Genomic DNA, 57,303 nt, shown 5'->3' on the forward strand with positions numbered 1-57,303 from the left:
CTCCTCCTCGCATGTGCCGACGCACATGCCGCGTCGCGCGCCTTGATTGGCCCGTCCTGGCATGCCTTCGCGACCCCGGAAATAGGGTGAACAGGCCCTAGTCGCGCATGTGGGCGAATTCCACCAGCTTGGCGTATTTCGCCATGTCGGTGGCGATCAGCTGTCCGAGGTCCGCGGGGCTGGTCGGGTGGGGCGACACCATGCCGGCCTGGTCCAGCCGCTGGCGCACCGCGGGGTCCTGCAGCACCGCCTGCAGGTTCTGCTTCAGCAGCTGGGTCACTTCGGGCGGCAGGTTGCGAGGACCGGCAAGCCCGAACCATCCGACCATCTCGTAGCCCTTGAGCAAGGGATGCTCGCCCATCGCGGGCACCTGGGGCAGCAGCGGACTGCGCTGTGCGCTGGTGATCGCGATCGGGAACAGGCGCCCGCTCTGGATGAAGGGCAGGGCCGCCGTCGGCGAGAGCATCGCGAAATCGAGCGTGCCGCCGGCCAGGTCGCCGGTCAGCGCCGCCGTGCCGCGATAGGGGATGTGGACCATCGACAGGCCGGCCCGCTGCTTCACGAGTTCACCCGCGAAATGGAGGGTCGATCCGACGCCCGAGCTGCCGTAGCTGAACTTGCCCGGGCTGCGCTTGACCGTGTCGACGAATTCGGCGAGCGATTTCACACCGCTCCTGGGGCCGGCCACCAGCAGGACCGGCGCGGTGGCGATCAGGCCGATCGGCGTGAGGTCCTTCTGCGGGTCGTACTTCTGGGCGGGATTGACCAGTCCGGTGGCGGCCATCTCGTTGCTCGAACCCGCCAGCAGCGTGTAGCCGTCGGCCGGACTGCCGACCACCCGCTGCGCCGCGATGGCGCCGGCCGCACCGCCCTGGTTGTCGATCATGAGGGTGGCCGAAAGCCTGGGCCCGAGCGCGTCGGCGACGATGCGCGCCGCCTGGTCCACCGAGCCGCCCGGCGGGTAGCCGACGACGATCTTGATCGGCCGGCTCGGATAGGCGCCCTGCGCCGCAGCCCCCAGCGGGGCCAGCGCCCATGCGGCGGCCGCGACGAGGCCGAGGACGCCGCGGCGCGACGGCAGGAAGAAGGGGTGGCGCGTGGAGGAGGTCATGGTGGGGGGTCGATCGAGAGGAATCGGATTCGCCGAGACGCCGCTCAGGCGAGCGTTGCGAGGAAGCGCTGCGCCAGCTTGACCCAGTAGGTCGAAGCGATCGGCAGGCAGGCGTCGTTGAAGTCGTAGCCGGGGTTGTGGACCATGCAGCCACCGCTGCCGTGCGTCTCGCCGACGCCGTTGCCCACGATCAGGTAGCTGCCCGGGCATTGCTCGAGCATGAAGGAGAAGTCCTCGCTGCCGGTGAGCGGCTGGAGGCCCGGGATCAGGCCTTCCTCGCCCAGCCAGTCGACCGCGACCTGGCGCGCGAACTCGGTGCTGGCCACGTCGTTGACCAGCGCCGGATAGCGCCAGTGGTAGTCGACCTCGGCCTGGACGCCCAGTGTCGCGGCCTGGGCCTGCACCAGTTGCGTGATGCGTTCGCGCAGCATGGCCCGGATCTCGGGGCGATAGGCCCGCACCGTGAGGCGCATCAGCACGCTGCCGGGAATGACGTTGGGCGCATCGCCGCCATGGATGGCACCGACCGAGATGACGGCCATCTCGCGCGGATCGACATTGCGCGACACGATGGTCTGCAGCGCCAGCACGATGTGCGCCGCCGCCACCACCGGGTCGGCCGCCAGGTGCGGCGCGGAGCCGTGGCCGCCGCGGCCCTTGACCGTGATCGTGACGGAGTCGGACGAGGCCATGAACGGTCCGCCCATGAAGCCGAAGCTGCCGACCGGGTAGCCGGGCATGTTGTGCAGCGCGAAGATCGCGTCGCAGGGGAAGCGTTCGAAGAGGCCGTCCTCGATCATCTTGCGGCCGCCGCCCAGGCCTTCCTCGGCGGGCTGGAAGATCAGGTGCAGGGTGCCGTCGAAGCCGCGCTCCTTCGCCAGGTGCTGCGCCGCGGCCAGCAGGATCGCGGTATGGCCGTCATGGCCGCAGGCGTGCATCTTTCCCTGGGCCTTGCTGGCATAGGGCAGGCCGGTCTCCTCGTGGATCGGCAGGGCGTCCATGTCGGCCCGAAGGCCCAGCACGCGGCTTCCCTTGCCGACGCGCAAGCTGCCGACGACGCCCGTGCCGCCCAGGCCGCGGTCGACCGCATAGCCCCATTCGGCCAGGCGGGCGGCCACCAGGTCGCTGGTGGCGAACTCCTCGAAGGCCAGCTCCGGGTGCGCGTGCAGATGGTGGCGCAGCGCCACCATGTCCTTCTCGATGGCACGGATGCCTGGCAGCACGGGGTCGGAGGTCCGGGGAGGTTCGATGACCGGGTTCATGGGCGAGAGATCTTTCTGGAGTGCGGGGTGGGCGAAGTCTAGGAAGGCTTGCCGCCCGCTGGCAGACAGGCAACGCCTGGCATCGAAGGGCAATGCCTGTCTTGTCAGCCGGCCCTCGATGCGGCTGGCGCGTGACGGCCGAGCCCCCGACGACCGAAGCCGATAATCGCCGCGATGAAACTGCACCAGATGCGCTATCTCGTCGCGGTGGCCGCCCAGGGCAGCATCCGGGCGGCGGCGAGGACACTGGGCGTGACCCAGGCGGCGGTCACCCAGGGCATGCGCGAGCTGGAGTCCGAGTGCCAGCTGGCCATGTTCACCCGCCACAGCGGCGGCATCGGCCTCACCGATGCCGGCCGCGACCTGCTGCACCACGCCCAGCGCATCCTCGAGCAGATGCATCGGGCCGAGCAGGACCTGGCGCGCCACCGCGATGCCGGCGCGCCGCAGCGGCTCTCGATCGGCGTCACGCCCTGGGTCGCGCAGACCCTGCTGGCGCGGGTGCTGGCCTCGTACCGCATCGAGATGCCGCACGTGCGGCTCGAGCTCTTCGATGGCTTTTCTGCGCTCGCCTACCCCAAGCTGCGAGAAGGCAGCCTGGACCTGATGATCGGCCGCATCGCCGCGGCCGATGAATTGCACGGCCTGCAGGCCAGCCCGCTGTTCACCTACGAAGCCACGGTGATGGCGCGCGCGGGGCATCCTCGCGCCGGTGCCAGCTCGATCCACCAGCTGCTGGACGACGACTGGGTGCTCAATTTCGCGCCCGACGGCGAGAAGCAGCTGATGGAGCAGCTCTTCGTCCAGCACGGCGCCGCGGTGCCGCGACAGCGCATCCACCTGGCACAGTCGGCGGCCCTCATGCTGACCCTGGTGCAGCAGACCGACATGCTCACTTTCTGTCCGTGGCCGCTTGTGGAGACCGCTTCGCTGCGCGGCACGATGGTGGCGCTGCAGCTGCGCGAGCAGTTCGCGCCGCGCACGGTGGGCATCATTCGCCGCAGCAACGAAACGCTGTCGCAGCCGGCCGAGCGCTTTCTGGTGCATTTCATCGAGCAGATGCGCGCCGGCGCGGTGTCGACCGATCCCGAACTGCGGCGCGTCTTCTACTCGGTCGAGATGCTGGCCTGAAGCGCCGGCCTATCGCGTCCGGCCGTCCCGGTACCGCCCGCTGGTGCTGCGTCCCAGCACCGTGGCCTGCCCCAGCCGCGCCAGCGAGGCGCCCACGTGCGCATGCGTGATCGCGATGCCCAGCGCGTCCGCCGCGTCGCTGCCGGGCAGGCCGGGCAGCTTCAGCAGCCGCTTCACCATCTCCTGCACCTGCGCCTTGGCAGCCCGGCCGTGGCCCGCCACCGCCTGCTTCATCTGCAGCGCCGTGTACTCCGAGACCGTGAGGTCGCGGGTCACCAGCGCTGTCAGGCAGGCGCCGCGGGCCTGGCCCAGCAGCAGCGTGGATTGCGGATTGACGTTGACGAAGATGATTTCCACCGCCGCCGCATCGGGCTGGTAGCGCGCCGCCAGCTCGCCGATGCCGTCGAACAGCACCTTGAGCCGCGCCGGCAGTTCGCCGGTGCCGAGATGGCGGGTGCTGATGGTGCCGCTCGCGACGTAGTGCAGCGCATGGCCGTCGACGTCGATCACGCCGAAGCCGGTGGTCTGGAGTCCGGGGTCGATGCCGAGGATGCGCATGCCGTCAGGCGCCGAAGTACCAGCGCACCGCATGGAAGAACACGGGCGCCGCGAAGCACAGCGCATCCACCCGGTCCAGCAGTCCGTGGGCGCCGGTCACGCCGACGCCGCGCCGGCCCCAGTTGGGGATGCCGCGGTCGCGCTTGAGCGCCTTCATCACGAGATGGCCCATCGAGCCGGCCACGCAGGCGATCAGCGACACCGCGAGCGCCTGGCCGAACTTGAAGGGCGTGATGAAGGAGAACAGCGCCCCGACCACGCTCGCGATCGCCATGCCGAGGGCCCAGCTGGTCCAGTTGAAGCTGCGGCTCACGTGCGGCGCGAAGGGCTCCTGCATGAAGAGGCGGTGCCGGATCGCGCCCAGCCAGCCCGGCGGCTGGGGCGGTGGCGGCGCGCCTTCCGGCGGCATCGCCTTGCGCCGCGAGACCAGGTGCTGCACCAGCATGCAGGTCTGGACCACGAACACCAGGAAGAACACCAGGAAGGCGCTCTTGCCCTCGTAGCCCGGGAACGACAGCAGCAGCAGCGCCGGTACGTGGCTCATGCCGTAGACGCAGACCATGATGCCCCACTGCAGCTTGGCGTTGCGCTCGAGGAAGTGGCTCGGGTCGTCGGCCAGCGCGCTCACCACCGGAATCGCGAGGAAGACGTAGACCGGGATGAACACCGTGAAGAGGTCGAAGTGCGCGGTCGCCACCAGCCAGAACTGGATCGGCAGCACCACGAAGAAGGCCAGGATCAGGCTTCGGTGGTCGCCGCGCCGGGTCGGCGACAGGGTGATGAACTCGCGCAGCGCCAGGAAGGCGATCAGCGCGAACAGCAGCGTCGCCACGGTCTCGCCCAGGGCCCAGCCGATCCAGAACACCACCGCCATGAACCAGGTGGTGCGCAGCAGCGTGCGGAAATGCTGCAGCTCGCGCTGCCAGATCTCGTCGTGGACCGGATTGCGACGCTCCCTGAAGCTCAGCATGAAGGCCACGGTGCTGACGACGACGAGCAGTCCGAAGACGATCACGAACAGCGCCGCGACCTGATGGGTCGGGGAAAGATTGCGCAGGTACTGGTTCATGCGTGGGCCGGCCCTAGACGTCCCGCAGCGCGACCACCGCTGCGCGCGCCCGGTCGAGGAAGGGGCGGCGCTCCTCGCCCTCTTCGAGGCGGATCGGCGCGCCGAAGGTGACCGAGCACAGGATCGGCACCGGCACCACCTCGCCCTTGGGCATCACGCGCTGCACGTTGTCGATCCAGGCCGGCACCAGCACCGCCTCCGGGAACATCTGGGCCAGCGTGAAGAGCCCCGACTTGAATTTTTGCGGTTCGCCCGTGTGGCCGCGCGTGCCTTCGGGGAAGATGATGATCGAGTCGCCGCTCTGCAGCGCCTCGATCAGCGGCTGCAGCGGTGCGAGCGCCTCCGCGCTGCCCGGAGGGGCGGGGGGTGGCTCGGGTTCGGGTGCCGGCTCGGGCAGCGGCTCCGACAACGGCATCTCGAGCTGGGCGGCAGGCGCCGGCGCATCGTCGAACGACGGCTCGATCCGCTCGGCGGGCGCTGCCGCGGGCGGCGCCGGTGGCACCGTCGCCGCGCCGCCGCCGCGCTCCACATAGATCGCGTTGAACACCTCGGTCGTGATCCAGCGCTTGAACGGCGTGTTGGCCCAGTAGTCGCGCGCGGCGATCGGCCGCGTGATGCTGCGCAGTTCCTCGGGCAGGGCGGCCCAGATCATCACGAGGTCGAGATGACTCTGGTGGTTGGCGAAGTAGATGCGCTGCTCGGCCTTGGGTGGACAGCCCCACCAGCGCGCCTGGGCGCCGGTGAGCAGCCGGATCAAGGCCAGCAATCCCCACCCCGTGAACTTTGCAAGCATGTTGCCGATGATACGGGCCGGGTGCCGCGGCTCAGGGCAGTTCTGCGGAGGGCATGCGCGCCGCGATCGTGCCCGCTCGGCTCGCCAGATACGACGAGCCTTGCCGGCGCTCGAAGAACTTCGGGCTCGGCAGCATCACGGCCAGCCGGGCCGCCTCGTTGTTGGAGAGCTTCGACGCCGGCTTTCTGAAGTAGTGCTGCGCCGCAGCCTCGGCACCGAAGATGCCTTCGCCCCATTCGACGTTGTTGAGGTAGATCTCCAGGATCCGCTCTTTCGACAGCAGCACTTCGAGCGCGGTGGCCAGCACCAGCTCCTGGCCCTTGCGCAGCATCGTGCGCTCGCCCGAGAGCAGCAGGTTCTTGGCCAGCTGCTGCGTGATGGTCGAGCCGCCGCGCAACGGGGCCGGGCGCGGCTCCTTGCCGCGCGCGCGCATCTGCGCGGCGCGCCTGGCGGCGATCTCCTCGGCCTTGGCGTTGCGCTGGCGGGCGCGCTCGATCGCCTCCCACTCCACGCCCTGGTGGTAGACGAACTCGCTGTCCTCGCTGGCGATCACGGCGCGCTTGAGCGCGTCCGAGATCTGGCTGTAGGGCACCCACTGCTGGCGCCACTCGCGTTCGCCGTTGCTGCGTCCCCGGGTCGCGAGTTGCCAGGCTTCGGAGCGTTGGAATGCCGTCGACTGCGGATCGATCACCGCCATCGCGGCGATCCGCAGGATGAAGAAGAGCTGCAGCGCGAAGGCCGCGATCAGCACGCAGCCGAACCAGCGCAGAACGGCCCTCACCGGGCCTCGACGAGGGCGCGCAACTCGGTCAGCACCGGTGCGGTCGGCGGCCGCACGCCGCGCCAGATCTCGAAGGCCTCGGCCGCTTGCTCGACCAGCATGCCGAGGCCGTCGCGCGGCACGGCGCCGTGGGCGCGCGCCCAGTCCATGAAGCCCGCCGCGGCCGGCCCATACATCATGTCGATCGCCAGTGCGCCCGGCTTCAGCACGCTGGCCGCCACCGGGACCTCGCCGCCGGCCAGGCTCGAGGCCGTGGCATTCACCAGCACGTCGAAGCGGCCCGGCACGCTGTCGAGCGCCTGTGCTTCGAGCGTGACGTGGTGCTGCATCGCCAACGCCGCGTGGCGCTGCACCAGCGCGATCGCCTTGGCCAGCGTCCGATTGGCCACCACGACCCGGCGCGGACCGGCTTCCAGCAGCGGGCCGAGCACGCCGGCCGCGCCGCCGCCCGCGCCCAGCAGCAGCAGTTCGCTGCCCGCGAGCGCAACGCCCGCGTGGATCCGGATGTCGTTGACCAGGCCGATGCCATCGCTGTTGTCGCCGTGCACGCCGTCGTCGCGAAAACTCAGCACGTTGACCGCCTTCGCCAGCGCGGCGCGTGGCGTCAGGTGCTGCGACAGCGCGGCGGCCTCGAACTTGAACGGCACCGTGACGTTGCAGCCGCGCGCCGTGCCCGCGGCATCGGCGCGGAACGCCGCCACCGCGCCGGCGAAATCGTCGAGCGGCGCCAGCCGGCGGCCGTAGTCCAGGGTCTGGCCGGTGAGTTCGGCGAAGCGCGCATGAATCCACGGCGAGCGGCTGTGCTCGACCGGATGCCCCATCACGCAGTACAGGTCGGTCATGTCGGGTGGCTCATTGTCTGGACGAGAGCTGGGTTTCCAGCGTCTCGTCGCGGGTGAACTTGAAGCGCGAGGGCAGCACGATCTGGTCGGTCTGCCGGCGCATCGCGTCGGTGAACTTGCCGAAGCCGCCGATGCTGCGCACGATCGCCTGCGCGCGCCGGTCCAGCGTGCGGTCGCCCGAGCTCTCGACGATGTCGGTCGAGAGGATCTTGCCGTCGTGATTGACGGTCACCATCATGGTCAGTTCGCCGTACAGCTTCCGGCCGGCGGCCTCGGGGAAGTTCTCGGTGCCGCGCACCTCGATCTTGCGGCGCAGCGCGTCCACGTAGGCCGCATAGGCGGCCTCGCGCGTGGCCGGGCTGATGTAGCGCTTCTTGGGCCGTGCGTTCTCTTCGTTCACGCGGCGTTCGATCTCGGCCAGCAGTTCGACCAGCTGGCGGCGCTTTTCCTCGCGCGCGGCCGTCTCGCTGGGGTTGCCCTGGGCGCGCGGGTCGGGCACCGGCATGCTGGCCAGCTGCTGCTTGATCTGGGCCAGCAGCAGCATCTGCTGCTGCTGCATCGCTTCGACCTGGCGCTGGGCGTCCTCCATCGAGTCGCCGATCGCGGTGAAGGTGGAGGGCGGCAGCGGGCTGGTGGCGCGCCCGCGGTCGAGGTCGCCGCCGCCGGCCAGCGAGGCCTGGGCGATGGCCTTGGCCTTGTCAGGGCGCTCCTGGGTCCTGGCATTGACCAGGATCACTTCGAGCGGCGTCTCCTTGAAGACGCGGTTGAAGGACTCCGGGTCGACGAAGCGGACCGCCAGCAAGACCGCGTGCGCGACGATCGACACGCCGAGCGCGATCTGCAGCGTGCTGAGGTCGCGCAGGTTCATGCGGGCGCGTTCTCCGGTGCGGCCTCGCTGTCGGCCAGGTCGACAGCGATGGCGATCGGGCCGGCGACTTCCTCGTCCTCGCCGCTCTCGTCCTCGGCCTGCGTATCGGCGGGCGCGGCGTCGAGGCGCTCGATGACGGTGCCGTGGACGTCGAGCGCGATCTCGTCGACCTCGCCGAGCCGCACGCGCACCCGCGCGCCGCGCTGCAGTCCCTGCGTGCCGGTCACCATGAACACCAGCGGCAGCGTGTCGGCCCGCGCCAGCGCGCCGTTCGGCACGTCCTTGATCAGCGTGGCCTCGAGTTCGGTGATGCCCTGCTGCTGCAGGTACTTGAGCGTCCAGAAGCGCTCCATGCCGCCCTGGTGCGCGTTGTAGGTGCTGTAGGCGGCGTCGAAGCCCGACAGGATCGAGAACAGGTCGGCGTCCTTGGGCTTGAACGGCGCCGCCAGCGCGGCGGTCTTGCCGTGGCGCGCCGCCGCGATGATCTGCCACTGATTCACGAGGTCGGTGTAGCGGCGCAGCGGCGAGGTGCTCCAGGCGTAGCTCTTCACGCCGAGGCCGGCGTGCGGCAGCGCCCGGGTGCCCATGCGCACCTTGATGCCGGGCGCCAGGCTGGCCTGGCTGCGGTACAGGCCGGGCACGCCGAGCTCGCCGAGCCAGCCGCCCCAGCTGCTGTTGGCCAGGATCATGGCCTCGGAGACGATCAGGTCCAGCGGCGCGCCGCGCTGGCGGGTGCCGATCTGCACCTGCTCGTTGCCGGTCGGTTCGCCGTCGTTGCCGACCAGGCGGAAGGTGTAGTCGGGCCGGCTGAAATTCTCGGGCTTGCCGCGCACCACCTCGCGCTGCGCCTTCAGCTGCTTCGCCAGCCGGAACAGGAAGGACAGCGGCGCGCGCAGCGGCGCCAGCGTCGCGGACGCCTCCGCGGCGCCGACCGATGCGTCTTCCAGCCAGGGCTGGGTGATCACCGTGTCGAGCTGGTCATGGCGCAGGTTGGCAACGATCGGCACTTGTTCGAGCCGGGTCTCGGTGCTCTTCAGCGCCAGCGTCTGCTCGTCGAAGGTCGCGTAGAGCGAAACCGCCGGGCAGTCGCGCCCTTCCTGCAGCGTGTAGGCCTCGACCACGTGGTCGGGCAGCATCGTGATCTTGTGGCCCGGCATGTAGACCGTCGACATGCGCGCGCGCGCCACCTGGTCGATCGGGCCGCCGGGCACCAGGGCCAGACCCGGCGCCGCGATGTGGATGCCGACCACGACCGTGCCGCTGCCGAGCCCCTGCACCGACAGCGCATCGTCGATCTCGGTGGTGTGGGAGTCGTCGATCGAGAAGGCCTGCACGTCGGCCAGCGGCAGTTCGTCGGCGATGACCGGCGGCTGCAGCGACGGGAAGCCGGTGCCCTTGGGGAAGTTCTCGAACAGGAAGCGGCGCCAGTGGAACTGGTAGGCCGAGTCGATGGCGCCAGCCTGCTTCAGCAGCTCGAGCGGCGGACGCTGGGTGGCGCGGGCGGCGTCGACCACGGCCTTGTATTCCGGCGCGTTCTTGTCGGGGCGGAACAGGATCTTGAACAGCTGCTCGCGCACCGGGGCCGGGCAGACGCCGGCGGCCAGTTGGCCGGCCCATTCCGCGATCTGGGCCTGCACGAGCTTCTTCTTCTCGATCGCGGCCAGCGCCTGCTGGACGATCTCGGCCGGCGCCTTCTTGAAACGGCCCTTGCCGGCGCGGCGGAAATAGTGCGGTGCCTCGAACAGGGCCAGCAGCGCCGCGGCCTGCTGCACCAGCGTGGGATGGGCCTGGAAGTACTCGGTGGCCAGTTCGTCGAACGCGAACTCGCCCTCGGGCGCGAATTCCCAGGCCAGGTCGAGATCGACCGTGGCCGCGAGCGTGCGGCCTTCGGCGATCAGGTCGGCCGGCGAAGGTTTCTCGAAGCGCAGCACGATGTTGGCGCCCTTGACCTTGACCCGCTTGCCGGTCTCGAGCTCCACCTGTGCCGAGGCTTCGGCCTCCGACAGGACGCGGCCGCCCAGGTATTTGCCGGCTTCTTCGAACAATACAAACATGGGGCGGATTCTCCCATGCGCGGCTCCCGCAGGCCGTCAGGCCGGATCGATGAAAGCAAGGACCTCGTCCAGGTGCTGCGTCTCGAAATCCGACAGGGCGTGGTCGCCGCCTTCCAGGATCTTGAGCCGGCTGCCCGGATAGCGGTCCGACATGTCGCGCCAGTCGAGCACCTCGTCGCCCTTGGCGATGACCGCGAACACCTGCTCGGGCCGGTCCAGCGGCCCGACCTCGAGCGCGCGCAGTTCGGCGATGTATTCGGGCCGGAAGTGGAAGTGCGCCGCCGGATCGTGCCAGAGGGTCTGATCGCCGATGTGGCGCACCAGGTCGCGCGCCGGGTCTACCGCCGGGTTGAGCAGCACCGCCCGGCAATAGGTGGTGGCTGTTACATAAGTGGCATAGAAACCGCCGAGCGAGGAACCGACGACCGCCATCGAGCTGCGCGGCCAGCCGGCGATGCCGCGCATCACGAGCGCGATCGCTTCGCGCGGCGAAGGCGGCAGCTGCGGGCACCACCAGTGCAGGTTCGGGTGCTGGCTGGCCACGCGACTGGCCATCTGGCTGGCCTTGGTGGACCGGGGCGAGGAGCGGAAGCCGTGCAGATAGAGCAGGTGGGTGGTGGGCGGCATGCCGCGATTATCGGGAACTGCGGCCGAAAATGGCCCCTGGAGCCCATCGGCCAGGCTTCGGGCACCGATAATTGCGGCCCATGTCGGCCGTCTTCAATCAACCTTCGCTCGCGCGGCGCCTGTTGCCCGTGTTCCAGGGCTTCGACGGCTTCCTCGCCTTTGCTGTGCTGCTGCTGGCCTGTGCCGGCATGCTGACCATGTATTCGTCCGGCTACGACCACGGCACCCGCTTCGTCGACCACGGGCGCAACATGCTGCTGGCCGGCTTCATCATGTTCGTGGTGGCGCAGGTGCCGCCGCAGCGCCTGATGACGCTGGCGGTGCCGGTCTACACCCTCGGCGTGGCGCTGCTGGTCGCGGTGGCGCTGTTCGGCATCACCAAGAAGGGCGCCCAGCGCTGGATCAACGTCGGTGTCGTGATCCAGCCCAGCGAGATCCTCAAGATCGCGATGCCGCTGATGCTGTCCTGGTGGTTCCAGCGTCGCGAGGGGCAACTGCGGCCGCTCGACTTCGTCGTCGCGACGGTGCTGCTGGCGGTGCCGGTCGGCCTGATCATGAAGCAGCCCGACCTCGGCACCTCGCTGCTGGTGCTGGCCACGGGCCTGTCGGTGATCTTCTTCGCCGGACTGTCGTGGAAGCTGATCGTGCCGCCGGTCCTGATCGGCATTGTCGCGGTGGCGCTGATCGTCGGTTTCGAGTCGACGCTGTGCGCCAACGATTTCGACTGGAAGATCCTGCACGATTATCAGAAGCAGCGCGTCTGCACGCTGCTGGACCCGACCAAGGACCCGCTCGGCAAGGGCTTCCACATCATCCAGGGAATGATCGCGATCGGCTCGGGCGGCATCGGCGGCAAGGGCTTCATGCAGGGCACGCAGACGCACCTGGAGTTCATTCCCGAGCGCACCACCGACTTCATCTTCGCGGCCTATTCCGAGGAATTCGGGCTGGCCGGCAACCTGGCGCTGATCGCGGCCTTCATTTTCCTGATCTTTCGCGGACTGGCGATCGCGCTCGACGCGCCGACGCTGTTCTCGCGCCTGCTGGCCGGAGCGGTCACGATGATCTTCTTTACCTACGCCTTCGTGAACATGGGCATGGTGAGCGGCATCCTGCCGGTGGTGGGGGTGCCGCTGCCTTTCATCAGCTATGGCGGCACGGCCATGGTCACGCTGGGGCTCGGGCTGGGCATCCTGATGTCCATCTCCCGCGCCAAGCGAATGATCCAGAGCTGACCCCCAAGACGCGCTGCGCGCAGCCGTCGAACAAGCAGCGCCAGTACTCACCGGCCGGCGCAGCCAGGCCCGTTGGTGAAACACCGCGGATCTGGCTCTGCCAGGCCGCTGGTGTTGCCCCCTGCAGGGGGTGGGCGCCCGGACACGCAGTGCCGGGCAACCTGGGGGGGAGCCTAGAATGTTTCGATGATCTCCCGCGAACCCACCATCGAGCGCCTCGCCACGGCGCAACAGCTCCTGCTCACGCCCTTCGGCCTCGACGAATCGCACCTCTCGCGTGCGCTCGCGGAGATCAAGGCGTACCGGGTGGACGACGCCGACCTCTACTTCCAGTACACCCGCAGCGAGGGCTGGAGCCTCGAAGAGGGCATCGTCAAGACCGGCAGCTTCAGCATCGACCAGGGCGTCGGCGTGCGCGCGGTCAGCGGCGAGAAAACCGCCTTCGCCTATTCGGACGACATTTCGGAAGCTTCGCTGCTCGATGCCGCGCGCACGGTGCGCAGCATCTCGGCTGCCGGCAAGACCGCGCGAGTCAAGGCGCCGACGCGCAAGATCGCGGCCAGCCGCTCGCTCTACAACGGCGTCGACCCGATCTCGACGCTCGACAGCACCGCCAAGGTCAAGCTGCTCGAGAAGGTCGAACAACTTGCGCGCTCGCGCGACCCGCGCGTGGCCCAGGTCATGGCCGGCCTGGCGAGCGAATACGACGTGGTGCTGGTGGCGCGCGCCGACGGCACCCTGGCCGCCGACGTGCGGCCGCTGGTGCGGCTGTCGGTGACGGTGATCGCCGAGCAGAACGGCCGCCGCGAAGTCGGTTCCGGCGGCGGCGGCGGCCGCTTCGGCCTGGCGTACTTCGATGACGAGCACATCGCCGAATATGTGGACCAGGCCGTCAAGTCGGCGCTGACCAATCTCGATTCCCGGCCCGCGCCGGCCGGCGAGATGACCGTGGTGCTCGGCCCGGGCTGGCCGGGCATCCTGCTGCACGAAGCCATCGGCCACGGGCTCGAGGGCGATTTCAACCGCAAGGGGTCGAGCGCCTTCTCGGGGCGCATCGGCCAGCGCGTCGCGGCCAAGGGCGTGACCGTGCTCGACGACGGCACCATCGCCGACCGCCGCGGCTCGCTCAACGTCGACGACGAGGGCAACGCGACCCAGCGCAACGTGCTGATCGAGGACGGCATCCTCAAGGGCTACCTCCAGGACTCGCTCAACGCCCGGCTGATGAAGGCCAAGCCCACCGGCAACGGCCGCCGCGAGAGCTACGCCCATGCGCCGATGCCGCGCATGACCAACACCTACATGCTGGGCGGCGACCGCGTCCCCGAGGAAATCGTCGCCAGTATCAAGAAGGGCCTCTACGCCACCAACTTCGGCGGCGGCCAGGTCGACATCACGAGCGGCAAGTTCGTGTTCTCGGCCAGCGAAGCCTACTGGGTCGAGAACGGCAAGATCCAGTACCCGGTCAAGGGCGCGACCATCGTCGGCAACGGCCCCGATGCGCTCACGCGCGTCACCATGATCGGCAACGACATGGCGCTCGATTCGGGCGTCGGCACCTGCGGCAAGGAGGGCCAGAGCGTGCCGGTCGGCGTCGGCCAGCCGACCCTGCGGATCGACGGTTTGACCGTCGGCGGCACGGCCTAAGCATTTCCTATGCTAAAGTTGCCGCCCATGTCCGCCTCCCGCGCTTATTACTTTGCCTTCTTTTGGTTCCCGGTTCCCGGCGGACGAGAGGCGCGCGCGTAAAGCAAGCAGACAAGCAGAACCTCCCAGAACCGCCGGTGCCACAAGCCCGGCGGTTTTTTTATTGCCCCTCGAAATCCAGACCTCTCCAAGGAAGCACACATGAGCACGAAAGCCGCCCCGCCCAGCGAAACCTGGTATGCGAACGTCGAAAAAACCAGCAGGACCGACGACGAACGCATCAAGGACATCACTGTGTTGCCTCCCCCCGAACATCTGATCCGCTTCTTCCCGATCGCCGGAACGCCGGTCGAATCGCTGATCACCGGCACCCGCCACGCGATCCACAACATCATGGCCGGCAAGGACGACCGGCTGCTGGTGATCATGGGCCCGTGCTCGATCCACGACCCGGCCGCCGCGCTCGATTACGCGCGCCGCCTGAAGGCCGAGCGCGAGAAGTACGCCGGCACGCTGGAGATCGTGATGCGGGTCTATTTCGAGAAGCCGCGGACCACGGTCGGCTGGAAGGGGCTCATCAACGATCCGTACCTCGACGAAAGCTTCCGCATCGACGAGGGCCTGCGCATCGCGCGCCAACTGCTGATCGACATCAACCGCATGGGCCTGCCGGCCGGCAGCGAGTTCCTCGACGTGATCTCGCCGCAGTACATCGGCGACCTGATCTCCTGGGGCGCGATCGGCGCCCGCACCACCGAGAGCCAGGTGCACCGCGAACTGGCCTCGGGCCTGTCGGCACCGATCGGCTTCAAGAACGGCACCGACGGCAACATCCGCATCGCCACCGACGCGATCCAGGCGGCGGCGCGCGGTCACCACTTCCTCTCGGTGCACAAGAACGGCCAGGTCGCGATCGTGCAGACCAAGGGCAACAAGGACTGCCACGTGATCCTGCGCGGCGGCAAGGCGCCCAACTACGACGCAGCCAGCGTCGCGGCGGCCTGCAAGGACCTCGAGGCCGCCAAGCTGCCGCCCAGGCTGATGGTCGACTGCAGCCACGCCAACAGCAGCAAGCAGCACCAGAAGCAGATCGACGTCGCGCGTGACATCGGCGACCAGATCGCCGGCGGCAGCCACAGCGTGTTCGGCCTGATGGTCGAGAGCCACCTCAAGGCCGGGGCGCAGAAGTTCACCCCGGGCAAGGAGGCCATCTCGGCGCTGGAATATGGCCAGAGCATCACCGACGCCTGCCTGGGCTGGGAGGATTCGACCCAGGTGCTGGAGCTGCTGTCGCAGGCGGTCAAGAAGCGCCGGGGATGAAGCTTGGCCGCCCTGGAGCGGCCCGGCGCCGGTCTGGATCAGGGGATCAGATCAGCGCCGCCAGATCGGGCCAGTGGTGGCGCAGCAGCGCCGCTTCGTCGCTCTCGGGCCGCATGAAGGCGAAATCGTCGAAGTCGAAGCCCGGCCCGACGGTACAGCTCACCAGCGTGTAGTCGTCGTCGCCCGCCGCTGCCACGATCGGCCGTGCCGCCTGCCACTGGCCGGCCGGCACGGTGTGCTGGGGCCGCGTGCCGTGGACGTCGACCGGTCCGAGCCGCAGATGAGCGGGGGGCGTGCGCAGCGCCGCATCGCTGGTCCACAGCGCCAGGGGTGCGCCTTCGAGGTGGATCCAGACCTCGTCGGACTGCACCCGGTGCCAGCGCGAGTGCTGCTGTGCTTCGAGCAGGTAGTAGATGGTGGTGAGCGCATGGCGCGCCGCCCGTCCGTCGGCCGGCATCACCTGCGAGGCCGAGCGGAACATCTCGCGGAACCAGCCGCCCTCGGGATGGGGCTGCAGCTGGAGGGTCTCGATGAGCTGGCGGGCGCGCATGGCCTCATTCTCGCGCGCGGAGCGCCGAAATGAGCTTTTCGTGCACGCCACCGAAGCCGCCATTGCTCATGCAGACGATGTGATCGCCGGCGCGGGCCGCCGCCGCCACCTGCGCGACCAGCGGTTCGATGGCATCCGCCACCCGCGCCCGGTCGCCCATCGGCGCCAGCGCCGCCGCGGCGTCCCAGTCGAGGCCGCCGCTGTGGCAGAACGACAGGTCGGCCGCCTCCAGGCTCCATGGCAGCTGGGCCGCCATGGTTCCGAGCTTCATGGTGTTGCTGCGCGGCTCGAAGACCGCAAGGATGCGATCCGGCTTGCGGCCGGCAGCGTCGAGCTTCTGACGCAGGCCGTCGAGCGTGGTGCGGATCGCGGTCGGGTGATGCGCGAAATCGTCGTAGACGGTGATCGTTCCGGGAGCGCGCTCCACGCTGCCGCGCAGCTCCATGCGCCGGCGTACGTTGCGGAAGCTCCCCAGCGCATCGGCCGCGGCCGCGGGCGCAACGCCCACATGCTCGGCCGCGACGATCGCGGCCAGGCCGTTCATCTGGTTGTGCAGGCCCGAGAGCGCCCATTCGACCCGGCCGACGCGCTCGCCCCGGCGCAGCACGTCGAAGGCATCGTGCGGGCCCGAAGCCTGCCATTCGCCGCCGGCGCCGAAGCGCGCGAGCTCGCTCCAGCAGCCCTGGGCCAGCACGCGCTGCAGGCTCTCCTCGGTGGCGTTGACCACCACCCGGCCCTGGCCCGGCACTGTGCGCACCAGGTGATGGAACTGCCTTTCGATCGCGGCCAGGTCGTCGAAGATGTCGGCGTGATCGAATTCCAGGTTGTTCAGGATCGCGGTGCGCGGGCGGTAATGCACGAACTTGCTGCGCTTGTCGAAAAAGGCGGTGTCGTACTCGTCCGCTTCGATCACGAATGGGGACCCCACGCTCCCCACTGCTGCATCGGTCGAACCGAGCCGGGCCGAGACGCCGAAATCGAGCGGCACGCCGCCCACCAGGAAGCCGGGCGCCCGGCCGGCGCGCTCGAGGATCCAGGCCAGCATCGAAGTGGTGGTGGTCTTGCCGTGGGTGCCGGCGACGGCCAGCACGTGCCGGCCTTGCAGCACGTGCTCGGCCAGCCATTGCGGCCCGCTGGTGTAGGCCGCACCGGCGTCGAGGATGGCTTCCATGAGCGGGAACTTCGGCCCGCCGTCGGCCTGCCGGGCCCGGGACACCACGTTGCCGACCACGAAGATGTCCGGCTTCAGGGCCAGCTGGTCGGCGCCGAAGCCCTCGATCAGGTCGATGCCGAGCGCCCGGAGCTGGTCGCTCATCGGCGGATAGACGCCGGCGTCGCAGCCGGTCACCCGGTGGCCGGCTTCGCGCGCAAGTGCCGCCACACCCCCCATGAAGGTGCCGCAGATGCCGAGAATGTGAATGTGCATCGGTCGATTCTAGGGATGCGCAGGGGGCATCCGCCTGCGCGCGGCACAGTGCGGGCAAAATGTCCCGATGGACACGTCGAAGCAGGAAATCGCCGCCGTTGCGGCCCGCCTCGTGGTCGAGGAGGGGCTGGAGTACGGACCCGCCAAGCGCCGCGCGTTGCGCGATCTCGGTTTGCCCGTGCGCACCGCGTTGCCGAACAACGACGAGGTCGAGGCCGAGGTCCGCGACTACATCAAGCTGTTCTGCGCCGACACCCAGCCGCAGGAGCTCCATGCGCTGCGCCTGCTGGCGCTCGAATGGATGGAGCGCATGGCGCCGTTCCGGCCGCATGTGGGCGGCGCCGTCTGGCATGGCACGGCCACCCGGTTGTCCGACATCTACATCCAGCTGTTCTGCGACGATTCCAAATCGGCGGAGATCGCGTTGATCGATCACCACGTGGACTACGAGCCGCGCATGGTCACCGGCTTCCATGGCGAGCAGGTCGAGGCGCTGAGCGTGCACGCGGCCAGTCGGGCGCTGGGCGAGGAGATCGGGGTCCACCTGCTGGTCTACGACCTGGACGACCTGCGCGGGGCGCTCAAGCCCGACACCCAGGGGCGCGTGCCGCGCGGCAACCTCGCGGCGCTGCGGCGATTGATGGAAAAAGAAAGGGAAGGTGGATGAGTTCGAACCCGACACGCCGTGGCTGGCTCTACGGCGGTGTGGCTGCGGTTGCGGCCGCCGCCGGGATCGGCGGCGCCTGGTGGCGGCAGCGTCAAGATGAAAAAGGCGACGGGAAGCGGCTCGACGAGGCGTTCTGGTCGCAGCGTTTCGAGCGGCCCGAAGGGGGGGAACTGCTCTTCCAGAGCCTTCGCGGCAAGCCCCTGGTGCTGAATTTCTGGGCCACCTGGTGCCCGCCCTGCGTTGAGGAAATGCCCATGATCGACGCTTTCTTCCGCGAAATGCGTGGCAACGGCTGGCAAGTGGTCGGCTTGGCCATCGATCAACCCAGCGCGGTGCGCAAGTTCCTGGTCAAGACGCCGGTCAGCTATCCGATCGGGCTCGCGGGTCTGCAAGGCACGGAGCTGGTCAAGCAACTGGGCAACACCGCGGGTGGCCTGCCCTACACGCTGGTGGTGGATTCGGGCGGCGCAGTCGTCGCGCGTAAAATGGGTCAGCTCGACGCCGGCGACCTGCAATCGTGGCGACGGGCCTAGTTCACAGCTAGAATCCAGCCCCTACAAATCCGGTGGTTGGCGTTGAAACGCCGAAATAACCGGATCTTCAGGCGAGTTAAATTCAAATGACCGGCAAACCCGGCGCTGGAGTCCCATGGATCTACGCAAGCTCAAGACACTGATCGACCTGGTGTCCGAATCCAATATTTCCGAGCTGGAAATCACCGAAACCGAGGGCAAGGTCCGCATCGTCAAGGGCGGCGTCGCGGCGCCGGTCCAGTATGTCCAAACGCTGGCTGCTCCCGCCGCCGGCCAGGCCGCCCCGGCGCCGGCCGCCGCTGCCGCCGCGCCCGCTGCCGCTCCGGCCGAAGCCGCGGTCACCGGCCATGCGATCAAGTCGCCCATGGTCGGCACCTTCTATCGCTCGTCCAGCCCCGGTGCCCCGGCTTTCGTCGAGATCGGCAGCCAGGTCAAGGAAGGCGACACCGTCTGCATCATCGAGGCGATGAAGATCCTGAACGAAATCGAGGCCGACAAGTCCGGCACCATCACGCAGATCCTCGGCGAGAACGGCCAGGCGGTCGAGTATGGCCAGCCCCTGTTCATCATCGAGTGACCATGTTCAAGAAGATACTGGTCGCGAACCGCGGTGAGATCGCGCTGCGCATTCAGCGCGCCTGCAGCGAACTCGGCATCAAGGCCGTGATGGTCTATTCCGAGGCCGACCGCGACGCCAAGTACGTCAAGCTGGCCGAGGAAGCGGTGTGCATCGGGCCGGCCCCTTCGTCGCAGAGCTACCTGAACATGCCCGCCATCATCTCGGCGGCGGAAGTGACCGACTCGGAAGCCATCCACCCGGGCTACGGCTTCCTGAGCGAGAACGCCAATTTCGCGGAACGCGTGGAGCAGAGCGGCTTCCAGTTCATCGGCCCGTCGCCCGAGTCGATCCGCATCATGGGCGACAAGGTGTCGGCCAAGCAGACCATGATCAAGGCCGGCGTGCCCTGCGTGCCGGGTTCCGAGGGCGAACTGTCCGACGACGCCAACACCAACAAGCGGATCGCGCGGGCGATCGGCTACCCGGTGATCATCAAGGCGGCGGGCGGCGGTGGCGGGCGCGGCATGCGCGTGGTCCACACCGAGGCGGCGCTGGTCAACGCGATCCAGATGACCAAGGCGGAAGCCGGCGCGGCCTTCAACAATCCGGCCGTCTACATGGAGAAGTTCCTCCAGAACCCGCGCCACATCGAGATCCAGATCCTCGCCGACAAGCACAAGAACGCGGTCTACCTGGGCGAGCGCGACTGTTCCATGCAGCGCCGCCATCAGAAGGTGATCGAGGAATCGCCGGCGCCCGGCATCCCGCGCAAGCTGATCGAGAAGATCGGCGAGCGCTGCGCGGCCGCCTGCAAGAAGATCGGCTACCGCGGTGCCGGCACCTTCGAGTTCCTCTACGAGAACGGCGAGTTCTACTTCATCGAGATGAACACCCGCGTGCAGGTGGAGCATCCTGTGACCGAGTTCACCACCGGCATCGACATCGTGAAGACGCAGATCATGGTGGCGGCCGGCGAGAAGCTGCCCTTCACCCAGCGCCAGATCGAGATGCGCGGCCACGCGATCGAGTGCCGGATCAACGCCGAGGATCCGTACAAGTTCACGCCCTCGCCGGGCCGCATCACGATGTGGCATCCGCCGGGTGGACCGGGCGTGCGGGTCGATTCGCATGTCTACACCAACTACTTCGTGCCGCCGAACTACGACTCGATGATCGGCAAGATCATCGTCTACGGCGACACGCGCGAGCAGGCGATGGCGCGCATGCGCACGGCGCTGAACGAGACGGTGGTCGAAGGCATCCAGACCAACATCGCGCTGCACCGCGAGCTGATGGTGGACGCCAAGTTCATGAGCGGCGGCACCAACATCCACTACCTCGAAGAGTGGCTCGCTGCGCATAAACGTTGATCTCCCCCAGGTTGGCTCACTGCGTGTAGCCGCCCACCCCCTCTCCGGGGGCAACACCGGCGGCCCGGCAAAGCCGGTTCCGCGGTGTTTCACGAGGGGGCTTCGCTTCGCTTGCCGGGTCGTTTCAGGCTCGTGGGTTGCCGGTGGCGCGGTGGAAAACTGAGAGGAACTGCTGTGTTCGAACTACGCCTCCTGGCACCTGAAGACCTGGTCGAGACCGTCAGCGACGCGCTCGATGCGCTCGACGCACTGAGCGTTTCGGTCGAGGATGCCGATGCGCAGACCGATGCCGAGCAAGCCCTGTTCGGCGAGCCCGGCATGCCGCCGCCCAAGGATGGCTGGCAGCGCTCGCGCGTGATCGCGCTGTTTGCCACCGAGGCGCTGGCGCGCGAGGCGGCGGCGCTGCTCGAGGCACAGGACTTTTTCGCCGAGTGCCGGCTGCTGGGCCTGGCCGACGTGCCCGAGCAGGACTGGGTGCGATTGACGCAGTCGCAGTTCGCGCCGGTCGAGATCACGCCCGAGTTCTGGATCGTGCCGACCTGGCACGAACCGCCCGCGCAAGCCCGCCAGGTGATCCGGCTCGACCCGGGGCTGGCGTTCGGCACCGGCACCCACCCGACCACCCGCATGTGCCTGCGCTGGATCGCCACGCGCGGCACGCTCGCGGGCCGGCGCGTACTCGACTACGGCTGCGGCTCCGGCATCCTGGCGATCGGCGCGGCGAAGTTCGGTGCGCTCGACATCGACGCGGTGGACATCGACGAGGCCGCGGTGGAATCGACCCGGCTCAATGCCGAGTCCAATGGCGTTGCCTTGAAGGCCGGTCTGCCGGAGGCTGCCGCGGGCCGCTACCAGATCGTGCTCGCGAACATCCTGGCGACGCCGCTCAAGGTGCTCGCACCACTGCTCTGCGGGCACGTTGCGCCGGGCGGCGAACTGGTGCTGGCCGGCATCCTGGAACGGCAGGCCGACGAACTGAAGGCGGCCTACGCGCCCTACGCGGCGCTCGAAGTCAGCGACAGCGAAGACGGCTGGATCCTGATGACGGCGAAAGCCCGGTCATAGGCCGGCGCAGTCCGGGCCTCTTCGGGAAACACCGCGGAATCGGCAACGCCTGGCCGCTGGTGTTGCCCCCGGCAGGGGGTGGGCGGGCTACACGCAGTGAGCCCCACCTGAGGTCGAGCCATACAATCCCGCCTCGATGAGCCTTGTCACCCGCTGCCCCGCGTGCGACACCACTTTCAAGGTGGTGCGGGATCAGCTTCGCATTTCCGATGGCTGGGTGCGCTGCGGGCGCTGCAGCCAGGTGTTCGATGCGACCGTCGATTTGCAGGAGGCGCCGGACGCTCGACCCGTGACGTCGGTCCCGGTCTCGACCCCGGAGCCGGCACCTGCGTCGGAGGCGCCTCCTTTGCGAGCCGAGCCTGAACCCGAATCCGAGCCCGAGCCCGAGCCCGAGCCCGAGCCAGCGGCCCCGCTCGAACCCGCCGATGACGACCATCCCGGCATGGCCGACGCGGATTTCTTCGACGACGAACAGGCGTCGCCGCTTGCCGAGCGTGCCGCTTTCGCCGGCGTCGTCGCCGACGTCTCGTGGCCCGACCCGGACTCCCTGGTGCTCGGCGACGAAGGCCGCATCGCCGTGCGCCCGCCGGCGCCGCCGCCGCTGTCCTTTCCGGACATCGACCTCACTCTGCCCCCGCGCCCCGCGGCGCCGGCCGACGATGCCGCGCCGCCGCGGCCCGACGACGGCGGCGATGCGCAGATGCAAAAGGCGTTGCGCCGCGCGCGCGTCAAGGCCGTCAGGATCGCCAAGGCGAAGGCCAGGGAGCAGGGGGACGCCGTGGCCGACGTTGCGCCGATGGTGCAGGCCGCGAGCGAGGCCGAGCCGACCGCGGCGCCGGCCGCCCCGCGCGCGTCCGCGCCGGTTTTCTTCGGCGTCGACGAAGCCTCGTCCTGGTGGCACCGTCCCGCGGTCCGGCGCTCGCTGTTCGCCACGGCCGTGTTGGCGGCGCTGCTGCTGGCCGCCCAGGTGCTGCACCATGAACGCGACCTGATCGCCGCTCGGCAGCCCGCCTTGCGCCCACTGCTCGAGACGCTGTGCCGCGTGAGCGGCTGCGAGCTTTCCGCGCTGCGGCGGATCAACGACATCAAGCTCGACGGCGCGTCGTTTGCGCGCGAGAAGAGCGGCGACGGTTTCCAGCTCAACTTCATCGTGCGCAATGCCGCCGCCGTGCCGCTCGCGATGCCTGCGGTCGAACTCTCCCTGCTCGACACCCAGGAGAGGGCCGTGGTGCGGCGCGTGCTCATGCCTTCCGAGTTCGGCGCGCCGGCGGTGTTGCCAGCACATGCCGAGCGCGCGGCCTCCCTGTCGATCGAGCTCGGCGGCGCCGAAGCCGCGTCGATGCCGCCGGTCGCCGGCTTTCGCATCGAGGCGCTCTATCCCTGAGCGACCTCGCCCTTCAGTTTCTTCAATCCAACCAGTGGCTCATCCATGGCAGCAGTGATTTGCGGTTCCCTCGCGTTCGACACCATCATGACTTTCGAAGGGCGGTTCGCGGACCAGATCCTTCCGGACCAGTTGCACATCCTCAACGTTTCCTTCCTGGTGCCCGGCTTGCGGCGCGACTTCGGCGGCTGCGCCGGCAACATCGCCTACAGCCTCAACGCGCTGGGCGGCACGGCGCTGCCGATGGCGACGGTCGGCAGCGACGGTGCCGACTACCTCGAGCGCCTGCGCACGCTGGGCATCAGCACCGAGTTCGTGCGGCAGGTCGAGGACACCTTCACGGCCCAGGCCATGATCATGAACGACCGGGACAACAACCAGATCACGGCCTTCCACCCGGGCGCGATGCAGCAGGCCCACATCACGCGCGTCGCCGCGCGCGAGGACATCCGGCTCGGCATCGTGGCGCCCGACGGCCGCGAGGCGATGCTGCAGCATGCCGAGCAGTTCAAGGCGGCCGACATCCCCTTCGTCTTCGATCCGGGCCAGGGCCTGCCGATGTTCGACGGCAAGGAGCTGGCTCATTTCGTCGATCTGGCGAGCTGGGTCGTGGTCAACGACTACGAAGGCAAGATGCTGTCGCAGCGCACCGGCTGGAGCCTGGCGGAGATCTCGAAGCGGGTGCGTGGCCTGGTCGTGACGCTGGCCGCCGAAGGCTGCGAGGTCTGGACCGGGGGCGAGCGCGAGCACGTGCCGGCGGTGAAGCCGGCGGCGGTGATCGAGCCCACCGGCTGCGGCGATGCCTGGCGCGGCGCGCTGCTGTTCGGCCTCGAGCAGGGCTGGTCGCTCGCACGCTGCGCGGCACTGGGCAATCACCTGGGCGCGCTCAAGATCGCACAACGCGGCCCGCAGAACTACCAGGTGGACCGCAAGGCGCTGGGGCTCTCCGCCTGAGCAAGGCCTTTCCGGCGCCACCCAAAGAAAAAGCCCGACACCTTGCGGTGCCGGGCTTGTGCCTTCAAGGCCGCTGAAAAACTCAGGGCTTGCTGGCCGTCGGGAACGGCCACGCAGCCTGCGGGTTCAGCGTCGTCTGCGCAGCAGGGGCAGGCGCTACGGCAGCCTTGGCAGGCGCCTTTGCGGCCTTCTTGGCAGCAGGCTTCTTGGCGGCAGGCTTGGCAGCGGGCTTCTTCGCGGCTTTCTTGGCAGCGGGCTTCTTAGCCGCAGCCTTTTTCGCCGGCGCCTTCTTGGCGGGGGCCTTCTTCGCAGCGGCCTTCTTTGCCGGCGCCTTCTTGGCTGCTGCCTTCTTGGCAGGAGCCTTCTTCGCCGGGGCCTTCTTCGCCACTACCTTCTTGGCGGGGGCCTTCTTTGCCGGTGCCTTCTTGGCGGCGACCTTCTTGGCCGCTACCTTCTTCGCCGGCGCCTTCTTGGCCGCGACCTTCTTCGCCGGCGCCTTCTTGGCTACGACCTTCTTGGCGGGAGCCTTCTTTGCCGGAGCCTTCTTTGCAGCGGCTTTCTTAGCCGGCGCTTTCTTTGCAGTTGCCATTTCTATTTCTCCTTGATCAAGTTGAAAAAATCAACCTTTTGAAGCACTCCACGCATGTTGGTCAGCGTGAAGCGATCCATGGCGTTGGAACGTTGTCCAGCACCATGAACACCTGCACCCTCAGCGATGCCGCACTCTGCGGTGCGGTGTGTCGATGAGAGCTATTTCTGGATGCACTTTGTTTTTTGTCGAAAAAGATTCAATCCCAGGAGAGCGCACCGCCCGACTGGTACTCGATCACGCGGGTTTCGAAGAAGTTGCGCTCCTTCTTGAGGTCGATCATTTCGCTCATCCAGGGGAACGGGTTTTCCTCGTTCGGGAAGAGCGTTTCGAGGCCGATCTGCTGCGCGCGCCGGTTGGCGATGTAGCGCAGGTAGCCCTTGAACATGGAGGCGTTCATGCCGAGCACGCCGCGCGGCATGGTGTCCTCGGCGTACTTGTATTCGAGCTCGACGGCCTTCATGAAGAGGGCCTTGATCTCGGCCTTGAACTCGGCCGTCCAGAGATTCGGGTTTTCGAGCTTCAGCTGGTTGATCAGGTCGATGCCGAAGTTGCAGTGCATCGACTCGTCGCGCAGGATGTACTGGTACTGCTCGGCGGCGCCGGTCATCTTGTTCTGCCGGCCCAGCGCCAGGATCTGCGTGAAGCCGACGTAGAAGAAGAGGCCTTCCATCAGGCAGGCGAAGACGATCAGCGACTTGAGCAGGGTCTGGTCGGTCTCGTGGGTGCCGGTCTTGAAGTTCGGGTCGCTGATGGCGTCGATGAACGGGATCAGGAACTGGTCCTTTTCGCGGATCGAGGCCACTTCGTTGTAGGCGTTGAAGATCTCGCTTTCGTCCAGGCCGAGCGACTCGACGATGTACTGGTACGCGTGCGTGTGGATCGCTTCCTCGAAGGCCTGGCGCAGCAGGAACTGGCGGCACTCGGGCGCCGTGATGTGGCGGTAGGTGCCCAGCACGATGTTGTTGGCGGCCAGCGAGTCGGCGGTGACGAAGAAGCCGAGGTTGCGCTTGACGATGCGGCGCTCGTCCTCGGTCAGTCCGTTCGGGTCTTTCCAGAGCGCGATGTCGCGCGTCATGTTCACTTCCTGCGGCATCCAGTGGTTGGCGCAGGTGGCGAGGTACTTTTCCCAGGCCCACTTGTACTTGAACGGCACCAGCTGGTTGACGTCGGTCTGGCCGTTGATGATGCGCTTGTCGGCGGCCCTGACGCGGTGCGCGGCGGGCGCGAGCGGCGTCGAGGCAGGTTGCGCCGCAACGGCGCGCATGGCGGCGCCGTCATCGAGCGTGCGCACGGCGGGAGAAGGCTGGGGGGCAATTTGCGAAGTCGGGAACTCCGACGAGCGGCCGACTTGCGCGCCGCTGTTCGATGGGTGCCGCAATCCTTGTTGCAGATCCTTTGGCAAGGAGGGCTTGACTTCTTCGTCCCAGGTCAACATAGAAAAATCCAATGCTCAAATTATGTGAGCAACGATGTGAGTTGCAAAGTGCTCCTCACATCGCGCTTCAATTATGTGGTCGTTATGTTGTTCGCATGCATCGCAATTTGTCAGTCGATGCCGCGAATCACCACAACTTCACGCCGACATCACTGGCAGGCTTCGCAGGTCGGGTCGTCGACGCCGCAGAACGCGATGTCGGTGGCGGGCATCGAACTCAGTTGCGCCTGCGCTGCGAGCGCCGCGGCTTCGAGCGCGCTCATGCCCGACGACGCATCGCCGCTGCCCGAGGACACCGCGTTGAGGCGGCCCGATTGCACGGTCGATTTCTCGGCGTGCGTCGCGCTCTGCGTGCGCAGGTAGTAGGTGGTCTTGAGGCCGCGCAGCCAGGCCAGCTTGTAGGTGTCGTCGAGCTTCTTGCCCGATGCGCCGGCCATGTAGATGTTGAGCGACTGCGCCTGGTCGATCCACTTCTGGCGCCGCGAGGCCGCCTCGACCAGCCAGGTGGTCTCGATCTCGAAGGCGGTGGCGTAGAGCGCCTTCACGTCTTGCGGCACACGGTCGATGGGGCGCAGCGAGCCGTCGAAATGCTTCAGGTCCATCACCATCACGTCGTCCCACAGGCCCAGGCGCTTGAGGTCGCGCACCAGGTAGTGGTTGATCACCGTGAACTCGCCCGACAGGTTCGACTTGACCGAGAGGTTGCCGAAGCAGGGCTCGATCGAGGCGTCGACGCCGATGATGTTGGAGATGGTCGCGGTCGGTGCGATGGCCACGCAGTTGGAGTTGCGCATGCCGTCGGCCTTGATCTTCTGGCGCAGCGCATCCCAGTCGAGGGTGGCCGAGCGGTCGACCTCGACGTAGCCGCCGCGGGCCTTCTCGAGCAGGTCGAGGGTATCGGGCGGAAGGATGCCCTTGTCCCACAGCGAGCCCTTGTAGCTCGAGTACTTGCCGCGTTCGCGCGCCAGGTCGGTCGAGGCCCAGTAGGCGTGGTAGCAGATCGCTTCCATCGATTCGTCGGCGAACTGAACCGCTTCCTGCGAGGCGTAGGGGATGCGCAGTTCGTACAGCGCGTCCTGGAAGCCCATCAGGCCGAGGCCGACCGGGCGATGGCGCAGGTTGGAGTCGCGCGCCTTCTTGACCGCGTAGTAGTTGATGTCGATCACGTTGTCGAGCATGCGCATCGCGGTCGAGATGGTGCGCTGGAGCTTGGCCTGGTCGACCTTGCCGTCCTTCAGATGCTGCAGCAGGTTGACCGAGCCGAGGTTGCAGACCGCGGTTTCGGTGTCGCTGGTGTTGAGCGTGATCTCGGTGCAGAGGTTCGACGAATGGACCACGCCGGCGTGCTGCTGCGGCGAGCGCACGTTGCAGGCGTCCTTGAAGGTGATCCAGGGATGGCCGGTCTCGAACAGCATCGTGAGCATCTTGCGCCACAGATCCGAGGCCTGGAGGGTGCGGCTGGGCGTGATCTCGCCGCGTGCGGCCTTTTCTTCGTAGGCCACGTAGGCGGTCTCGAAGTCGAGGCCGAACTTGTCGTGCAGATCGGGCACGTTCGACGGCGAGAACAGGGTCCAGGTGCCCTTTTCCATCACGCGGCGCATGAACAGGTCGGGGATCCAGTTGGCCGTGTTCATGTCGTGCGTGCGGCGGCGGTCGTCGCCGGTGTTCTTGCGCAGCTCGAGGAATTCCTCGATGTCGAGGTGCCAGCTTTCCAGGTAGGTGCAGACCGCGCCCTTGCGCTTGCCGCCCTGGTTGACCGCGACGGCCGTGTCGTTGACCACCTTGAGGAAGGGCACGACGCCCTGCGATTCGCCGTTGGTGCCCTTGATGTGGCTGCCGAGCGCGCGCACGCGGGTCCAGTCGTTGCCCAGGCCGCCGGCGAATTTCGACAGCAGCGCGTTTTCCTTGATCGACTCGTAGATGCCGTCGAGGTCGTCGGGCACGGTCGTGAGGTAGCAGCTCGACAGCTGCGAGCGCAGGGTGCCGCTGTTGAACAGGGTCGGGGTGCTCGACATGAAGTCGAACGAGGACATCACCTCGTAGAACTCGATGGCGCGGGCTTCGCGGTCGATTTCGTTGAGCGACAGGCCCATCGCGACGCGCATGAAGAAGGCTTGCGGCAGCTCGATGCGCGACTTGCGCACGTGCAGGAAGTAGCGGTCGTAGAGGGTCTGCAGGCCGAGGTAGTCGAATTGCAGGTCGCGCTCGGGCTTGAGCGCGGCGCCCAGGCGGGCCAGGTCGAACTGCTGCAGCTTCTCGTCGAGCAGCTCGTTGTCGACGCCTTTCTTGATGAACTGCGGGAAGTAGTCGGCGTAGGCCTGGGCCCGTTCGGCCGGCGGCACTTCGCGGCCGATGACTTCCTTGAAGATCGTGTGCAGCAGCAGGCGGGCGGTGGCGAAGGTGTAGTCGGGGTCCTTCTCGATCAGCGTGCGGGCGGCCAGGATCGAGGCCTTGTAGACCTCGTCCAGCGGCACGCCGTCGTAGAGGTTGCGCATGGTCTCGGCCACGATCGGGCCGGAGGTGATGCTGTCGCCCAAGCCGGTGCAGGCGGACTCGATCAGGCCTTTGAGCTCGTTGAGGTCGAGCGCGACGCGCTCGCCGCGGTCCAGCACGTGCAGCGTGGAAACCGCGATCGGGGCGTCCTGCTCGCCTTGCTTGCTGCGCTCCTGGGAGCGGCGTTCGCGGTAGAGCACGTAGGCGCGCGCGATCTCGTGGTGGCCGCCGCGCATCAGGCCGAGCTCGACCTGGTCCTGCACGTCCTCGATGTGGAAGGTGCCGCCGCCCGGACGCGAGCGCACCATGGCGCGCACCACGGCCTGGGTCAGTGCGTCGACCGTTTCGCGCACGCTGGCCGAAGCCGCACCCTGGGTGCCGTGCACCGCGAGGAAGGCCTTCATCATCGCGATCGCGATCTTGTTCGGCTCGAAGGGCACGACCGCACCATTGCGGCGAATGATCTGGTAGTGGGCCAGCGCATTGCCGGCGGGCGAGCCGGCCGTGTCGCGTTGCTGCGGCGTCGAGGAAGCAGCTTGGGGGGCGCGGGAGGCGGAGGGGGTGTTCAGGGCAGTTTGCATGCGATCCTCGGTTGGCAATTCTTGTTGGGGCGGCGGTGCCAGTGCGGCCATGGGTTTGGGCGTCGAGCGCCGGGCAGGGCACACTATATCTAGGGTCTCGCGGGGCTACAACCCACTAGATGTAGTGTTTTGGACAATTTCCAACGAATGTGAACGAAGACCTGCAGGCGTCGAATCGCGCATCTGCCCCATGGCCAGTGAGAGACGTTAGCGCAGTCCGCGACAGGCGGGCGTTTCCGCCGCATTTGGGCTTGGAAACCGCATGGTTGCTGAGCTTGAGCGCGTGCGTGGGTGCCGATGCAGCGCCGCATCGACGACGCATCGCATCCCGCCGCCCGATTGAAAAAAACTAGCGGGCCATGGCGGCCGGGGGGAACATCTCCCGATCCCAGCCGAGTTGCCGCTGCAGCAAGTGCCAGTCGAAGCCGGCGCCCGGGTCCTCTTTGCGGCCCGGCGCGATGTGCTCGTGGCCGGCGATGAAGCCGATGGCGTGGCGCTGCGCGATGGCCGGACACAGGCTGGTCAAGGTTTCGTACTGGGCGCTTTCGAACGGACCGCCTTCGATGCCCTCGAGCTCGATGCCGATCGAATCGTCGTTGCAGTTCGCGCGGCCGCGCCACCAGGATGCGCCGGCGTGCCAGGCGCGGTCGTCGCAGCTCACGAACTGCCACAGTTCGCCGTTGCGCCGCACATAGAAGTGCGCCGAGACCTCGAGGCCGCGGATGCTGCCGAAATAGGGATGCGCATCCCAGTCGAGGCGGTTGGTGAAGAGTTGCTGGACTTCGTCGCCGCCGTAGCGTCCCGGTGGCAGGCTGATCGAATGCAGCACGATCAGGTCGATGTGGGCGCCGGCCGGACGCGGCCCGAAGTTGGGCGAGCGCAGTTGCCGCGCGAATTCATACCAGCCGTCCCGCCAGAGACCTGCGGCCCCCCCGGGGGAGCGTGGGGGCTCATTCATCGACACCGAAGGCATTGGCGTCGTCGCCGTTCGGTGTCGCGATGCCCAGGCGCGCGATCCGGTAGCGCATCTGCCGCAGGCTGAGCCCGAGCCGGGTGGCCGCGGCGGTGCGGTTGAACCCGGTTTCCTGCAGGACGCGGATCAGGATCTCGCGCTCCTGCTGGTCGAGGTAGCTCTGCAGGTCGTTCGGCACTGCGGGCGCCGCTCTCGAGGCCGGTGCGGCGGCGGCGGGGCGCGCCGCTGCGTACGCCGGCGGCGCCGGTTCCGACGGCAAGGGTTCGGCAAGCATCGCCGTGCTGTCGACGAAATCGAGGTGCAGCATGTCGCCGTCGCTCAGCGCCACGGCGCGGTGCAGCAGGTTCTCGAGTTCGCGCACGTTGCCGTTGAGCGGATGCTCGGCGAGCCGCAGCAGCACCTCGGCCGACAGCGTCGGCACCGGCATGTCGGCGTCGCGCCCGATGCGTGCCAGCAGGGCCTTGCACAGCGCCGGCAGGTCGGCGCGGCGCTCGCGCAGGGCCGGCACCGCGATCTCGATCACGTTGAGGCGGTAGAACAGGTCCTGCCGGAAACGGCCCGCCTGCACCTCCGCGTGCAGGTCCTTGTGGGTGGCGCTCACGATGCGGACGTCGACCGCGTCTTCCTGGGTCGAGCCGATCGGGCGCACGCTGCGCTCCTGGATGGCGCGCAGCAGCTTGGACTGCATCGCCAGCGGCAGGTCGCCGATCTCGTCGAGGAACAGTGTGCCGCCGCGCGCGGCCTGGAAGTAGCCGTCGCGGTCCTGCGAGGAGCCGGTGTAGGAGCCCTTGCGCGCGCCGAAGAATTCGGCTTCGAGCAGGTTCTCGGGAATGGCGCCGCAATTGACCGCGACGAAGGGGCCGTCGCTGCGCTGGCTGCAGGCGTGCACGGCCCGCGCGACCAGTTCCTTGCCGGTTCCGGATTCGCCGCGGACCAGCACCGGCGCCATGCCGCGGGCCACCTTGGCGATGCGCGCCTTGACGACGCGCATCGGCTCCGAATCGCCCACCAGGCGCTCGAGCGCGGCCGCGCCGCCGCTGCCGACCGTGCTCGCGATCCTGGCGCCGTCGTCGGCCCGCTCGTCGACGGGGCGCGCGGCGCGGGCGCTCGCGAGCTGCGCCGTGGCCTGCACCGCGGAGGCCACCACGGCCCGGAACTGCTTCAGGTCGACTGGCTTCGTCAGGTAGTCGAAGGCGCCCGCCTTGAGGGCTTCGACCGCGTTCTCGGCCGAGCCGTAGGCCGTCATCACGACGCAGCGCTCGCCGCGCTGCTCCTGCTGAATGCGCTGCAGGATCTCCATGCCGAGGCCGTCGGGCAGGCGCATGTCGGTGATCACTGCATCGAAACGGCCGGCTTCCAGGTGTTGCGAAGCCTCCGCCACGCTGCCCGCGGCCTGGACGCGGTAGCCCTCGCGCAGCAGCGTGAGCTCGTAGAGCGTGCGCAGATCGGGCTCGTCGTCGACGACCAGAATCTGGGCGGGGCGCGGTGCGGACGGTTGGGGGGTGCTCACGCCGCTATTGTGTCAGCCGGGTCTCGGCGGCGGCAAACGCAACGAAGAACTCGTTGCCTTCGGGGCCGCCCGGCGACAGCGTGCGGCGCTCGTAGCCGATCGTCGCGCCATGCCGCTCGCACAGCTCCCGGCACAGGAAGAGGCCCAGGCCGCTCGAGCGGCTTTCGGACGAGAAGAAGGGCTCGAACAGGTGGCGCTGCACCGCAGGTTCGAGCGGGGCGCCGTCGCTCCAGATCTGCAGCGTGGCGCGGCCGGCGGGACCGAGCCGGGTCGCCACCTGGATCGAGCCGTCGCGGTCTCCCGCGTAGCGCGCCGCGTTGTCGAGCAGGTTGACGAGGATGCGGCGCAGGTGCTCGACATCGAAGCGCACGTCGCAGTCCGGGGCGTCGAGCGCCAGCAGCACGCCCTGGCGCTGCGCCTGCAACACCCATTCTTCGGCCAGCGCGCGCACTGTCGGATCGAGCGCGACCTGTTCGCCGAGCGGCAGCACGCGCTGCTGCCGCGCCCGCGCGACATCGAGCACGTCGTCGACGATGCGCGACAGGCGCTGGGCGTTCTGCTGCACCATGGTCGTCAGCTGGCGGTGCCCCGGGTCGACCAGGTCCTCGGCCAGCAGGGCGCTGGCCTGGGTGATGGCCGCCAGCGGATTGCGGATCTCGTGCGCCACCGCGGCCGACATGCGGCCCATGGCGGCCAGCTTCTCGGTGCGGATGCGGGCCTCGAGTTCGCGCAGGTCCTGCAGGAACATCACGCAGAGGCTTTCGGACTGGGGGTCTGGCGAGCGGGTCAGCCGCGTGCGCACGCGGACTTCGCGCGCGGCGCCCTGGGCTTGGGCGACGGGGATCTCCTTCGACTGCGGCGTGCGCCGTGCGAAAGTCTGGCGCGCCAGTTCGGCCAGGGAGACCCAGGCCGGATGGGCGCTGAGCGTGAAGGGCAGTTCGAGCTCGGCCAGGCCCTGGCCCAGGATCGCATCGGCGGCCGGATTGGCCGCGTGAACCTGGCCGTGCGAATCGAGCACCAGAACGCCTTCGCTGAGCGTCTCGATCACCAAGTCGTTGACCAGCGCGTGCATCTGCGCGGCGCTTCGGCTGTGCTGGGCCAGCGCCTCTTCGCGCGTGAGCCGGCGCGCCATTTCGTGGGCGAGCAAGGCGACCACGAACAGGCCGGTGCCGGTCAGCGCCGCCTGGACGAAGCGCGGCGAGGTGTCGGACGGCTGCTCCAGCCAGTACCAGACCGCGTGGCCCAGCAGCAGCAGCGTGGCCGCCGCGGTGGTGCCGAGCCCGACGGCACCGGTGCCCAGCACGGCACCCATCAGGACCGGCAGCGCGAACAGCGGCGAGTAGTTGATGCTCCCCACCTGGAGCACCTGCAGTGCGGTGAAGATGACCAGGTCGACGCCGATGGTGGAGAGCCAGGCGCGGCCCAGGCCGCGCAGCGGCTCGAACGGCGCATAGCGCGCGGCCAGCAGCGCCGCCAGCAGATAGCCCGCGCACAGCCAGATCGCCACCGGTTGCGGCGTCTGTCCGAGAACCAGGGCCACGGCCTGCAGCAGCAGCAGCACCGCGGCCACGAAGCAGCGGGCGGCCACGAAGCCGCGCCACAGGCGCAGCAGCGCGGTGCTCTGGCCGCTGAACCGTTCGAGCGAACTCCAGTCGGTCGCCGGTTCGCCCCGGGCGCGCAGGAACGCGGTCATGCCTGGCGCGCCGGGCGGGGGGTCATTTTCCGCCGGCTTGGCGATGCGCCGGGCTGCAGTACACGGCGCCATCGGGGCCGGTGACCGCATCGGCGGCGGGCAGGTGGAGGCCGCAGTGCGCGCAGCGCACCATGGCCTGCGGCGCGCCGACGGCCGGGGGCTTGCGCGGCGGCGGGCGCGATTGCATTTCCTCGCGCCGGTTCTTGCGCCAGAGCCAGATCGCGATGAGGACCACCGCGAAGACGAGCAGGTATTTCATGGGTTTGCGCGCGTCAGCACGACTTCGAGCACGAAGCGGGAGCCGACGTAGGCCAGCAGCAGAAGCGCCGAGCCCGCATAGAGCACGCGCCGTGCGGTGCGGCCGCGCCAGCCGAAGCGCGCGCGGCCGGTCAGGAGGATCGCGAAGGTGAGCCAGGCCAGCACCGAGAACACGGTCTTGTGGTCCCATTTCCAGCCGCGCACCGTGCCGCCGTACAGCGTCTCGCTGAACAGAAGCCCGGCCAGCAGCGTGGCCGACAGCAGGACGAAGCCCGCGGTCACGAAACGGAAGGTGAGGCGTTCCATCGTCAGCAGCGGCACGCCGCCCTGGGGCTCGGCGGCGAGCCGGATCTGCTTCTCGGCCCGCGTCATGAGCCAGGCATGGACCACCGCGGCGCCGAACAGGCCGTATGAAGCGATCCCGAGCGCGAGGTGCAGCGGCAGCCATGGCGAGGCCGAGACATGCAGCGGCGTGCCGGGGAACAGCACCGCCAGCAGCACCGCGGCCGCGCCCAGCGCCGCGAGCGCGCGCCGCACCTTGAGCTGCGGATAGAGGCTGCTTTCGATGGCGTAGACCGTCAGCACCAGCCAGGCCGTGACCGAGATCGCCGGCGCAAAGCCGAAGCGCGGGGTACCGCCGACCAGCCCGGCGCCCAGCGTCAAGGCGTGCAGCAGCCAGGCCAGCGCCAGCATCCACTGGGTCGAGGAACGGCTGAGCCGGGAGGCGGCGGCGGCGGTGACGCCATAGGCGGCGGCGGTGGCGATGCCCAGTGCCACGCCGAGCGGGGAGGGGATCGCTAAAATCATCGGCTGGAGTTTAGCTTCTCGCCTTCCGCGGAAGCCCGCTGCTCCCGTCTTCATACCGGTCCCGTCCAGCGGGAAGCATCCATGGCCAGCGCCCTCACCGAAAAATTCACCCGCCTCGTCAAACAGGTCAGCGGCCAGGCCCGCATCACCGAAAGCAATGTCCAGGACATGCTGCGCGAGGTGCGCATGGCCCTGCTCGAGGCCGACGTCGCCTTGCCCGTCGTGCGCGATTTCGTCGCCCGCGTGAAGGAAAAGGCGCTCGGCCAGGAAGTGCTGGGCTCGCTGAAGCCGGGCCAGGCCCTGGTCGGCATCGTCAACCGCGAGCTGGCCGCCACCATGGGCGAGGGCGTGGCCGACATCAACCTGGCGGCCCAGCCGCCGGCCGTGATCCTGATGGCCGGCCTGCAGGGCGCCGGCAAGACCACCACCACCGCCAAGCTGGCCAAGCACCTGATCGAGAAGCGCAAGAAGAAGGTGCTGACGGTGTCGGGCGACGTCTACCGGCCGGCCGCCATCGAGCAGCTCAAGACCGTGACGAAGCAGGCCGGCGCCGAGTGGTTCCCGAGCACGCCGGACCAGAAGCCGCTCGACATCGCGCGCGCCGCGCTCGACCACGCCAAGCGCCACTTCTTCGACGTGCTGCTGGTCGACACCGCGGGCCGCTTGGCGATCGACGAGGTGCTGATGCAGGAGATTCAGCAGTTGCACGCGGCGCTCGATCCGGTCGAGACGTTGTTCGTGGTCGACGCGATGCAGGGCCAGGATGCGATCAATACCGCGAAGGCCTTCAAGGAAGCGCTGCCGCTGACCGGCATCATCCTGACCAAGACCGACGGCGACTCGCGCGGCGGTGCGGCCCTGTCGGTGCGCCAGGTCACCGGCGTGCCGATCAAGTTTGCCGGTGTCAGCGAGAAGATCGACGGGCTCGAGGTGTTCGACGCCGAGCGCCATGCCGGCCGCATCCTGGGCATGGGCGACATCGTCGCGCTGGTCGAGCAGGTCACGGCCGGCGTCGACGTCGCCGCGGCGCAGAAGCTGGCGGCCAAGGTCAAGAGCGGTGCCGGCTTCGACCTCAACGACTTTCTCGGCCAGCTGCAGCAGATGAAGCAGATGGGCGGGCTGTCGAGCATCCTCGACAAGCTGCCGGCCCAGATGGCGGCCAAGGCGACCGAGGCCGACATGACCCGGGCCGAGCGCGACATCCGGCGCAAGGAGGGGATCATCAACAGCATGACGCCGCTGGAGCGCCGCAAGCCCGAGCTGCTCAAGGCCACGCGCAAGCGCCGCATCGCGGCCGGCGCCGGCGTCCAGGTCCAGGAAGTGAACCGGCTGCTCAACGAGTTCGAGCAGATGCAGGGGATGATGAAGAAGATGAAGGGCGGCGGCCTCATGAAGATGATGAAGCGCATGGGCGGCATGAAGGGGATGCCGCCGATGGGCGGCGGCGGCGGGATGCCGCGCTTCTGAAGGCTGCTCTCCAATGAAAAAGCCCCGCGATGCGGGGCTTTTTCGTGGGCGTCGACCGACCGGCTCAGGCCGCGGTCGGCCGGGCCAGGCGCAGCGCGTGCATCCAGGCCCTGCGCAGCACGGCCGGCGAGCGCGATTCCTCGGGGATCAGCAGGAAGCCGCGGTCGCGCAGCGCGTTGCCGAGCGCGATCTGGCTGGTCAGTACCGTCAGCGGGATCGCCAGCAGCAGCGGCAGGCCCACCGGCATCAGCCAGGTCAGGGCGCTGGCATCGATCAGCGCGATGCCGACCGCCAGCGCGGCGATCACCAGGGTCATCGGCGCCAGCTGCTGCAGTGCGATACGCCACGGCACGGCGGCGGCTTCGCGCGGGGGCGACTTCCAGTCGAGCTTGAGGCCGGTCAGGGCGACGACGACGAACAGCGAGTGCGCGAGCATCCGCACCGGCGCCTGCACGATGGCCAGCGCGCTTTCGAGCAGGGCGCTCTTGAGCAGGCCGCCGATGCCGCCGAACTGGCGTTGCTCGCCGCGCAGCACGACCGCCACGATGCCCAGCACGCGCGGCAGGAACAGAAGGCACAGGGTCCACAGCCAGAGGCCGGCCAGCTCCATCGGCATCGCGAGCCAGTGCTCGACCACGCTCGAGCCGCTGAGCCACAGGGCGGTGCCCAGGGTCAGGAAGGCCAGCCACAGCGGCGCCGAGGCGTAGGCCATGGTGCCGGTGACGAACATCGCACGGTGCACCGGATGCAGGCCGGGCTCGGCCATCAGGCGGGCGTTCTGCAGGTTGCCCTGGCACCAGCGGCGATCGCGCTGGAGCTCGGACAGCAGGTCCGGCGGCTGTTGCTCGTAGCTGCCGACCAGGTCGGCCACCAGCCAGACGTGGTAGCCGGCGCGGCGCATCAGCGCGGCTTCGACGAAGTCGTGCGACATGATGCCGCCCGACATGCCGCCGGTGCCCTTGATCGGCGCCAGCGCGCAGTGGTCCATGAAGGGCTGGACGCGGATGATCGCGTTGTGGCCCCAGTAGTGCGATTCGCCGAGCTGCCAGAACTGCATGCCGAGCGTGAACAGGCGGCCCGTCATGCGCGAGGCGAACTGCTGGGCGCGGGCGTGCAGCGTGACGTGGCCGATGGCCTGCGTCGCGGTCTGGATGATGCCGGCGGTGGGGTTGGCTTCCATCAGCTTGACCATCGAGGTCAGGCAGTCGCCGCTCATGACGCTGTCGGCGTCGAGCACCACCATGTAGCGGTAGTCCTTGCCCCAGCGGCGGCAGAAGTCGGCCACGTTGCCGGCCTTGCGGTGCGTGCGGCGGGTGCGCAGGCGGTAGTAGACCTCGACCTGGGGCTGGTTCGGGTTGTTCGCGTGGCTGAGGGCCAGCGCGGCGCGCAGGTCTTCCCAGGCGGCGCGCTCGGCGGCGGCGATCTCGGGCGTGTAGCTGTCGGACAGCACGAACACGTCGAACTGCTGCGCGTGGCCGGTGGCGGCCACCGATTCGCAGGTCGCGCGCAGGCCGGCGAACACGGTCGACACGTCCTCGTTGCAGATCGGCATGATGATCGCCGTGCGTGCTTCGGGGTTCATCGGGTGGTCGACCACCTGCTTGGCCGACAGCGCGTGCCTGTCGCCGCGCACCGAGACGTAGAAGCCCATCAGCGCGGTCACGAAACCGGTCACGACCCAGCCCGAAAGGACGGCGTAGAGCGCGATCTGGCTGTATTCGAGCCACAGGTTGTCGTAGTCGGGCTGGACGCGGGCGAACAGCGTGGCGGCGATCACCGTGCTCAGCAGCGTCAGCGCCATGAAGGCGAAGCGTCGCTGGGCGGCCGCGCGCTGCCAGGGCTGCTGGATGCCGGTCGCGGCCTGGGGGGCCACGGCCTTGCCGGCGCCGAGCTTGACCAGCAGCGCAGTGCCGATGCTGTTCCAGAAGCCGCGCCAGGGACGCGGCGTCATCGAGCCGCGGTTGATCGGGGGGGCCGTCACCGAGTTGGGGTGGCGTTCCTCGCGCAGCGGGCTGCGGTGCGAAAGATCAGCTTCCGCCAGCAGCTTCGGCTGGACGTACAGATGGGGCTTCACGCGCTTCAGCCCCGTTGCCGGTCGTTGGAGGGGGTGTCGCCGATTGCCGGAAAGCGCTTGAACACGCTCTCGGGCGCGATGCTGCCGGCGCCCGCCAGGGCTGCCAGCGTATGACCCGCGGCACGGGGCCGCGAGAGGGAAAACTGCTTTTGACGCAGGCCGTCGCGCTGCGGACGCAGTGCGAAAGTGGGGCTGGTGAGTGCTGTCATGCCTCTACAGGGGCAAACCCTGTGCCAGCTCTGAAAAACCCTTTGAAATCAATCGCTTGGACTGATTTTTCGGTTTTTCAGGGGGGATGAGTGGCGGCAACCGCCCTCAACCCCCTGAATTTGTCGCCTGGGCCCGACAGCCAGCAAGCCTGACTGACAAAACCCAATGAAATCAACAACTTGGCGTGTCGCTGGTCAGCGACCGTTTTCGCTGCCCGGCGACGCGGCATCGGCCTTGAAGTGTCCCGGCGTGAGTTCGTGCTTCTGCAGCAGGCGATAGAACTCGGTCCGGTTGCGGTCCGCGAGGCGGGCCGCGTCGGCGACATTGCCGTCGGTCAGCTTGAGCAGGCCGACCAGGTAGTCGCGCTCGAAGCGCTGCTTGGCCTCTGCGTAGGTCTGCACCTCGACGCTCGGCACCCGCAGCGCGCGCTGCACCAGCGCCAGCGGGATCAGCGGCGAACTCGACAGCGCGCAGACCTGCTCGACCACGTTGAACAGCTGCCGCACGTTGCCGGGCCAGGAGGCGGTGGTCAGCGCCTTCAGGGCCTCGGGCGCGAAGCCCGACAAGCGCTTGTTGTATTTGGTCGACAGCCGCTGCAGGAAGTGGTTGGCCAGCAACGGAATGTCCTCGCGCCGCGCCGACAGCGGCGGCAGGCTCAGTGTCACGACATTGAGGCGGTAGTAGAGGTCTTCGCGGAACTGTCCGGCCTCCATCGCGGCATCGAGGTCGCGGTGGGTGGCCGAGATGATCCGGACGTCGACCGCGATCGATTGGCTGCCGCCGAGCGGCCGCACCGCCCGTTCCTGCAACACCCGCAGCAGCTTGACCTGCAGCGCCGGCGGCATGTCCCCGATCTCGTCGAGCAGCAGGGTACCGCCGTCGGCCTGCTGGAACAGGCCCTTGTGGTTGGCGACCGCGTCGGTGAAGGCGCCCTTCATGTGGCCGAACAGCTCGGATTCCAGCAGGGCTTCGGGGATGGCGCCGCAATTGACCGCGACGAAGGGCTTGTCGGCGCGCGCGCTGGCGCGGTGGATGGCGCGTGCCAGCACCTCCTTGCCGGCGCCGCTGTCGCCGCGCAGCAGCACGCTGGCATCCGACTTGGCGACCATCCGGGCTTCGGCCAGCAGCTCGGCCATGCGGTTGCTGCGGCTCACGATCTCGGCGCGCCAGCTCTCGTCGCCGCCCTTGCCGGGGGTGGCCGCCGGAGCGCCGAGCGCCAGCGCCTGGCCGATCTTCTCGAGCAGTTCGCGGGCGTCGTAGGGCTTGGTGAGGTAAGTGAAGACGCCGCGCGCCGTGGCTTCCACCGCGTCGGGAATGGTGCCGTGCGCGGTCAGCAGGATCACCGGCAGCGTCGGGTGGCGCTTGCGGATCTCGTCGAACAGCGCCAGGCCGTCGCGGCCCGGCAGCCGCACGTCGCTGAGCACCAGTTGCGGGTGCTCGATCTCGAGCTGTGTCAGCGCCGATTCGGCCGAGGTCACGGCCGTGACCTGGTAGCCGGCCGAGGTGAGCCGCATCGACAGCAGGCGCAGCAGGTCGGCGTCGTCGTCGACCACCAGCAGACGGGCGCCGCGCGCTGGCGTGTCGGGCGGCGGTTTCGGGTGCGAAGACGACGGCGCGTTGCTCATGGTGCGGCTTTCGGCATCACCGGGGCCGCGGCCGGCGCCGGGCGGGCGAAGCTGCGTTCGATCGCCCGCAGCGCCTCGATCCGGTCGTTGAGCTGGTCGATGCGCCGCTGGCTGTCGCGCAGTTGCTGCGCCTGCTTGTCGCGGTCGTCCTCGACCCTGCGCTGCTCGGCATAGCGCGCCGCCAGGGTGCGGGCCAGCGGCTGCAGCGGCTGGGCGTCGGCCGAGGGATTGGCGATCACGCGCTGCAGCAGGCCGATGGCGCGCCCGAGGTCGGCCGAGGCACGGGTCTGGGCCAGCACGATCGCCATCTGCATCTGGACCGCGGGCGTCTCGACCAGGTCGCCGAGCCGGTTGAGTTCGGCCGCGAGCTCGGGCGCACCGAGCGGGCGCACCTTGTCGGCATAGGCCAGCATCGCGCCCACCGGGCCCTGGGTCCATTGGGTGAACAGGCCCGCGGGCTGCGTCGCGGGCGCCAGCGGCTCGGCCTCGACCGGGGTGATGGCCGGCGGCGCGGGCGGCGGGGCCACGGCCACCGCGACCGCTTCGGCCGGCGGCTTGCGAGGAACGGCGCAGCCGGCCAGCAGCAGCGGCACGACGAAGGTCATGGCGGCGGCGGATCTGCGAAAGATCGGAGAAAGCATGGAACTTGGAAACGGCGCGTGGGCGAAGGATGTCAGGCGGAGCGCGGCAGCGCGATGCGGAATCGCGCACCCGGCCCCTCCGGCAGCAGCGTGACGCGGCCGCCATGGGCTGCAATGTACTCCTGCACGATCGAAAGGCCGATGCCGGTGCCCTTGACGGAATGCTGGGGCTGCCGCTCGCCGCGGTAGAAAGGCTCGAAGACCCGGTCGCGGTCGTGCTCGGCAATGCCGGGGCCGGCGTCGGCGATGTCGATCTGCGCCGTGTCGGCGGTGCTCGACACGGCGATCGTGATGGTGCCGCCGCGGGCCGAGAAGCGGATCGCGTTCGACAACAGGTTGGCCAGCGCGGTGCCGAGCTTGACCGGGTCGACCACCACCGAGATCGGCTCGCCCTCGGCGCGCACCGTGAGGCCGTTGGCCTGCCACTGCAGCCGCTGGGCCTCGATCTGCTCCTCGATCAGCGGCAGCAGCGGCGTGCGTTCGCGGCGCAGCTCGCGGGCCTCGAAGGCGGCCGCATTGAAGCGCAGCAGGGCTTCGATCTGGCCCTGCAGCGCCACCGTGTTCTGCTGCAGGATCTGCGCCACCTCGCGCTGGGCGGGATTGAGCGCGCCGGTCACGCCGTCCTCCAGCAGCGAGACGCCTTCGCGCAGGGCGGCCAGCGGGGTCTTGAGTTCATGCGAGACGTGTCGCAGGAACCGTGCCTTGTCGGCGTCGAGTTCGGTCAGCCGCAGCCGCAGCCACTCGAGCTGCTGCGACACCCGCCGCACGTCGGCCGGGCCGTGGATGTCGATCGGCACGTCGAGCCGGTTCTCGCCGAGTCCGACGATCGCGCGCTCGAGCCGCTTGAACGGCCGCGCCAGCCAGACGCCGAAGGCCAGCGCCAGCGACACCGCCAGGGCGCTGGCGGCGATCACCAGCCGCATCAGCCGCTTGCGCGCGGACTCGATGCGCTGCGCCAGCTCGTTGTTCTGGGTCTCGATCAGGAACTGCGCCTGTTGCGCGATGTTGGTGTTGAGCGCGTCGAGCTCGCGGAACTGCGTGGCCATCGAGCTCTCGCGCGCCAGCGAGGTCTCGGGCGCGCCGCTCATGAGGCCCTGGATGACCTCGAGCTGCTCGCGCCACCGTCCGGGCCCGTCGGCGCCCAGGCCGTTGGCGGCAAGCCGGCCCAGCACCTGGCGGGCGTCGCGCGCGGCGTCGTCGAAGCGGCGCCGCAGCACGGCGTCGTTGAGCACCAGCGACTGGCGGCCGGCGCGCTCCATGGCGGCGCTGCGCTCGGCGAGCGACTGGGCGGCGCCCGACAGCGTGAGCGCGCGCGCCGCGGCATCGCGGCTCTGGGTCATCAGCACGTCGTACTGGAACACGGCGCGCAGAGCGACGCCCACCAGCAGCGCGGTGATCAGCAGGAACGCGAACAGGAGCAACTGCTGGAACGAGCCGCGCGTCGAAGTCAGCTTCGCCATCAGGCGACCGATTCGGCCGTCACGACCTCGCCGCGCAGCGTGTAGGCCAGCGAGCGCGTGACGCGCACATCGATCATCTGCCCGACCAGCCGGGCGTCGCCCTCGAAGTTGACCACCCGGTTGCACTCGGTGCGGCCCATGAGTTCGTGCGCGTCCTTGCGCGAGGCGCCTTCGACCAGCACCCGCTGCACGCTGCCGACCCGGCTTTCGCCGAAGCGCCGGACGTTGCCGTCGATCACGGCCTGCAGCTGCTGCAGCCTCGCCAGCTTGACCGCGTGCGGCGTGTCGTCGTGCAGCGCCGCGGCCGGCGTGCCGGGGCGCGGGCTGAAGATGAAGCTGAAGCTGGCGTCGAATTCGAGGTCATCGATCAGCTTCATCATCTTGCCGAAGTCCTCGTCGGTCTCGCCCGGGAAGCCGACGATGAAGTCGCTGCTGAGCGCGAGATCGGGCCGGATCGCGCGCAGCTTGCGCACCGTGCTCTTGTATTCCATCGCGGTGTAGCCGCGCTTCATCGCCATCAGGATGCGGTCGCTGCCGTGCTGCACCGGCAGGTGCAGGTGGCTCACGAGCTGCGGCACGCGCGCGTAGGCCTCGATCAGCCGCGCGGTGAACTCGTTGGGGTGGCTGGTGGTGTAGCGGATGCGCTCGATGCCCGGGATCTCGGCGATGTACTCGATCAGGGTGGCGAAGTCGGCAATCTCCGCCGTGTCGCCCATCCGGCCGCGGTAGGCATTGACGTTCTGCCCCAGCAGGGTGACCTCGCGCACGCCCTGCTCGACCAGCCCGGCGACCTCGACCAGCACGTCGTCGAGCGGCCGGTTGATCTCCTCGCCGCGGGTGTAGGGCACCACGCAGTAGCTGCAGTACTTGGAGCAGCCTTCCATGATCGAGACGAAGGCGGTGACGCCCTCGACGCGCGCCGGCGGCAGGTGGTCGAACTTCTCGATCTCGGGGAAGCTGATGTCCACCTGCGGACGGCCTTCGCGCTCGCGCTGGCTCAGCATCTCGGGCAGCCGGTGCAGGGTCTGGGGCCCGAAGACCACGTCGACATAGGGCGCGCGCGCGATGATCGCCGCGCCCTCCTGGCTGGCGACGCAGCCGCCGACGCCGATCTTCACGCCCTTGGCCTTCAGGTGCTTGACGCGGCCGAGGTCGGAAAAGACCTTCTCCTGCGCCTTCTCGCGCACCGAGCAGGTGTTGAAGAGGATCAGGTCGGCCTCGTCCACGTTGGTGGTCGGTTCGTAGCCTTCGGCCGCGCGCAGCACGTCGGCCATCTTGTCCGAGTCGTACTCGTTCATCTGGCAGCCGAAGGTCTTGATGAAAACTTTGGGGGTGGTCATGGGGCTCTCCCGGTGGGGATCGGGTGTCACTAAGCAATGCGCTTGTTTTTTCGGGGGACACCGCGGAACTGGCTCTGCCAGGCCGCTGGTGTCGCCCCCGGAGAGGGGGTGGGCGGCTACACGAAGTGAGCCAACCTGGGGGTGAGCTATTTACTGGCCGTACCGGGGCAGCTGGTCGAACGGCGTCTTGCCGTCGTCGCGCGGACCGCTGTCGGCCACGAAGGGCCAGAAATTCAACAGCGGCTTCTCGGCCGAGGCCCGCTTGGCCCGGGCCTCGTCAGGCGACAGGATCCAGACCTCGCGCACCAGGCCGGCGGCGTCGCGGGTGTAGTTCACCAGCAGGTTCTGGCCGGTGATCGAGGCCGGCATCACCAGCATGCGCTCGGCGCTGCGGATGCGGGCGCCGGGCGACAGCCGTTCGGGCTGGCCATCGAGCTGGATCTCGGGTGCATTCACGACCATGAAGCGGCCGCGCAGGGTGCCCGGGGGGAAATTGCGTCCGCCGTTCGCGGCCTCGTTCTGGGTCGCCGAAGGCTCGACCAGCTGCGCCGCGGCGTGGCCGCAGAAGAGCGCACCGGCGGGCGCCACCAGCAGGGCGGCCAGTGCGATCACAATGAAGGAAGTGCGGGGCGATTTGCAGCGATTCATGGGGTATATCCAGAGGCTGTGGAGCGCGAATTCTAGCGGCCAGGCGCGGCAAAAGAAGCCACCGACCGTGCCATTGTGCCCGGGCGCTTTACATTTCTTTACGGTGGATGCGGGCTCTTTCTGCGCGCCGCTGCTCCAATAGTTGCCGCCGTCGGAAAAGTGCGAACTGCCGGCCCATGATCCATCAGATCCCACCTGGAACCCCATGAAGAAGAATCTCGTCCTCGCCCTGTCGGGTGTGCTGGTCGTCGCCGCCGCGGCGGGCACCTGGTGGTGGTCGGGCGCCAAGACGCGCAGCGCCGCGGCCACCCAGGCGGCCGCCCCCGGCGCCCCGGCCCTGGTCACCCTGGCGGCCGCGCAGCGGCAGAACGTCCCGGTCACGGTGCAGGTCAACGGCAGCGTGGTGTCCCTCAACAGCGTCGACCTGAAGCCGCAGGTGACGAACACGGTGCGCGAGGTGCACGTGAAGGAAGGGCAGTTCGTCAAGGCCGGCCAGTTGCTGTTCACGCTCGACGACCGCCCCGACCAGGCCAACCTCGCCAAGGCGCGCGCGCAGCAGCAGCGCGACGAGGCCATGCTGGCCGACCTGGAGCGCCAGTACAAGCGCAGCCAGGACCTGGTGGCGCAGAACTTCATCGCCAAGAGCGCCGCCGACGCGACGCTGTCGCAGCTGGAGGCGCAACGCGCCGCCGTGGCGGCCGACCGGGCGGCGGTGCAGTCGGCCCAGGTGGCCCTGGGCTACGCGACGCTGCGCGCGCCGATCGCCGGGCGCATCGGCGCGGTCAACATCTACCCGGGCACGCTGGTGCAGCCCAGCCTGTCGCTGGTGACGATCACCCAGCTCGACCCGATCGCGGTGAGCTTCCCGGTGCCTGAAGGCAAGCTGCAGGACCTGCTGACGGCGGCGCGCGAGCACACGCCGGTCGAGGCGCTGGTGGCCGGGCGCAAGACGCCGCTGAAGGGGACGCTCAGCTTTGTCGACAACACGGTCGACCCGCTGATCGGCACGGTGCGCGCCAAGGCGGTGTTCGACAACGCCGACCAGGCGCTCTGGCCCGGCCAGTTCGTCGAGACCCGGGTGACGGTGCGCACGATCGAGAACGCGACCGTGCTGCCGGCCTCGGCGCTCATGATGCTGGCCGACGGCAGCTCGGTCTATGTCGTCGACGCCGAGCGCAAGGCCGCGCGGCGCAAGGTCGAGACGATCCACAACTTCGGCACCCAGGTCGTGGTGCGCGGCGTCGAGCCGGGCGAGCAGGTGGTGATCGAGGGCAAGCAGAACGTGCGGCCCGGCGGCAAGGTGCGGGTCGACGCGCCGCCGGCCCAGCAGCAGAAACAGCAGCCCGGCAACGCGGCGCCCGGGCCTTCGCCAGGCAGTGCGGCCTCGGTCGCGCCGTCCAGCGCCAGTGTCGTCGCGGACCGGGAGCGCACATGAACATCTCCGAGCTGTGCATCCGTCGTCCCGCGATGACGGTGCTGCTCTCCGCCGCGGTGGTGGTGGTCGGCATCTTTGCCTATTTCCAGATCCCGGTCGCGGCGCTGCCGAGCTACAACACGCCGATCATCAACGTCTCGGCGCAGCTGCCGGGCGCCAGTCCCGAGACCATGGCCTCGTCGGTCGCGCTGCCGCTCGAGAAGCAGTTCTCGACCATCCCGGGGCTGCAGACGATCAGCTCGGTCAACACCCAGGGCGTGACCTCGGTCACGCTCGAATTCGTCAGCTCGCGCGACATCGACGCCGCAGCGGTCGACGTCCAGGCCGCGCTGCTGCGGGCCCAGCGGCAACTGCCGGCCGAACTGACCCAGCTGCCTTCCTATCGCAAGGTCAACCCGGCCGATGCGCCAGTGCTGTTCATCGCGATGGTGTCGAACTCGATGACGCCGGCCGAGCTCAACGACTATGCCGAGAACCTGATCTCGCCGACGCTGTCGACCATCGATGGCGTGGCGCAGGTGGCGGTCTACGGGCAGAAGCGCTTCGCGGTCCGCATCAAGGCCGATGCCGACCTGCTCAACGCGCGCAACATCACGCTCGACGAGCTTGCCAATGCGGTGCGGCTCGCCAACGCCAACACGCCGGTCGGCGTGCTCGACGGCCCGCGCCAGACGCTCACGATCCAGGCCAATGAGCAGATGCTCAAGGCCGCCGACTTCGCCAAGCTGATCGTCGGCCAGCGCAACGGCGCGCCGGTCCGCCTCGACGAGGTGGCGACCATCGAGGACAGCTTCGAGTCGGTCAAGACCGCGAGCAGCTTCAACGGCCAGAGCTCGATCTCGCTGGCGGTGCAGCGCCAGCCGAACGCCAACACGGTGCAGGTGGTCGATGCGGTGCGCGCGCTGATGCCGCGCTTCAAGGAAGAGCTGCCGCAGTCGGTCGAGATCAACATGGTCAACGACCGCTCGCTGTCGATCCGCGAAGCCGTGCACGACGTGCAGCTGACGCTGCTGGGCACGATCTTGCTGGTGGTGCTGGTGATCTTCCTGTTCCTGCACCGGCTGGTGGCGACGCTGATCCCGGCGCTGACGATCCCGATTTCGCTGATCGGCGCGGTGGCGCTGCTCTATGCCTTCGGCTACAGCCTGGACAACGTCTCGCTGCTGGGCATCACGCTGGCCGTGGGGCTGGTGGTGGACGACGCCATCGTGGTGCTCGAGAACATCATGCGCTACGTCGAGAAGGGCATGGAGCCGTTCGCTGCGGCGCTGCGCGGCGCGCGCGAGGTCGGCTTCACGATCATCTCGATCTCGATCTCGCTGGTGGCGGTGTTCATCCCGATCTTCTTCATGCCGGGCGTGATCGGCCTGCTGTTCCATGAATTCGCAGTGGTGGTCGGGCTCGCGGTGATGGTCTCGGCGGTGGTCTCGCTGACGCTGGTGCCGATGCTCGCGAGCCGGCTGCTCAAGCACACGCCGCACAGCGGCGCGCACGATCACGAAGCAGGGCATCCCGAGCCGGGCACGGCGATCGGGCGGGCCTTCGAGCGCGGCTATCGCTGGGTGCACGGCAGCTACATGCGCACGCTCGACTGGACGCTGCGCCACCGCCGGCTGATGTTGGTCGTCGCGGCCTCGACCTTCGCGCTCACGGCCTGGATGTTCATCAGCATTCCGAAGGGCTTCTTCCCCGAGGAGGACATCGGCCAGATCCAGATCACGACCGAGGCCGCCGAGGACATCTCCTTCCCGGCCATGAAGGCGCTGCAGGACCGCGTGGCCGCGGCGCTGCAGGAGGATCCGAGCGTGGACTACGTCAACTCCTTCATCGGCGTCGGCGGGCCGACCGCGACCCAGAACTCGGGCCGCCTGTTCGCGGTCCTGAAGCCGCGCAACCAGCGCCCGCCGATGCCGCAGGTGCTGGAGTCGCTGCGCAAGCGCTTCCGCGAGATCCCGGGCATCGCGGTCTACATGCAGCCGGTGCAGAACCTGCGCCTGGGCGGACGCCAGAGCAAGGCGCGCTTCCAGTACACGCTGCAGAGCGTCAACGCCGGCACGATGGGCGTCTGGGCCGACCGGCTGATGGAGAAGATGCGCGCCGACCCGGTCTTCCGCGACGTCACGAGCGACTCGCAGAACCGCGGCCTGCAGGCCACGCTCGACATCGACCGCGACAAGGCCGGGGTGCTCGGCGTCGCGGTCGGCGACCTGCGCACGGCGCTCTACAACGCCTATGGCGACCGCCAGATCGGCAGCATCTACGGCGCCAGCAACACCTACCAGGTGATCCTGTCGGCGGCCGACGACGACCGCCGGTTCGAGGAGGACATGTCCCGGCTGTCGGTGCGCAACAAGGCCGGTCAGCTGGTGCCGCTGTCGGCCTTCTCGACCGTCAAGCGCACCGTCGGGCCGACCGCGGTCAACCACCAGGGCCAGCTGCAGGCGGTCACGGTGTCGTTCAACCTGGCGCCCGACGTGCCGCTGGGCAATGCCACCGCGAAGATCGACCAGTTCAAGGCCGACCTGAAGATGCCCGAATCGATCATCACCAGCTACGGCGGCGACGCGGCCGTGTTCCAGAGCTCGCAGTCGAGCCAGGCCGTGCTGCTGGTGCTGGCCGTGCTGGTGATCTATGTGCTGCTCGGGGTGCTCTACGAGAGCTACATCCATCCGCTGACCATCCTCGCCGGGCTGCCCTCGGCGGCGGTGGGCGCGCTGCTGTCCCTCAAGCTGTTCGGCTTCGACCTGACCCTGATCGCGACGATCGGCATCCTGCTGCTGATCGGCATCGTGAAGAAGAACGCGATCATGATGATCGACTTCGCGCTGGCCGCTCAGCGCAGCGAGGGCATGAAGCCCGAGGACGCCATCCGCGAGGCCTGCCGATTGCGCTTCCGGCCGATCCTGATGACCACGCTGGCCGCGATGATGGGCGCGCTGCCGCTCGCGCTGGGCCTCGGCGCCGGCGCCGAACTGCGCCAGCCGCTCGGCGTGGCGGTGGTCGGCGGCCTGATCTTCTCGCAGGTGATCACGCTCTACATCACGCCGGCGATCTACCTCGCGCTCGATCGCTACAGCGGCAGCGGACCGCTGCAGGAACTGCCTGCGGAAGGCGCGGCGCCCGCTGCGGGCGCGGCACACGCCTGAGGGGCCGCGAGCGAAGTGGCGCGGGGCGCCGGGGCTCAGCAGGCGGTCGCGGAGGTGGCCGCCAGGTGCTCCACGGTCCTTTTGGCCGGCTCCGCGGCCGGCGCGGCGGAGGCCAGGCCGGCATGCTGCGCCTGGATGCCCGCCACCCAGTGGCAGACCGCGTCGAGGAAGAACTCCTGGCCCGCGATCTCGGTGAAGGAGTGGTCCAGGTGGGCCATGAACTCGTAGCGCACCTGGTCCAGGACGGCGCAGCCGCGCAGCGCTTGCAGCTGGTCCTTGTTCCGGTCGCGACTCTGAAGCGTCGCGGAATAGACCAGGTACACCGCCACCCCGCGGGCGACCAGCGCTTCCGTGTCACGCCTGAAGTCGTCCGCGGTCAGGATCTTTGCACGCACGCCGGTGCGCAGCAGGTCGCCGTCCGGCGGACGGTCGGTCCCGAGCAGGCGAGCGATCCAGTGGCGCGTCTGGGCCACCGGGAACCTCAGGAAGCGCCGCACCCGGCGCTCCAGCTTGGCACCGCGGCTCGTGAATGAGTAGCCATCGAAGGCGAGCAGCCCCACGACCCTCGGGTCGGCCAGCGCCGCCTGGAAGCCGTGCACCGCACCGGAGCACAGCCCGACCACGATGACCCGGCGAATGCCGAGGCGGCTTTCGATCTGGTTCATGGCCTGGCGCAGGTCGCCGAGCGCCTGTTCCTCGAAGCTCTGCGCCGTTTCCGGAGTCTGGCTGTCGCCGAGGCCCGAAAGGTCGAAGCGCAGCGACGCGACGCCGTGCTGCGCCAGGCGGCGCGCGAGCTTGACCTGGATGCGGCGCGGACCGACGCGATGCGTGACGCCGAAATTGAACATCAGGCACGCGATATCGCCTCGTTCGGCGGGTCGGGTCATGACGCCCAGGAGCTTCCCTTGGGGACCGAAAAGGAGGGGTTCTTCTTGATGACTGGTCATCGGATGATCGCAAGGAAGCGCCGGGTGACGTCCACCGGAACGATGGCCTGATTGGGAATCGGATCGGTTGTCCAGACGACCGGATGTTCGAGCGCTTCGTATGCGACCGGCCGGCCGTGCGCGTTCTCGCGCAAGCACCAGTCGCGTGCGCGCTCGTCCCGCGGCTGGGCGAAGACCGTGGCGGCGACATCGGCACCGAGGGTCAGCGAATCCGATCGCAGGGCGGCCCACTGGGCGGCCAGCTCGCCGCTGATCCGATGACCCAGGGCCTCGGTGATCGCCGGTCCCACCCCAGGCTCGCGGCGCTTGTACCAGGACGGATTCTTGGCGTAGTAGCCCACTTCGAGCATCGCGAGCTGGGCGGCATGGAGCTCTTCCACGTAGGCCGGGCCGTCGAGGATCGGGTCCCACAGGATCAGCCGCTCGAGACCTTGCGCGCGCGGCGCGCTCTGTAGCGCCAGCGTGGCGCCGAGGCGGGCCGCGAGCCAGGTCAGCGTCCGCGAGCCCGAACGGCGCATGAGTTCCTCGTGCGCGCTCAGGAGGTCGCGCTGCCAGCCCGTCATCTCGCCCTGGGCGTCGTCGCCGCCGGACTCGCCGTTGCCGAAGAAGTCGAAGCGCAGGACGGCGATGCCAAGCCGGGCGATCCGGTCGGCGAGCACACGGTACAGGCGGTGGGCGCGAATCGCCTCATGGCCGAAGGGGCAGCACATCAGCAGCGCCGCGCGGCCTTCGGTCTCCCGCTCCGGCGCGTGGTAGATGGCGAACAGCTGGCGGTCCGGCGGACCAAAGTAGAACGGAGTCATTGAATGGTTTCGACGGCCATCGATTTCGTCGACGCAAGAGGAGGCAGGTGCAGGCGCGTGGTGTCGATCGCGAGCGCACCCACCGCGTCGCTGCCCAGCGGAATGGGCCGCACGATCAGCCTGCGAGTGCACCCGGCATCGGCATACTTTATCTCGCTTTCGACGCTTTCCAGACCCACCTCCAGTGCCTGCAGGTTCACCGACAGTCCGAGCCCGAGCGCCTTGAGGCATGCTTCCTTGCGGGTCCAGCCGACGAGGAAGGCGCGCTCGCGCGCATCGGCCGGCAAGCCTTGCAGGGTGCGGATCTCGTTCGGCGTGAAGCAGGTCGCCGCCAGTTCCTGCGCGTCGGACATCGGTCGCAGGACCTCGATGTCGACGCCCACCTCGGAAGCTTCGTTGACGGCGATCAGGGCCTCCGACTGGCTGTGGCTCAAGTTGAAGTGAAGGCCGGCGTGTCCGGCCAGCGAGGGCTTGCCGAAACTGCCCAGGTCGAAGTCCAGCAGCGCCGCCGAGCTCCCGGTCCGGATCGAGAGGATCCGGCGCAGCGCGGCGTGGGCGGCGATGAAGCGCTCGCGGTCGCGCCGGAAGACGAAGCGGCGCGCGCGCTCCCACTCCGCCTCGGAGAGACAGGCCACGTCGACCGGCGCCGGGGCGGTGTCGAGGTCGACCCGCCAGAGCAGGCAGGGCCCAGGGCACGGGAGGGGGGTGATCGACAAGAGGGCCTCTCAGTTCTTGCGGCCCCAGCCGGAGAACACGCGTCCGAGAAGCCCGCGCCGGGATTCGCTCTGCGTCGATGCCGCGGCAAGCACGTCGATGGCGGTGCCCGCGGCGGCGGCGGCGAGCTGCCCGAGCGTCTCGAACACGTAGCGCCGCGGCTCGACGCGGAAGCCCATCACCCGCTCGGCCTGCTGGATCACGCGCATCACGAGCAGGGAGTCGCCGCCCAGGTCGAAGAAGCTGTCGTTCGCCCGGATCTCGTTGACGTCGATGTTGAGCGCGCTGGCCCAGATCTGGGCGAGACGCGCCTGCTCGGGCAGCAGGAGTTCCTGATCCTGCGCGGCGCGTGCGGGCTGGGGCGCCGCGGTTGCTGCCGGTGCGTCGCTGGCGGCCAGGCGCTGCAGGTACAGGGCGCTGGGCGAGCCGGCGAGAGCGGAGATCTCCTCCAGCGTCTGCTCCGGCCGATCGGCCAGGCGTCGCAGCAGTTCGACATAGCGTTCCTTGAAGGCGGCACCGGTTTCGCTCAGGTAGATGTCGGCGTTGTAGATCACGGCGCCCTCGAGGCCGTCGGGCTTGTCCATCAGCCAGATGCCGAGATCGTCGGTGGCGCCGTTCTGCGTGAGGTGCAGCTGGCGGTCGGAAAGACCGCCCATCGTGCGAGGCCGCTCGCGGGCATCCTGGAAGGAGAACAGCGCCTGGTACAGCCCGATGCCCTGATTCCGCTCGGCGAACTCGGGTTCGCTGGCCAGCCGCTCGAAGGGGATCTGCTGATAACCCATCACCGCGACGAGTTCGGTCTTCACGTAGCCCATGAACGCGCCGAAGGGCAGGGACTTGTCGATCTGGAACGACAGCGGCAGCAGGTTGTTGAAGTAGCCCATCACCGACTGCAGCTCCGGCGCTTCGCGCCCGCGCACCGGTGTCGCGATCACGATCGTGCGGCTCTGGACGATGCTGCTCATCATGAGGGCGAACACGCCGAGCGTGAGCATGCTGAGCGTCACGTCGTGACGGCGGCCCAGTTCGCGCAGCCGCTCGGTCAGTTCCCGGTCGAAACGGATCCCGTGCGAGCTGCCCTCGCCGCTCATGCCCGCACGGCGCGGCATGTCGGTGCGCGCAGCCTTCGGTATCGGGGCGTGCGCGAAGCGATCCTTCCAGAACTGCAGCTGCGCCTCGCACTCGGGAGTATCGAGCCACTGCGAAAACCATTCGGCGTAGTCGCCATGGGTCACTTCGAGCGCCGGCAGTCCGTGGGGCTCGCCCCGAACCAATGCGCCATAGATCGTCGACAGCTCGCTTTGCAGGATGTCGAAGGACCAGCCGTCCCACACCAGGTGGTGGGGTACGAACACGAAGACATGGTCGTCGTCCGCCATCCGGAAGAGCGTCGCATGGAACATCGGCGCGCGATGGATGTCGATGGGGCGGTCGGCCAGCTCGCGCATCTGCGCCGCCAGCGCCGCCTCGCGATCGTCGGCGGCAAGACGGCCCAGATCGACCACCGGCAGCTCGTAGTCGATGCTCGGCGCGATCAGCGCAGCCGGCGCGCCGGTGGCGGGATCCGGGCCGATCGAGGTGCGCAGCGACGGTTGCCGCTCGATGCTGGTGCGCAGGGCGGCCTGGAACTTCGCGACGTCCAGCGGGCCGCCGAAGCGGTGCGCCGAAGGGGCGTTGTAGGTCGAGCGGCCCGGATGCAGCTCCTCCAGGAAGCGGACGCGATCCTGCATCGGGATCAAGGGCGCGCTGCGCCGTTGCGCCTTGCGCGGGATCGGTTCGGCGCGCGGAGCACCGTCGATGCGCAGCGTCTCGATGAACGCCGCCAGTCGTTCGGCGGTGGGTGCCTCGAACAGCGCGCGCATCGGCACCCTGATGTCGAACTCCCCGCTGAGCAGCGTCGCCAGGCGCGCGGCCAGCAGCGAGTGACCGCCGAGCGCGAAGAAGTCATCGCGGATGCCGAGGCCGGGCAGGTTGAGCACGCGTTCCATCGTCGCCAGCACCACCTGCTCGCGCTCGTTGCGCGGCGCCAGCCGTTCGCCGGATTCCGTGCGGGTCTCGACCGGCCGGGGCAGCGCCTTGCGATCCACCTTGCCATTGGGCAGCAGCGGCAGTGCGGGCAGCGGCACGAAATGCTGCGGCAGCATGTACTGCGGCAGCCGCGAGCGCAGCCTTTCGCGCAGCGCTTCCTGATCGCAAACCGCCCCGGGCTCCATCGCGAGATAGGCGACCAGCCGGACATCGCCGGGCGTGTCTTCGCGCGCCATGACCACGCTGCGCGAGACGCCGGGCGCCTCCTCGCAGCGCGCCTCGATCTCGCCGAGCTCGATCCGGTAGCCGCGCACCTTGACCTGGAAGTCGAAGCGGCCCATGTGTTCCAGCAGGCCGTCGTTGCGCCAGCGGCCCCGGTCGCCGCTGCGGTAGATCAGCGTGTCGACGCCGTCGATGGGGGTGGTGACGAAGCGCTCCGCCGTCAGTTCGGGCCGGTCGAGGTAGCCCGAGGTCACGCCCATCCCGCTGATGCAGATCTCCCCCGGCACGCCGATGGGGCAGGGCTGCAGATTGCCGTCCAGGATCCAGACGCCGGTGTTGGCCATCGGGCGGCCGATCGAGACGCCGTTCGCCGCGATGCGCGCCCGGTCCATGCGCCAGACGGTCGACCATACCGTGGTCTCGGTCGGGCCGTAGAGGTTCCAGAGTTCGTCGCAGCGCCCGAGCAGGTCGAGCGAAAGGTCCGCAGGCACCGGCTCGGCGCCGATCCAGGCGCGGAAACCGGGCGGGCCCGACCACTTCGCATCGAGCAGCAACCGCCACATGCCGGGCGTCGCCTGCAGGATGGTGATGGATTCCGACGCCAGCAGCTCGCTCAGCCGGAAGCCGTCCATCGCGGCGTCTCGCTGCACGATCACGATCTCGGCGCCCGCCGCGAGCGGCAGCATGACCTCGGGGACCGCCATGTCGAAGGACAGGGTGGTGACGGCGGCCAGGCGATCCCGGGCCGTGATGCCGGGCTCGCGCTGCATGGTCTGCATCAGGTTGGCGGCCGCGCGGTGCGGCACGCACACACCCTTGGGCTGGCCGGTGGAGCCGGAGGTGTAGATCACGTAGGCCGTGTCCTCGGCCTGGGGATCCTGCGGGCCGGCCTCGAGCGGCGTTGCCGGCTGGTCGAGCCAGCCGCCTTCGCGGTCGAGCAGAAGCACCCGCTGCTCCGCGTCGGCGCACCAGCTCCGGGGCGCGACGGCGATCGCCGAAGAGGTCAGCAGCAGGACCAGCCGCGCATCCTCGGCGTAGTAGTCGAGCCGGGACTGGGGAAACGCGGGGTCCAGCGGCACATAGGCGGCGCCGCTTTTCAGGATGGCGAGCAGGGCCACGAACATGTCCGTGCCGCGGTCCAGGCACAGTCCCACGCGCTGACCGCGACCGATGCCGCGCGCGCGCAGTGCGTGCGCCAGGCGATTCGAGCGCTGGTCGAGTTCGCGGTAGCTCATGCGCAGCGTGCCGTCGCGCAGCGCCGGCCGGTCCGGCTGCAGGGCGGCATGCGCCACGAAACCGGCATGCATCAGCGGCGCGCCTTCCAGCGGCGTCGGCATCGGCTGCAGGGCCCGCACCGCGCGCGCCTCGTCGGCCGACAGCAGCTCGAGCCGGCCGACCGGTTGCGCCGGGTCGCGCACCACGGAGCGCAGCAGGCATTCGTACATGTCCAGCCAGCGGTGCACGGTGGCATCGTCGTACAGGTCGGTGTTGTACTGGGCCTCCATCTGCATGCCGCCGGCCACCGGCGTCACGTTGAGGAAGAGCTCGAAGTTCTCGTAGCGGCGCCCGATGGTGCTCTGGGCGAGCCGCAGATCGGGGAAATTGCCGTCGTCGGGCGCGGCGTCGCGGTCGACGTTGAACAGCACGTTCACCAGCGGCAGCCGGCTCGGGTCGCGCGGCACGGGCAGCTTCTTGAGCAGCGAGCCGTAGGTCAGCGTCTGGTGCTCGAAGGCGTCGAGCAAGGCGCTGGCCGACTGGCGTGCCAGTACATTGAAGGGCGCCTGGCCGTCGACCGCCACGCGGATGGGCAGCAGGTTCACGCAGTGCCCGACCAGCGAGGGCATCTCGCTCGGCATCTGGCCCGCCGCCGCGATGCCGACCACCAGGTCGTCCTGCGCGGTCAGGCGGTGCAGAGTCGCGGCGAAGGCGCTGAACATCGTGGCGAACAGGCTGGTCCCCGCGACGGCACCGGTCTTGCGCAGGGCGTCGATCAGGTCCTGGCCCAGCACGCGGTCGATGCGCCGCGCATTGAAGGTGCGCACGGCCGGCCGCGGGTGATCGAGCGGGAGTTCCAGCACCGGCAGGCTGCTGCCCGCGAAGCGCGACAGCCAGTAGTCGATGTGGCCCTGCATCTCGGGGCTGGCCGACTCCGCGGCTTCCCAGGCCGCGTAGTCGGAGTACCGGGCGGGCGGCTCGAGCGCCGGGCCGGCGCCGATCTGCTCGGCATAGAGCCGGCCCAGATCCTGGCTGATGACGCCCCAGGACCAGCCGTCGCAGATCGCGTGGTGCGCGGTCATCAACAGCACGTGGTCGCCGGCCGACAAGCGGTAGAGCGCGCCCCTGAACAGCGGGCCCTTCTCGAGATGGAACGGTTCGAGCACCGCGGCCAGGGCGTCGTCGTCGAGCCTGAGCTGCTGGGCCGCCGGATCCAGCGTGCTCAGGTCATGCTCGGCGAGCGCGAGCGGCGTGGCCTCGCCGATCAGCAGCTGCGTGCCGTCGGGCGAAATGGTGGAGCGCAAGGACTCGTGCCGTGCGACCAGGCGGTCGAGCGCCCCGGCCAGCGCGCGCGTGTCGAGCGGTCCCTGGAGCTGGAGCCGCAGCGACTCGTTGTAGGCCAGCGATGCCTGCGGGCTCAACTGGTCGCCGAGCCAGACTTCGCGCTGGGCCTCGGTGGTCGGGACGACCTGCTCGATCAAGCCCGCCGCGAACGGATCGAACTCGTCGGCGGCATCGGCGCCGGTGGCGGAGGGGGAAAGGACGGCTTCGCTCATGCTTGGAACCTGGTGTATTTGCCCTGGGCGGCCGGATCCGGCACGAACCATGCGGGTTGTCCGTCCCGGTCGCGGCCGAGCCGCGCGTTCGGTACGGGGGGTTGTGACGGGTCGAATTCCGGCTTGGCCGCGGCGCGCCGCGGCAGCAGTTCTGCTTCCTGCATTTCGGTCACCGACTCCTTGAAGGCGGACTTGATGGTCGCGATGTCCTGCTGCGTGTGCGCGGTCGTCATGAAGCAGGGGAAGTTGTCGAGGATGTGCACGCCGCGGCTGCGCATCATGGCGAACAGCAGGTCCTGCAGCGGATGGTCTTCCAGCCAGCTCACGCGCCACAGCGAGGAGAAGTAGCGGATCTCGATCGGTGCGCCGACCTCGCGGCAGAAAGCCGACAGCTCGTCGGCCATCGCGGCCGTGTGCAGGTTCAGCTGGGTTTGCAGCTTGTTGTTGTCCTGCTTCAGGTGTTCGAGCGCGGCCTTGGCAGCGGCCAGCGCGAGCGGATGCCGCACGAAAGTGCCGGCGAAATAGGTCACGCCCACCGTCGGCACCGAATCGTCGCCGTACTGCCAGGCGCCGCCGTCGAGCGAGTCCATGAAGGCGCGCTTGCCTGCGATCACGCCGACCGGCATGCCGCCGCCGATCACCTTGCCGTAGCAGGCCAGGTCGGCGCGGATGCCGAACACCGCCTGCGCGCCGCCCAGTTGCGAGCGGAAGCCGGTGATGACTTCGTCGAAGATCAGGCAGGTCTCGGATTTCTCCGTGATGGCCCGCACCTCGCGCAGGAACTCGCGCGGCTGGAAGTCGGGCCGGCGGCTCTGCACCGGCTCGACCAGCACGGCGGCCAGGTCGTCGGCGTTGGCGCGGATGAACTCCAGCGCCTCCGGCGTGCCGTAGTCGAGCACCCGGATGTCGCCGAACATGCCCTGCAGCACGCCCGGTGCCGCCGACATGCCCTTGTGGTTGCGGCCGGCGCGCACCAGCACCTCGTCGAAGGTGCCGTGATAGGAACCCGAGAACACCGCCACGGTGCTGCGGCCGGTGACGGTGCGGGCGATGCGGATGGCCGCCATCACCGCTTCCGAGCCGGTGTTGCAGAGGCCGGCACGCTCGAAGCCGGTGAGCTCGCACACCAGCCCGGTGACTTCCGCGGCCAGCGGATGCTGCGGGCCGATCTCGTAGCCCAGGTCGAGCTGCTTCTTCACTGCGTCGTTGATGAAGTCCGCCGTCCAGCCGAAGAGGTTCATGCCGAAGCCGTTGAGGGCGTCGACGTACTCGTTGCCATCGATATCCCACAGGCGCGAGCCCTTGGAGCGCTCGATCACGATCTGGTAGGTGATTTCCTTCGTCGCCGGACGGAAGCCGTTGACCACGCGCGGGTCGGCCATGTGCGGCCGGTTCTGCTCGGTGAAGGCCTTGCTCTTGCGGGTGCGGTCCACGTAGCGGCGCACGAAGGCGGCCAGACGCGCCTTCTGGCGTTCGGTCGGTTCCTTGCTCTGCGTGTGGATGCGCGCGATCGCGCCGAAGGCCTTCTTGACGTCGTACTTGGGCGTGACGACGGCCTCCTCGGGATCGGGATTGGACGCCGTGGCCGCGGCGGTGGCCATGGGCGTGGGTTGCTCCACCGCCG

The 57,303-nt window shown here is 68.8% G+C and carries 46 protein-coding genes (1 of these 46 only partly in view); 14 read left to right on the forward strand and 32 right to left on the reverse strand.

The features are described 5' to 3' along the window. Positions 1–97: 97 nt before the first annotated feature. Both AB4Z46_RS18395 and AB4Z46_RS18400 read right to left on the reverse strand, forming a co-directional pair. Complete coding sequence (locus tag AB4Z46_RS18395) at positions 98–1,111, reverse strand: Bug family tripartite tricarboxylate transporter substrate binding protein (protein WP_442284966.1); 1,014 nt, start codon at positions 1,109–1,111, stop codon at positions 98–100. Positions 1,112–1,155: 44 nt separating this feature from the next. Further along, on the reverse strand, positions 1,156–2,373 hold the full coding sequence (locus AB4Z46_RS18400) for a M20 aminoacylase family protein (protein WP_442284967.1): 1,218 nt from the start codon (positions 2,371–2,373) through the stop codon (positions 1,156–1,158). A gap of 174 nt (positions 2,374–2,547) precedes the next feature. On the opposite strand from AB4Z46_RS18400, the gene AB4Z46_RS18405 reads away from it, so the two are divergent. After that, entirely contained in the window at positions 2,548–3,504 is a 957-nt protein-coding gene (locus AB4Z46_RS18405) for a LysR family transcriptional regulator (protein ID WP_442284968.1), read from the forward strand. Between the two features lie 9 nt (positions 3,505–3,513). Here the strand turns inward: AB4Z46_RS18405 and ruvC are convergent, their stop codons facing one another. From ruvC to AB4Z46_RS18445, 8 genes are read right to left on the reverse strand one after another with little or no spacing between them, the layout of a single operon-like run. Next, positions 3,514–4,062, reverse strand: a complete 549-nt coding sequence (ruvC, locus tag AB4Z46_RS18410) for a crossover junction endodeoxyribonuclease RuvC (protein ID WP_442284969.1) — start codon at positions 4,060–4,062, stop codon at positions 3,514–3,516. A 4-nt stretch (positions 4,063–4,066) separates the two neighbouring features. Further along, a complete protein-coding gene (locus AB4Z46_RS18415; RefSeq protein WP_442284970.1) occupies positions 4,067–5,131 on the reverse strand; it encodes a phosphatidate cytidylyltransferase in 1,065 nt (354 codons plus the stop codon). A gap of 13 nt (positions 5,132–5,144) precedes the next feature. After that, a complete protein-coding gene (locus AB4Z46_RS18420; RefSeq protein WP_442284971.1) occupies positions 5,145–5,924 on the reverse strand; it encodes a lysophospholipid acyltransferase family protein in 780 nt (259 codons plus the stop codon). Positions 5,925–5,955: 31 nt separating this feature from the next. Further along, positions 5,956–6,705, reverse strand: coding sequence for a monofunctional biosynthetic peptidoglycan transglycosylase (gene mtgA, locus AB4Z46_RS18425; protein WP_442284972.1), 750 nt, complete (start codon positions 6,703–6,705; stop codon positions 5,956–5,958). Further along, the gene (gene aroE / locus AB4Z46_RS18430) at positions 6,702–7,547 is read right to left on the reverse strand and encodes a shikimate dehydrogenase (RefSeq protein ID WP_442284973.1); all 846 of its coding nucleotides are present in this window, start codon (positions 7,545–7,547) and stop codon (positions 6,702–6,704) included. Before aroE ends, mtgA begins: the two co-directional genes overlap by 4 nt. A 10-nt stretch (positions 7,548–7,557) precedes the next feature. After that, a complete protein-coding gene (locus tag AB4Z46_RS18435) occupies positions 7,558–8,415 on the reverse strand; it encodes an energy transducer TonB (RefSeq protein ID WP_442284974.1) in 858 nt (285 codons plus the stop codon). Continuing rightward, positions 8,412–10,469: a ribonuclease catalytic domain-containing protein gene (locus AB4Z46_RS18440; protein ID WP_442284975.1), complete on the reverse strand. Its 2,058-nt coding sequence runs from the start codon at positions 10,467–10,469 to the stop codon at positions 8,412–8,414. The genes AB4Z46_RS18435 and AB4Z46_RS18440 overlap by 4 nt, the downstream gene beginning before the upstream one ends. Before the next feature lie 36 nt (positions 10,470–10,505). Then, entirely contained in the window at positions 10,506–11,096 is a 591-nt protein-coding gene (locus tag AB4Z46_RS18445; protein WP_442284976.1) for a YqiA/YcfP family alpha/beta fold hydrolase, read from the reverse strand. 80 nt (positions 11,097–11,176) lie between these two features. On the opposite strand from AB4Z46_RS18445, the gene rodA reads away from it, so the two are divergent. The 3 genes from rodA to AB4Z46_RS18460 all read left to right on the forward strand — a co-directional run bounded on the left by rodA (position 11,177) and on the right by AB4Z46_RS18460 (position 15,298). Then, positions 11,177–12,331: a rod shape-determining protein RodA gene (gene rodA, locus AB4Z46_RS18450; RefSeq protein WP_442284977.1), complete on the forward strand. Its 1,155-nt coding sequence runs from the start codon at positions 11,177–11,179 to the stop codon at positions 12,329–12,331. Between the two features lie 186 nt (positions 12,332–12,517). Then, positions 12,518–13,978, forward strand: a complete 1,461-nt coding sequence (gene tldD / locus AB4Z46_RS18455) for a metalloprotease TldD (RefSeq protein ID WP_442284978.1) — start codon at positions 12,518–12,520, stop codon at positions 13,976–13,978. 201 nt (positions 13,979–14,179) lie between these two features. After that, positions 14,180–15,298: a 3-deoxy-7-phosphoheptulonate synthase gene (locus AB4Z46_RS18460; RefSeq protein ID WP_442284979.1), complete on the forward strand. Its 1,119-nt coding sequence runs from the start codon at positions 14,180–14,182 to the stop codon at positions 15,296–15,298. 46 nt (positions 15,299–15,344) lie between these two features. On the opposite strand, the gene AB4Z46_RS18465 is transcribed toward AB4Z46_RS18460, so the two are convergent. Together AB4Z46_RS18465 and mpl are read right to left on the reverse strand one after the other, a co-directional pair. Then, complete coding sequence (locus AB4Z46_RS18465; RefSeq protein ID WP_442284980.1) at positions 15,345–15,848, reverse strand: cupin domain-containing protein; 504 nt, start codon at positions 15,846–15,848, stop codon at positions 15,345–15,347. A gap of 4 nt (positions 15,849–15,852) precedes the next feature. Continuing rightward, positions 15,853–17,274: a UDP-N-acetylmuramate:L-alanyl-gamma-D-glutamyl-meso-diaminopimelate ligase gene (gene mpl / locus AB4Z46_RS18470; RefSeq protein WP_442284981.1), complete on the reverse strand. Its 1,422-nt coding sequence runs from the start codon at positions 17,272–17,274 to the stop codon at positions 15,853–15,855. Positions 17,275–17,341: 67 nt separating this feature from the next. Between mpl and AB4Z46_RS18475 the strand changes: the two genes are divergently transcribed. The 7 genes from AB4Z46_RS18475 (at position 17,342) to AB4Z46_RS18505 (ending at position 23,806) form a co-directional block, all read left to right on the forward strand. Beyond that, positions 17,342–17,941, forward strand: a complete 600-nt coding sequence (locus AB4Z46_RS18475) for a hypothetical protein (RefSeq protein ID WP_442284982.1) — start codon at positions 17,342–17,344, stop codon at positions 17,939–17,941. Beyond that, positions 17,938–18,474 (forward strand): TlpA family protein disulfide reductase, encoded by a 537-nt coding sequence (locus AB4Z46_RS18480; protein ID WP_442284983.1) that lies wholly within the window; start codon positions 17,938–17,940, stop codon positions 18,472–18,474. Before AB4Z46_RS18475 ends, AB4Z46_RS18480 begins: the two co-directional genes overlap by 4 nt. Before the next feature lie 115 nt (positions 18,475–18,589). Next, the gene (gene accB / locus AB4Z46_RS18485) at positions 18,590–19,051 is read left to right on the forward strand and encodes an acetyl-CoA carboxylase biotin carboxyl carrier protein (protein WP_442284984.1); all 462 of its coding nucleotides are present in this window, start codon (positions 18,590–18,592) and stop codon (positions 19,049–19,051) included. Between the two features lie 2 nt (positions 19,052–19,053). Beyond that, positions 19,054–20,403, forward strand: coding sequence for an acetyl-CoA carboxylase biotin carboxylase subunit (gene accC / locus AB4Z46_RS18490; RefSeq protein ID WP_442284985.1), 1,350 nt, complete (start codon positions 19,054–19,056; stop codon positions 20,401–20,403). Between the two features lie 174 nt (positions 20,404–20,577). Beyond that, positions 20,578–21,468, forward strand: a complete 891-nt coding sequence (prmA, locus tag AB4Z46_RS18495; protein ID WP_442284986.1) for a 50S ribosomal protein L11 methyltransferase — start codon at positions 20,578–20,580, stop codon at positions 21,466–21,468. A 136-nt stretch (positions 21,469–21,604) separates the two neighbouring features. After that, positions 21,605–22,852 (forward strand): zinc-ribbon and DUF3426 domain-containing protein, encoded by a 1,248-nt coding sequence (locus tag AB4Z46_RS18500; RefSeq protein WP_442284987.1) that lies wholly within the window; start codon positions 21,605–21,607, stop codon positions 22,850–22,852. Positions 22,853–22,897: 45 nt separating this feature from the next. Next, positions 22,898–23,806, forward strand: coding sequence for a carbohydrate kinase family protein (locus tag AB4Z46_RS18505; RefSeq protein ID WP_442284988.1), 909 nt, complete (start codon positions 22,898–22,900; stop codon positions 23,804–23,806). Between the two features lie 82 nt (positions 23,807–23,888). Here AB4Z46_RS18505 and AB4Z46_RS18510 read toward each other — a convergent pair whose 3' ends face one another. From AB4Z46_RS18510 to AB4Z46_RS18545, 8 genes are all read right to left on the reverse strand, one after another. Beyond that, complete coding sequence (locus AB4Z46_RS18510) at positions 23,889–24,395, reverse strand: histone H1-like DNA-binding protein (protein WP_442284989.1); 507 nt, start codon at positions 24,393–24,395, stop codon at positions 23,889–23,891. A gap of 199 nt (positions 24,396–24,594) precedes the next feature. Then, positions 24,595–25,833 carry a ribonucleotide-diphosphate reductase subunit beta gene (locus AB4Z46_RS18515; RefSeq protein ID WP_442284990.1) on the reverse strand — a complete coding sequence of 413 codons (1,239 nt, stop codon included), beginning with the start codon at positions 25,831–25,833 and terminating at the stop codon, positions 24,595–24,597. Positions 25,834–25,982: 149 nt separating this feature from the next. After that, positions 25,983–28,907 carry a ribonucleoside-diphosphate reductase subunit alpha gene (locus AB4Z46_RS18520; RefSeq protein ID WP_442284991.1) on the reverse strand — a complete coding sequence of 975 codons (2,925 nt, stop codon included), beginning with the start codon at positions 28,905–28,907 and terminating at the stop codon, positions 25,983–25,985. A 349-nt stretch (positions 28,908–29,256) separates the two neighbouring features. After that, on the reverse strand, positions 29,257–29,865 hold the full coding sequence (gene ampD / locus AB4Z46_RS18525) for a 1,6-anhydro-N-acetylmuramyl-L-alanine amidase AmpD (protein ID WP_442284992.1): 609 nt from the start codon (positions 29,863–29,865) through the stop codon (positions 29,257–29,259). Further along, entirely contained in the window at positions 29,858–31,390 is a 1,533-nt protein-coding gene (locus AB4Z46_RS18530; protein WP_442284993.1) for a sigma-54-dependent transcriptional regulator, read from the reverse strand. The genes ampD and AB4Z46_RS18530 overlap by 8 nt, the downstream gene beginning before the upstream one ends. 4 nt (positions 31,391–31,394) lie before the next feature. Then, positions 31,395–33,083: a sensor histidine kinase gene (locus AB4Z46_RS18535; RefSeq protein WP_442284994.1), complete on the reverse strand. Its 1,689-nt coding sequence runs from the start codon at positions 33,081–33,083 to the stop codon at positions 31,395–31,397. A gap of 22 nt (positions 33,084–33,105) precedes the next feature. Beyond that, complete coding sequence (locus AB4Z46_RS18540; protein ID WP_442284995.1) at positions 33,106–33,342, reverse strand: PP0621 family protein; 237 nt, start codon at positions 33,340–33,342, stop codon at positions 33,106–33,108. Further along, entirely contained in the window at positions 33,339–34,148 is an 810-nt protein-coding gene (locus tag AB4Z46_RS18545; RefSeq protein ID WP_442284996.1) for a cytochrome C assembly family protein, read from the reverse strand. Before AB4Z46_RS18545 ends, AB4Z46_RS18540 begins: the two co-directional genes overlap by 4 nt. 81 nt (positions 34,149–34,229) lie before the next feature. Here AB4Z46_RS18545 and ffh point away from each other — a divergent pair, with 81 nt between their 5' ends. Continuing rightward, positions 34,230–35,615, forward strand: coding sequence for a signal recognition particle protein (ffh, locus tag AB4Z46_RS18550; protein WP_442284997.1), 1,386 nt, complete (start codon positions 34,230–34,232; stop codon positions 35,613–35,615). A 64-nt stretch (positions 35,616–35,679) separates the two neighbouring features. On the opposite strand, the gene mdoH is transcribed toward ffh, so the two are convergent. The 7 genes from mdoH to AB4Z46_RS18585 all read right to left on the reverse strand — a co-directional run bounded on the left by mdoH (position 35,680) and on the right by AB4Z46_RS18585 (position 43,613). Continuing rightward, positions 35,680–37,689, reverse strand: a complete 2,010-nt coding sequence (gene mdoH / locus AB4Z46_RS18555; protein ID WP_442284998.1) for a glucans biosynthesis glucosyltransferase MdoH — start codon at positions 37,687–37,689, stop codon at positions 35,680–35,682. A gap of 5 nt (positions 37,690–37,694) precedes the next feature. Beyond that, a complete protein-coding gene (locus AB4Z46_RS18560) occupies positions 37,695–37,898 on the reverse strand; it encodes a hypothetical protein (RefSeq protein ID WP_442284999.1) in 204 nt (67 codons plus the stop codon). Positions 37,899–38,093: 195 nt separating this feature from the next. Further along, entirely contained in the window at positions 38,094–39,524 is a 1,431-nt protein-coding gene (locus AB4Z46_RS18565) for a sigma 54-interacting transcriptional regulator (protein WP_442285000.1), read from the reverse strand. Further along, positions 39,521–40,129 (reverse strand): hypothetical protein, encoded by a 609-nt coding sequence (locus AB4Z46_RS18570; RefSeq protein WP_442285001.1) that lies wholly within the window; start codon positions 40,127–40,129, stop codon positions 39,521–39,523. Before AB4Z46_RS18570 ends, AB4Z46_RS18565 begins: the two co-directional genes overlap by 4 nt. Before the next feature lie 68 nt (positions 40,130–40,197). Continuing rightward, a complete protein-coding gene (locus AB4Z46_RS18575; protein ID WP_442285002.1) occupies positions 40,198–41,625 on the reverse strand; it encodes a sensor histidine kinase in 1,428 nt (475 codons plus the stop codon). Continuing rightward, positions 41,625–42,965 (reverse strand): tRNA (N6-isopentenyl adenosine(37)-C2)-methylthiotransferase MiaB, encoded by a 1,341-nt coding sequence (gene miaB / locus AB4Z46_RS18580; protein WP_442285003.1) that lies wholly within the window; start codon positions 42,963–42,965, stop codon positions 41,625–41,627. Before miaB ends, AB4Z46_RS18575 begins: the two co-directional genes overlap by 1 nt. Before the next feature lie 150 nt (positions 42,966–43,115). Beyond that, the gene (locus AB4Z46_RS18585) at positions 43,116–43,613 is read right to left on the reverse strand and encodes a hypothetical protein (RefSeq protein ID WP_442285004.1); all 498 of its coding nucleotides are present in this window, start codon (positions 43,611–43,613) and stop codon (positions 43,116–43,118) included. A 205-nt stretch (positions 43,614–43,818) separates the two neighbouring features. Here AB4Z46_RS18585 and AB4Z46_RS18590 point away from each other — a divergent pair, with 205 nt between their 5' ends. Further along, positions 43,819–45,048: an efflux RND transporter periplasmic adaptor subunit gene (locus AB4Z46_RS18590; protein WP_442285005.1), complete on the forward strand. Its 1,230-nt coding sequence runs from the start codon at positions 43,819–43,821 to the stop codon at positions 45,046–45,048. After that, positions 45,045–48,194: an efflux RND transporter permease subunit gene (locus tag AB4Z46_RS18595; protein WP_442285006.1), complete on the forward strand. Its 3,150-nt coding sequence runs from the start codon at positions 45,045–45,047 to the stop codon at positions 48,192–48,194. Before AB4Z46_RS18590 ends, AB4Z46_RS18595 begins: the two co-directional genes overlap by 4 nt. 35 nt (positions 48,195–48,229) lie before the next feature. Here AB4Z46_RS18595 and AB4Z46_RS18600 read toward each other — a convergent pair whose 3' ends face one another. The 5 genes in view from AB4Z46_RS18600 to AB4Z46_RS18620 are tightly spaced (at most 56 nt apart) and all read right to left on the reverse strand, a layout consistent with a single transcriptional unit that may run on beyond the window. Further along, positions 48,230–49,081, reverse strand: coding sequence for an alpha/beta hydrolase family protein (locus AB4Z46_RS18600; protein ID WP_442285007.1), 852 nt, complete (start codon positions 49,079–49,081; stop codon positions 48,230–48,232). 56 nt (positions 49,082–49,137) lie between these two features. After that, complete coding sequence (locus tag AB4Z46_RS18605) at positions 49,138–49,944, reverse strand: serine aminopeptidase domain-containing protein (RefSeq protein ID WP_442285008.1); 807 nt, start codon at positions 49,942–49,944, stop codon at positions 49,138–49,140. Next, on the reverse strand, positions 49,941–50,660 hold the full coding sequence (locus AB4Z46_RS18610; protein ID WP_442285009.1) for a 4'-phosphopantetheinyl transferase family protein: 720 nt from the start codon (positions 50,658–50,660) through the stop codon (positions 49,941–49,943). The genes AB4Z46_RS18605 and AB4Z46_RS18610 overlap by 4 nt, the downstream gene beginning before the upstream one ends. A gap of 9 nt (positions 50,661–50,669) precedes the next feature. Further along, a complete protein-coding gene (locus AB4Z46_RS18615; protein WP_442285010.1) occupies positions 50,670–55,679 on the reverse strand; it encodes an amino acid adenylation domain-containing protein in 5,010 nt (1,669 codons plus the stop codon). Beyond that, a protein-coding gene (locus tag AB4Z46_RS18620) for an amino acid adenylation domain-containing protein (protein WP_442285011.1) crosses the window boundary here: on the reverse strand, positions 55,676–57,303 show its final stretch. It continues 5,581 nt past the right edge of the window; 1,628 of the gene's 7,209 nt are visible here — the last part of the coding sequence; the start codon falls outside the window, past its right edge — the gene reads right to left on this strand; it ends in the stop codon at positions 55,676–55,678. Before AB4Z46_RS18620 ends, AB4Z46_RS18615 begins: the two co-directional genes overlap by 4 nt.

The organism is Variovorax sp. M-6 (assembly GCF_052114385.1).
Classification (GTDB): domain Bacteria; phylum Pseudomonadota; class Gammaproteobacteria; order Burkholderiales; family Burkholderiaceae_C; genus Variovorax.

Bases quoted from the DNA above. Each gene is read 5' to 3' on its own strand.
- AB4Z46_RS18395 (WP_442284966.1), bottom strand. From the start codon at position 1,111: ATGACCTCCTCCACGCGCCACCCCTTCTTCCTGCCGTCGCGCCGCGGC.
- AB4Z46_RS18400 (WP_442284967.1), bottom strand. From the start codon at position 2,373: ATGAACCCGGTCATCGAACCTCCCCGGACCTCCGACCCCGTGCTGCCA.
- AB4Z46_RS18405 (WP_442284968.1), top strand. From the start codon at position 2,548: ATGAAACTGCACCAGATGCGCTATCTCGTCGCGGTGGCCGCCCAGGGC.
- ruvC (WP_442284969.1), bottom strand. From the start codon at position 4,062: ATGCGCATCCTCGGCATCGACCCCGGACTCCAGACCACCGGCTTCGGC.
- AB4Z46_RS18415 (WP_442284970.1), bottom strand. From the start codon at position 5,131: ATGAACCAGTACCTGCGCAATCTTTCCCCGACCCATCAGGTCGCGGCG.
- AB4Z46_RS18420 (WP_442284971.1), bottom strand. From the start codon at position 5,924: ATGCTTGCAAAGTTCACGGGGTGGGGATTGCTGGCCTTGATCCGGCTG.
- aroE (WP_442284973.1), bottom strand. From the start codon at position 7,547: ATGACCGACCTGTACTGCGTGATGGGGCATCCGGTCGAGCACAGCCGC.
- AB4Z46_RS18435 (WP_442284974.1), bottom strand. From the start codon at position 8,415: ATGAACCTGCGCGACCTCAGCACGCTGCAGATCGCGCTCGGCGTGTCG.
- AB4Z46_RS18440 (WP_442284975.1), bottom strand. From the start codon at position 10,469: ATGTTTGTATTGTTCGAAGAAGCCGGCAAATACCTGGGCGGCCGCGTC.
- AB4Z46_RS18445 (WP_442284976.1), bottom strand. From the start codon at position 11,096: ATGCCGCCCACCACCCACCTGCTCTATCTGCACGGCTTCCGCTCCTCG.
- rodA (WP_442284977.1), top strand. From the start codon at position 11,177: ATGTCGGCCGTCTTCAATCAACCTTCGCTCGCGCGGCGCCTGTTGCCC.
- tldD (WP_442284978.1), top strand. From the start codon at position 12,518: ATGATCTCCCGCGAACCCACCATCGAGCGCCTCGCCACGGCGCAACAG.
- AB4Z46_RS18460 (WP_442284979.1), top strand. From the start codon at position 14,180: ATGAGCACGAAAGCCGCCCCGCCCAGCGAAACCTGGTATGCGAACGTC.
- AB4Z46_RS18465 (WP_442284980.1), bottom strand. From the start codon at position 15,848: ATGCGCGCCCGCCAGCTCATCGAGACCCTCCAGCTGCAGCCCCATCCC.
- mpl (WP_442284981.1), bottom strand. From the start codon at position 17,274: ATGCACATTCACATTCTCGGCATCTGCGGCACCTTCATGGGGGGTGTG.
- AB4Z46_RS18475 (WP_442284982.1), top strand. From the start codon at position 17,342: ATGGACACGTCGAAGCAGGAAATCGCCGCCGTTGCGGCCCGCCTCGTG.
- AB4Z46_RS18480 (WP_442284983.1), top strand. From the start codon at position 17,938: ATGAGTTCGAACCCGACACGCCGTGGCTGGCTCTACGGCGGTGTGGCT.
- accB (WP_442284984.1), top strand. From the start codon at position 18,590: ATGGATCTACGCAAGCTCAAGACACTGATCGACCTGGTGTCCGAATCC.
- accC (WP_442284985.1), top strand. From the start codon at position 19,054: ATGTTCAAGAAGATACTGGTCGCGAACCGCGGTGAGATCGCGCTGCGC.
- AB4Z46_RS18500 (WP_442284987.1), top strand. From the start codon at position 21,605: ATGAGCCTTGTCACCCGCTGCCCCGCGTGCGACACCACTTTCAAGGTG.
- AB4Z46_RS18505 (WP_442284988.1), top strand. From the start codon at position 22,898: ATGGCAGCAGTGATTTGCGGTTCCCTCGCGTTCGACACCATCATGACT.
- AB4Z46_RS18510 (WP_442284989.1), bottom strand. From the start codon at position 24,395: ATGGCAACTGCAAAGAAAGCGCCGGCTAAGAAAGCCGCTGCAAAGAAG.
- AB4Z46_RS18515 (WP_442284990.1), bottom strand. From the start codon at position 25,833: ATGTTGACCTGGGACGAAGAAGTCAAGCCCTCCTTGCCAAAGGATCTG.
- AB4Z46_RS18520 (WP_442284991.1), bottom strand. From the start codon at position 28,907: ATGCAAACTGCCCTGAACACCCCCTCCGCCTCCCGCGCCCCCCAAGCT.
- ampD (WP_442284992.1), bottom strand. From the start codon at position 29,865: ATGAATGAGCCCCCACGCTCCCCCGGGGGGGCCGCAGGTCTCTGGCGG.
- AB4Z46_RS18535 (WP_442284994.1), bottom strand. From the start codon at position 33,083: ATGACCGCGTTCCTGCGCGCCCGGGGCGAACCGGCGACCGACTGGAGT.
- AB4Z46_RS18540 (WP_442284995.1), bottom strand. From the start codon at position 33,342: ATGAAATACCTGCTCGTCTTCGCGGTGGTCCTCATCGCGATCTGGCTC.
- AB4Z46_RS18545 (WP_442284996.1), bottom strand. From the start codon at position 34,148: ATGATTTTAGCGATCCCCTCCCCGCTCGGCGTGGCACTGGGCATCGCC.
- ffh (WP_442284997.1), top strand. From the start codon at position 34,230: ATGGCCAGCGCCCTCACCGAAAAATTCACCCGCCTCGTCAAACAGGTC.
- AB4Z46_RS18560 (WP_442284999.1), bottom strand. From the start codon at position 37,898: ATGACAGCACTCACCAGCCCCACTTTCGCACTGCGTCCGCAGCGCGAC.
- AB4Z46_RS18565 (WP_442285000.1), bottom strand. From the start codon at position 39,524: ATGAGCAACGCGCCGTCGTCTTCGCACCCGAAACCGCCGCCCGACACG.
- AB4Z46_RS18570 (WP_442285001.1), bottom strand. From the start codon at position 40,129: ATGACCTTCGTCGTGCCGCTGCTGCTGGCCGGCTGCGCCGTTCCTCGC.
- AB4Z46_RS18575 (WP_442285002.1), bottom strand. From the start codon at position 41,625: ATGGCGAAGCTGACTTCGACGCGCGGCTCGTTCCAGCAGTTGCTCCTG.
- miaB (WP_442285003.1), bottom strand. From the start codon at position 42,965: ATGACCACCCCCAAAGTTTTCATCAAGACCTTCGGCTGCCAGATGAAC.
- AB4Z46_RS18585 (WP_442285004.1), bottom strand. From the start codon at position 43,613: ATGAATCGCTGCAAATCGCCCCGCACTTCCTTCATTGTGATCGCACTG.
- AB4Z46_RS18590 (WP_442285005.1), top strand. From the start codon at position 43,819: ATGAAGAAGAATCTCGTCCTCGCCCTGTCGGGTGTGCTGGTCGTCGCC.
- AB4Z46_RS18595 (WP_442285006.1), top strand. From the start codon at position 45,045: ATGAACATCTCCGAGCTGTGCATCCGTCGTCCCGCGATGACGGTGCTG.
- AB4Z46_RS18600 (WP_442285007.1), bottom strand. From the start codon at position 49,081: ATGACCCGACCCGCCGAACGAGGCGATATCGCGTGCCTGATGTTCAAT.
- AB4Z46_RS18605 (WP_442285008.1), bottom strand. From the start codon at position 49,944: ATGACTCCGTTCTACTTTGGTCCGCCGGACCGCCAGCTGTTCGCCATC.
- AB4Z46_RS18615 (WP_442285010.1), bottom strand. From the start codon at position 55,679: ATGAGCGAAGCCGTCCTTTCCCCCTCCGCCACCGGCGCCGATGCCGCC.